The sequence below is a fragment of the Algoriphagus antarcticus genome (assembly GCF_002150685.1).
In the GTDB taxonomy this organism is placed as follows: Bacteria; Bacteroidota; Bacteroidia; order Cytophagales; family Cyclobacteriaceae; genus Algoriphagus; species Algoriphagus antarcticus.
Genome location: NZ_MSSW01000061.1, coordinates 1 through 46,319 on the forward strand (window position 1 = coordinate 1; position 46,319 = coordinate 46,319).

Below are 46,319 nucleotides of genomic sequence, written 5' to 3' on the forward strand. Positions count from 1 at the left end.
AAAAGAGTCCCTAGATGGAGGCTGTTGTGTTCGCAATCATTTTTCAACCACTGTATATAATGCGATAAGCTCTTCGTTTCCCGCTCACTATAATTTGAAAAAGTAAGCCAGCTCATCCACCATACCCTTTCAGGAGCAATCTGCCAAGCAAGGTCATACAGGCTAAACAACTGTGTTTTCAGAATGGGCATTGCTTGCAAATTTGTTATGTGTTTACAGATAAAAAATTCTGCCAGCAGGTCCGGTTTTAGACCCGGAATACCATCTTGCTGATCTTTAGACCCATCTAGCTTAAACAATGATTCCAATTGCTCCCAGAACAATGCATCCTCCCATTGATCTGCCAGTTTTTTGAACAAACTATTCTCGCGTATTTTCTCTATATCCTCAAAACTTAAATATTCTAAAATCGCCGCTAGCCAAATCATATTCTTTAGTGGGCTTCGTAGCTTTTCATCTGCCCAGAGTTTGTTTTGACCCCAGACTTTTGATTCCAAACGATTCAAATGATAGCTGAGGTTATCGTTGGTGTTCCAGCCAGTAATATCCTCACCTTCCCGCAAAGCTACAGCGGTAAAAAAAGCAAAAAGTGGCCTTTTCTCTGGATCCTGCTTATCCAACTCTGTCAGGATTTCTTGCTTTCTGGCAATAATTGAGGCTAATATCTCTTGTTCATCAGATTCGCTGATCACTTGCTTAATGATTTCCCAGCGGGCTTCTTCCTCCAATTCACTTAGGTCATAGGGCTTTTCTTCTTCATTCAGAACATATGAAAAATAATGAGACCGCGTTTTGGTATTAAAAAGACTTTGCCTTAAGTCTTTATCAAACTCACGCTCCAAAAGAATCACCCGTACTTTGTATTCAAATTTATCTTGCTCTGCAAGAGATGCTAGAGTCTCCAGAATACTCCCTACTTTCTCTTTCTCACTTTTGACATAATCCAACACAACCAAAGTAGCAGCCCTTGGCTTAAATGACTCCCAATCAAAGTGTTGGTTTTTATCCTGATCACTGAAACCTGCTATCCACCTAATCTCTCCCGCCCTGAGGCATATTTCATTGGCCAACCGGCTTTTTCCGGCTCCTCCAAGCCCACTGATGGCATAGAACAAAAATTTTCTTTCATCCATCAAAAAATCTGTCAGTGTCTCGATAGCATGGTATCTCCCCTGAAATGTGGTGTAAAGGCTCTTGAAAGAAAACTGATCGCGGATATCTGTTTTCCGTACCTGATTGCGGGTTAGTTTAAGTGCCCACTGCTCCAGTATTTCATTCCGAAGCCCTAAAAATTCAGCTGATGCTTTTTCTCTACTTTCCAGAACACTTTTTTCGATGCTTGTCAGCTTCGCCTCTAGAAGATTAACAATATCCAATAAGCTTTCTACATTTTGACCAATCTTACCTAGGTAGGTGACAGAATTTTCCAGGAGCTGGGTCTGGTAAGCTTTTCGGGCGGGTTCGCTATTATGGAGATTTTGAAGTAAATGAAAGCGGAAGCGATCCCTGAATCCATCAATAAGAGCTTTGCGAACACCCTCTTCGTGCTCCTTCCTGAATTCTGGAAGATAAATGGCTTCTGACTCTAATACTTTCTCAATCAAAGCAGCCGGATCAAGTTGCTGATTAGCCTCTAGGATCTTTTTGATCCGTTTCTCATTTTGAAGCGCTTTTTCCAAAGGCAAGAAAAAGTGCTCTTCCAAAGACTTATTTAGGGTATAATTCTCATTCAGATCAGGAATCGAAAAACCATATTCTATAGATTTCAGTCTCCACCAATCCGTTTTGAAACTATTTTTTTCAATAAAATCATTCTTTACGGATTCAATAGTTTTAGAAATAGTTTTTTGAAATGCTTCCTCCAGCTGCTTGTTCAGTTTAGGTTCTTTGGAGAGGTGATTTGTTGCCAAACCACATAAAACATTTCCACCTACATTAGGTAAGGACTGGAGTATGGCCGCGATTCCTGTACCTGCAAGGGATGCCGTACCACCAGTTAAAAACACATCCATACAAATCGCTGTGGATAGAAGGAAACCTGCTTGTCTAGAAATATTCATAAAAATAAAATTTAATGACCTAGTTAAAAGAATCCACAATCTTGTGCTTTAGAAATTCTATTGATAGCAGACCTTTAATATACTATGATTAAATAAATGAAAATCTGTATTTCGAACCAAGTAAAAAAACAACTATTTAAGACTTTTAAATCTTGGAGTAGTCTGATTGGTTGGATACTAGAAGTAAGAATATCTTACTCATTTTCTAAATGAATATTTTGGGTACCCGCAATGATGCCAGTAACCTTATTTTCTTTGCTCATGGGGACCGAAGACCGAAGACGGAAAACCGAAAACCAGAATTCAATGTGTCTTTGGATCTTCGATCCTATAAATTTTCAACTGTCAAGATTCCGTATCCTCACATTACTTAATCATTTGAAATGAAGAACGTCTAACAACTACCCTTTAACTTTTCTCGTCAATTCCTGTCGATTTCAGAAAACTATGTTCTGAAGTATCGTTTAGATTAAACTAATTCCTATTTTGTGTCTTCAAAAAAACTCTTCAAGCTTTTAAAAATGAAGTTTATCAAATCAATTACCATTTTATTTCTCATAGTTTTCCTCTTTGGATCAATACCTTCTCAAGATCAGACAGCCTATTTGGAGATAGCTAAGTTCGTGGATGGCGATACATTTTGGGTGAAATACCCATATGGGAAGGAGGAGAAGATTCGATTTATTGGTATGAATACCCCTGAATCGAGAAATACTGGCAGAACTAAAATCGAGTACTTTGGTAAAGAAGCGTCAGAAAATGTGCGTCAATTACCTACAGTAAAGAAGGTAAGACTTGAATATGATGTGCACGAAATGACAGGTACCAGAGAACACTTGCCTATATCTATTTGGAGGATGGGACATTCTTAAATGCACATTTACTGGAAGAAGGATATGCAATGGCAGCAACCTAACCACCTAATGTAAAATATGTAGATCTTTTCGTGGAGCTTGAGCAAAAAGCCAGGGCACAAGAAAAAGGGTTGTGGGGAGATCGTTAAAAAGTAGTAGGTCACAGGTTAATTTCGTTTTTCATGGTAAATAAGTTGACACGAGGGATTGCCCTTGGTTTCTTTCTATTTGGGCTGATTGTCTCTTTAACGATCCTTGGAGCAGGACGGGATTGGTTAACTCTTAATCCTTTGCTTTTGAAAGGAGTGGGTGTTGATCCTGTGGCAGACTTTACCTTTTCGCCCAATGGTAATTGTGCAAATGTCCCTGTTAAATTCACCAATGCCTCTACCGGAAATGAATTGACCTATGAATGGGATTTTGGAGATGGCAAAAAATCAACTTCGAAAGATCCAACGCACACCTTTTCTTCAGCCACTGGGAATGGGATTGAGTCCTTTGATGTAAAACTCACAGTAAAGGACAAAGATGAGGTAGTCAAAAGTGTAACAAAAACCATAAATGTAAAAGAGATTCCCTCTCTAAACTTAAAAAGTGATCAAGCAGTAACCACTTTTAACAACGTTCAATATTTTATTGTTTGCGACATCCAAAGCTCTGAGTTTACATTCTACAATGCAGAGGCACCAACCGAAAACAATATTTTATATGAAATTGACTGGGGGGATGGAAGCCCATTGTTCGATGCTGCTAATTGGACTGAGTTAAAACATGCGTACTCTGTAGGTATATATAATATTACCTACACTGTAACACCGTCTAATGGATGCAAGGTTAGTAGAAAGTTCGGGGTATTTATTGGCTCAAACCCTTCAGTAGGTTTGGGAACTCCAGGAAACACAAATGTATGCGTAGGAGAAGAACTTACATTTCCGATTTCAGTACCAGCAAATAATCCAGATGGAACTATCTATACGGTTAATTTCTCGGATGGGTCACCTCCTGAAGTTTTTACCCATCCTCCCCCGGCATCTGTTTCGCATATTTTCACAGATGGCTCATGTGGATCACAAGGAAGTGGGTTAATTAACTTTTTTTCTGTAACTATCGTAGCGGCAAATCCATGTTCCTTTTCCCAAGCTTCCGTACTTCCAATTTATGTTTCTGAACCCGCAGTTCCAGAAATAGAGATATCTTCAGATGTTGTTTGTGTAGATGAAACTGTAAAAATTGAAAATATTACAGATTTTACAGGCGAAGTAAGTATCAATGGCAGTTGTAATGTGAATAAAAGATTTGTTTGGGAGATTTTTCCTGAGACCGGTTGGACTTTGTCTAGTGGAAGTCTAGGAAATCAGCCCAATCCGTCAGAGCCAAACTCATGGACATCTGGTTCAGAAGTTATTAATCCCACATTCACTATTCCAGGCACATACACTGTCAAGTTGATGACAGGTAACCGATGTGGACTAGGGGAAGAGACTAAGACTATTGTCGTTATTCCAAAACCAGAACCATCTTTTACCTTAGATAAAACTGAGGTTTGTGGACCTGCCACAGTCAAAGCTACAAACACATCCAACACAGTAGGAATCCCTGAATTAAGCGGTGAGCCAATTTATACTTGGAGTATCAGTTACACTAATGGGGGATGTGGATCAAACTCTGGTTGGGCATTTGCCTCGGGATTTGATAAGAATTCAGAAAGTCCAAGTTTCATATTCAATAAACCTGGAATTTACACCATAGCACTTACTATTACCGTAAGCTGTGGCTCCTTCACGCAAAAGGAAAAAGTAACTATCACTGCTCCCCCGGCTATCCTTCTTGATCCAATGCAGGATAGTTGTGGGCCGACTACCTTTACCCCTAAAGCAACAGTAAGTGCGTGTGGTTCTGATACTCCAACCTATAAATGGACTTTTGAGGGCGGAACTCCTTCATCATCCACCTCCCTTGATCCGGGACCAGTGGCATTTAGTACAGTTGGTGTAAAAAAGATAATGTTAGAAGTCACCTCAGGATGTGGTACTACCATAGCTGAAAAGACGTTTTCAGTTGCAAACCCTCCTAAGATTGACATTGGGCAAGATCAGGAAATTTGCAAAGGAGTAGAAATTGAACTGAAGGGTTTGGTAACTGAAGGAAGTGGAAAGTATAGTTACAAATGGACCAACAGCCCATCAAGTTCTATTGCCGGATCTACGGCGGCAGACATTAAAGTTAAACCTAACCAGACGACAACCTATACTCTTACTGTTTCTGATCAAGACACTCAATGTATCACTTCAGAGCAAGTAGTCATCACTGTAAACCCTGCTCCAACTATCCAATTTAGCCTTCCAGACCAGGAAATATGCTCTGGTGAATCAATACAGGCGATAGCATTAAACTCTTCACCTTCTGGAGAATCTTTCACATGGACAGCAGAAGCAAATGGAGCATCAGGAGTAACTGTTTCAGGAACTAATGAAATCCCCATACAAACACTTACAAATACAACTGGTGAACAAATCAAAGTCATTTACACCGCACTTATCCCTAATTCCAGCCAAGGTAACTGTACGGTTGTTCCAGCCAATTACACTGTCATTGTAAATCCTGAGCCTTCCTATCTAGGTGATAAACTGACAATTTGCAGTGGCGAAGGATTTGACTTTAAGCCTTCCGGGGTAGTTTCTGGCTCTAAATTCACTTGGACAGTTACTTCACCAGTAGGAATAACTGGAGCTACAAATTCAACTCTAGCAGAAACCTCAATAAAACAGCAATTACAAAACAGTACGAATACTCCTCTTGATGTAACCTACACAGTCACTCCTACAATTGGTACTTGTACTGGTCAAGATTTTGCTTTGCTAGTCACCATCCAGCCTGCACCATCTATTACTTTTTCAGAAGAAGATCAAAATCTCTGTACAGGATCTGAATCAAAAGAAGTGAAATTTACTTCAGATGTGTCCGGAGCGACTTTCACCTGGACAGCTGACCCGAAGGGTGTGCAAGGTGTTACAACGTCAGGAACGAGCGCAACGATTCCCGTTCAGAGCCTAATAAATCCTACCAGACTTCCGATCACTGTAGAATATAAAGTGAGCGTAAAAACCAGCTCTGGAGGAATTTGCTCTGGAGCACCAAAAACCTACAGAATCACTGTCAACCCATCGATTACAATAGCTGAAGATATTTCAGATTTCAGCGGATATCAGATCAGTTGCTTTAGTGAGGGCGATGGTTTCATCAAACTCAATCCTTCAGGAGGGAACGGGGTCTTTGCTTTCTCTTGGACTGGTCCAAATGGGTTTACTTCAGCCAATTCTACTATTGAAAACCTTACCCCTGGAATCTATCAAGTTAAGGTGGAAGACGAGTTTGGCTGTTCCTTATCAAAATCATTTGAAATTAAGGAACCAACGAAACTCACTTCATCAGTGGTTTCAACTACGGATGTGCTATGCGCTGGAGACGAATCAGGAGCTATTGAATTAGCAGTGACTGGCGGAGTAGAAGCAGAAGCATATCAATTTGATTGGATAAGAAATGGGGTTCCTTTTCCTTCTATAACTCAAAATCTATCGGCTATTCCTGCAGGAACATATGATGTCACTATATTTGATGCAAATGGATGCTCTTTAATTATTACAGGTATTGAAATTACAGAACCTGCTGCTGCAATTGTCATCAATTATACGAAGACTGATATCAGTTGCTATGGTGCTAATGACGGATCCCTTGATTTGGATGTTAGTGGTGGTTTGCCTCCTTATACTATAAATTGGTCATTTGGATCTTCCCAAAGTGGTTTTGACAACTTGGGTCCCGGCGATTATACCTTGACAGTTTCTGATCAAAGTGGATGTATCAGATCACAAACAATCACTATTGAAGATGCTCCTCTATTTAGAGTTGATCCTGAGGTTAACAATATCACCTGCTTTGGAGCGAAAGATGGGATTATTAAGCTTGACCTCCAAGGTGGATTTGGCGCAACAACTATCAGATGGGATCACGGGGCTGAGCTTGAAGATCTATTCAACCTATCAGCAGGATTCTATGCAGTTACTATTAAAGATCAAACGGATTGTGAAATAAGAAGTGAATTCAATATTGTCGAACCAGCGCTGTTAGCCGTGGAACCTAAAATTACTGATGCATTGGCTTGCGATAACCCTCAGAGTGGTGAGATTCTATTGGGTATTTCTGGCGGAACTCCACCATATGCTATTAAATGGAGCAATGGGCAAACAAGTGGAAACTTATTGGGAATAACATCAGGACAATATGCAGCGACTATTACCGATGCTTCAGGTTGCACGATAAATAAGGTCTTTGAAGTGAAAAGACCACCTGGACTCGCTATTACAGCATTCCAGAGTAGCAAAGTCCAATGTGAACCGAGATTTATAGAAGATGAGATAAACATCACCATATCTGGTGGTATCGCTCCTTATAGCATATCATGGTCTGGCGGTTTAATATCTGCTGATCAAAGAACCATGACTACTACTGAGCCTGGGTATTATGAAGTGACTGTAGTAGACAGGAAGGGGTGTGTAACAACTCAGTCATTTGACGTTGAGAATACAGAAACTATCGCCAAGGCAGATATTGAGTCAGCGGCTTTTGATCAATACAACTCCTACTTGGTCAATTTTGAGATTCAGTTCTGGAATAGATCATTTGGAAAGATTTTAACTTACCACTGGGATTTTGGTGATGGCTCAGAAAGCTTTGATGAAAATCCTAAGCATACTTATGCAGCAGAAGGAGACTATGAGGTAGTGTTGACTGTCACTGATGTATTTGGTTGTCCCGTGGAAGTCAGGAAGAAGATTAGTGTCTTCGACTACTACTTAGTTGTTCCAAATGTATTCACGCCTAATGGTGATGGCATCAATGATTATTTCTTCCCAAGGTTCGTAGGCATTGAATCCTTAGAGTTTTGGGTATTGAACAAATGGGGTGAAACCATCTATCATACTGTTGATTTGAGTTCTCAGGGATGGGATGGCAACCTTAACCGTGAGCCTTCTATTCCAGGAAACTATGTTTACAAACTACGATTCAAAACGCTGGACGGCAGAACTCAGACAATTACAGACCTTTTTATGCTACTGAAATGAGAAAGCTATTTTTATCTACCCTACTTGCTATTGGATTTGTAACGGTCTCCACGGCTCAGGATTTTCATTACTCCCAGTTCTATGCTGCGCCCTTGTATCTGAATCCTGCTTTGACAGGAAGTACAGAATTATCCCGTGTTGGAGTTAACTACCGAAAACAATGGCCTGGTTTGGAACAGGATTTCAATGCCTATTCAGCATACTTTGACCATTATAGTTTTGATCTTAGGAGTGGGATAGGTGTTTCAGTCAATAGTTTTCAAGAGACCAATTTTAATGTCAATACTTCTGATGTTTCCTTCTACTACTCCTACAACCTTCAGATAGCAGATTCATGGAATTTCAGAATGGGAACCCAAGCATCCATAGTAAGACGAAGTGCTGCACTGGATAACCTTGTATTTGGTGATCAGGTGGATCTTTTCAATAGAACTATAAGCACCGCTACGATGGACAATATTCCTGATTTTGATCCATACTCGTATTTAGATTTATCCTTTGGAGGTTTGCTCACCAATAAGAACTTTTGGTTGGGGTCATCCTTTCATCATGTCAATGAACCTCAATTGAGTTATTATCCTGATGATGAAAATGGATACTTACCAATCAAATGGAGCGTACATGGTGGATGGAACTTTCCATTGGGAGCTAACCAGTACTTCGGCTCCAAGTTTGATAACATGGCCTCGATAATGGCTAACTATAAGAAGCAGGGAGCTTTCCAGCAGATAGACATTGGCACCCAACTACTCTACAGATCTGTTATTTCAGGAATAAGCTACAGAGGAATTCCAGGCTTAAGAGATATGCCTAATCAAGACTCTATCATATTCATGCTTGGGCTAAAACTGGAATCAGGAATGGTAATAGGATATAGCTATGATTTTATGGTTTCAAATATTGGTTCTCAAACCAAAGGAGCACATGAGCTTTCAGTTAGGTACCAGTTCTTTATAGGAGATCCAAGACACAGGAATCAAAGGAGTCGTATCCTTAAGTGCTTTGATTTCATGATGTAGGATTAGTTTCTAATTAAAAAAAAGAGCACTGCCCTGATTTTACTGGGTAGTGCTAACCCTTTAAACTTCGATAGGGACGATATGCCACACAGCTAAGACATAGCCAATGATCATACAGTCTTCATCAAATTAAGTCACCTTGTCCTAAAGCATTAGTCTCTTGCCTATTTGTAATGCTTCACAAAAATCCGACTTATCTATATTCATTGGGAGCCAATCTCCCAAACCTTTCCCCCAAAACCCCTGAATAAGCCTCCTGCACCGCATCTGAAATAAATGAATGGCTGATTAAATCCAATACTTTGGACTTCTTTTTTTCAAATCTTGCAAAGACTCTTTCTACTTGCCTTTCTGTTAGCTCCAACTCAGCTCCGAATTCTAAAAAATCCTGCTTGGAGAATTTTCGCTTTCTTATATTCAGCTTGTCATACGGGCATAGAAAAGGTGATAATCATCCCGATGATCCCTCTGATAATCGTCCGTGTATTGAAAATGGTATTTACCGTCATCCATTTCTGTCAGAAGTCAAGCAAGTATATTTTTATGTAGAATTCTGGCGTGTATCGTTATTCATCAGTTCTTCACTACTTACAGGCGATAATCCATGACCAAAAAAGAGTATTTTTTCGATTGATTAAACTCTCAACATTAAAAAAAGCCTGTAAAGAAATTCTTTACAGGCTTATATGGGATTGAAAGCTCTATATTTTTTAAATAATAGAAATTCCGACGCGTCATTCATGTAGATTATCTACCTGATATAAAAGACGCACGTAGAAACTTATCGGATATTGATTTCCGACGTTCTTTCCAATCTTATTTTATTAAAAGGGAGTTACTCGTCGTCCCTTTCCGACCCTTCAGTTTTTACGATTTTGTTATAAACACCGAATAATAAAAACGGTGCAGCCCACTGGCCTACAAATAATGCAGTGTGGTTTTGCTTAGCCACCTTAAGACCCAAGGATGCTACCATAGCACCTACAGCAGCCCATAGGAAAATATCTGAAGGGATTTTTGCAGTTTGATGTTCGATAGCTTTAGCGATTTTGCCCTCTTTCTTTGGAGAGACTTCGTGATAGTCAGGATTTTCCATGATAGTTATTTTTTTGGTTAGTATCTAGTGATATTCAAATCTATTGCCATCACCCATAACTGCCCCAATTACTACATTTTCACTTTCTGAGCGCTCAAGATATAATCATGTTGGGTTTAAAAATCCCGATAATGTTGAAAATTCTCTCTGAGATTAATGAATTCATGTTTGGTAAAATGAGAGCTAGCAAGATCCTATTATTGGGGAATTTATGTACCCGCTTTTCTGCCAGTAAATACAGAGTTCAAACTACAATCAGGCATGGTCAGCCTTTCTTCGGTCAGGGGTCTTGTCTGGTTCTTCCATAACCTGGTATATATAGGAAAAAGTCTTGTCTGCATCTAGTTCAAAACCTAAATGAGAAGTACAAGACTACCTCACCCAAGTAACTGAGCCAACTTAAGAACCCCTTTCTGCAAAAACTACCGTAAAGACATATTATAAGCTAGGATTTAAATGTAGTCAAATCGACCAATAAGGTTTGTGTGAAATCAGTCGCAATTATTTATGGTTAACATGGCTTTACAGCCGTCTTGATTAAAACGCGAAATACTCCTAATACAATCAAAAATTAAAGGTGACAATAAGTATCAGAATATCATCAGATCAACTTTAATTAAAAGCATATCAATGCATGCGCATAGGTTATCAGCTGAATGAAAAAGATGATTTTCTCTCAATTAGCGTTCGTCATAGGAGATTTTTATGCTCAAATCGTGGAATCTCGGTACAAATTGAGAATCAAAAAAATACGTTTCAAAACCATAAATATGCAGACTACAGCGTAGATAGAGTAAAAAGGTGGATTTTTATTATAGAAGTTGGTTGGCAATAAATTTGGATATTCTGATTTATAGAATAAACCTACCTCACGCAACTGTTATGATAATTCAAGCAAAATATTCAACTCAGGAATTCGAGCAACTTTTTATTGATCTGATAAAAAAAATTTATTGGGCAGAAAGGCATCTTGCAAGAGTATTACCCAAAATTATCTCAGGTGTATCTTGTCACAAAATTTCACACGCAATTTACAAGCATTTAGAAGATACTCAGGAACACGTAAATCGGCTGGAAGAAGTATTTAAAAATCTTCAGGTGAAATCTCATCCAAAAAAATGTCATAAAATCGAAGGACTTCTGAAAGAAGCGCGAACCATTATAGATGATACTGCTGCCGATTCTATGTTAAGAGATGCAGATATAATTATTGCCAGCCAAAGAGTTCTACATTACAAAATCTCTTCTTATGGATCATTAGTAAAGATTGCTGTAAAAATGGAAATTAAAGATATTGCGGAAATCCTAATTAAGACATTAGATGAAGAAAGAGAAACTGATTCTATTTTGACAAGGTTGGCTATATCAAGAATCCAGAAAGTATCCATAAGGGCGTAGGTGAAAAAAGTGTGAATTATTTAGAGACTTTTTAAGTTATGACGACACGTTATAAATCAATCCATTTCTAAAAAAAATTTGATAGTAAAACTATGCTTAAGTAAATTATCTTAATTCAAAGGTGGAATGCTTAAATAGCAAGCTACTATTACTACACATTATAGATAGAGCCAATTCGAATCTTGAATAGAAATTAAACTGGAAATTTTTCAAAAAATTGCATGATTAACTATAAGTTTAGCGAATGTGAATGGAACTATATATGTTGACAATTTTTATCATCAGTCTACTTAAGTTTTCTTTGGTATAGATGCCGCTATTATCAAGGTGGCAGTTGGGCTCACAATTGCCTAGTTAGCAGTTATCTCAGGGATGACCGGTGTACGGTCCATTAAATATTTTGAGCAAAAAAATTCTTTCCATCGCGGATTAAAATCTTGTATTTGTGGGAAGGAGATTTTCCACGAATTGAATTGCTCACCAAACAGAATTTGCAATTCCTAGAAAAATAAGCTCAGTTTTTGGAAAAGAACATTTTAACCAATTCATTGTTAAACCTTAAAACCTTATGAGTAATCAAATTACTACCGTGACTCTTTTTCGGTTTGATAATAGAAGGGATAAATTTTGGGCTTTAAAAATGATGCGACTTGCGATCCCGCATCTCGAAAACATCAAGGGGTGTACTTTTTTCAAAGTCATGGGAAGTGGCGCCGGTGGAGGATTTAGTATATTCCCAGATTTAGGCACTTATGCAATTCTACAAGTTTGGGACAATGAAGATTTAGCAAATGATTTTTTCAAAACCTCTCAAATTTTTGAAGATTATAAAGATCATTCAGAAGAACATTGGATCACTTACGCGAAAAATATTTCTGGCAAAGGAACTTGGCTTGGAAGTAACCCTTTCAAACCAAATGATGAGATTGACGTGAATAACAAATCTTTAATGTTCATCACGAGAGCGACGGTTAGGTGGAAAAGCATGTTGAAATTTTGGTCTCTGGTACCCTTGTCACAAAAGTCCTACGCGGGAAACACTGGCTTACTTTATACAAAAGGTTTAGGTGAACTTCCTGTTGTAGAAATGGCTACTTATAGTTTATGGAAGTCAGAAAAGGACTTATTGAAGTTTTCGCATGATCCCAAGGGACATGGGAAAGTAGCCAAACTTGAATTAAAAAATAATTGGTTCAAAGAAAGTTTATTCGCTCGTTTTCAGCCTTACAAAATCGACGGTACCTGGAGTTCTGCAGACTTGGAGGAAATTCAATCTCATTTTTAGAAGCTATAGAGGATCACTTTGCTGATCTCAAAGTGCTCTACGCCTTATACAGATCAAACTATCTCATTTTCGTTGAGAGAACGATTTCGAAAAACTTTATTCGTCCTTAAACTCTGACAGCTCATCCAGCCGAAATCGGGGAATAGGCTAACATGACTCTTTAATATACATTTCAATTTTGCAAGCCAGAAGGCATGAAAACTTTGAAAAAACATGTTCCAGCCTTTTAGATTTGCGCTTAGAATCATAGTCGTTGGATATCTCTACACCATTTTGGCTCCATGATATAAGTTTCTGATTCTGAATACAACAAGCTTTTGCTTTGCCTATTTTGTTTCACACTGACACGCAACGGGAGTACTTCCAAAGTCATTTATATAAAAAATTTCCCAAGCTTGGAATAGTGCTTACTTTTCCTCTGGGTTTTTTCTCTATTATCGATAGATCACCTGTAGTCTCTAATATGATCACATAGACATCATCTAAATTTGAAAAACCTTGAAGCCTACCTGCATTAAGAATTTCTTCTTTTGATAGCCGCTCTTTTTTCATTTCCTTATGAAGAAACCTTCCTCCATAGAATACTATAGTTGGTTTGCTAGTAATGAAAGTTCGAAAACCTTCAACCTTAACCGATAAGTAGGTAAGGAGAAACTGCATAAATATAAATAGCGAGAAAGATAGAACTCCGTCCAACAAGCTGATATTTTTATTAAGGGAAATTGACGCAAGGCAAGATCCGAGCGCAACTGTGACCACGAAGTCAAATGCATTCATTTTCGATAAGGTTCTTTTGCCAGAGATCCTCAGAATGATAACAATAGCGACATATCCCAGTACGGTAAGTATAATCGTTCTGACCGTGCCCTCCCATCCAGAGAAAAAGATGTTTTCCATTTTTCAGTTTATTAAAGTGATATTTGATATTGGTAGCTCCACATATCATTCCTAACCTAGTTGATTCCTAATTTATGCTTAATTTGAAAATAGAATATTTGAAAAATTTTAGTCAAAATTTCATTGGGAATTTTCTTCTCATCTAGTAGAATAACCTCAGCATTTTGATGATAGGTTTATTTCTGGTCTAAGTCTTATTTGCCCAGATTATTCTATTTTACGCGTATTGAGATGTGTTTTGTTGAAAAGTAGGTGTGGGCTTTAAAATTGATTGGTAGGATTAGTATCTAAAATCAATTTAACCTAAAAATCCAATTTTTATGGCAACTCAATCAAAGTCGAAAGACTCAAAATTTAAAGAATTATTTATCGATGAGCTCAAAGATATATATTGGGCAGAAAAACATTTGGTGAAAGCCCTTCCTAAAATGAGCAAAGGAGCTACTTCAAAAAAGCTAGCAGATGCTATTGATAAACATCTTGAAGAAACAAAAGAGCAAATAAAACGGATCGAAGATGTTTTCGAAATCCTTGGAATGAAAGCTCAAGCTAAAAAATGTGAAGCCATGGACGGCCTAGTAAAAGAAGCAGAAAGCATACTGGAGGACACTGAAGCGGAGACTATGGTAAGAGATGCCGGGATCATTATCGCAAGTCAGAAGGTTGAGCATTATGAAATAGCATCTTATGGAACCTTGGTGGCCTTCGCGAAAAAAATGGGAATGGGCGATATTGCTGACCTTTTATCTAAAACTTTAGAAGAAGAGAAAAAAACAGATGTCTCTTTAACTAAATTGGCTGAATCTGAAATTAATGAGGAGGCTGCGGCGGAATAATAATAATAAAAGCGGATAGGGACTTCCTATCCGCTTTATTTTTTTATCAACGGCTATAATCTGACTAATTAAATCCTTCAGCATTGCCTTAAAGTTTTATTTCCTCGCCATTTTCGTGCAATTCAATAGGCCTGGCGAAGTCTTTAAAATGAATTTCATATGCTTTCAATCAATCGCTTTTTATAAATTTCAATCCAAGGCTCTCTATAAATATTTTTATTTCTTTACTGGCACGATTGAAGATATTTAGAATTACTAATCACCCAAAATTTCTGTTTATACGACCATTCAATTTTATATAGATGCAAACAATTGCTTTAATAGGTGGCGGACCCGCTTCACTTTTCATTTTCAAAAGGATAGTGGAAGCAGAGCTAACCGAGTATAAGATTCATATTTTCGAGCAACACGATAAACTGGGGGCTGGTATGCCATACAGTAAATACGGGGCTTCTAAGGAACATATTACCAACGTTTCAGATAATGAAATACCTGAAATCAAAACTCACGTGAAAGAGTGGATTTCAGATGCTTCGACAGGAATTCTTCAAGAATTTGATATGGAACAGGTTAAGCTTAATGAATATAAGGTGTTACCCAGACTTTTATTTGGAGAATACCTAGCTGGGCAGTTCGAGTTACTTTTAGAAGAAGCAAGAAAATTAGGCATTCAAACTGAAATACATTTGAAAACTCGGGTGATCGATGTAATAGATATTGAGCCCAAAGATAAAGTAGAGGTAGTGATCTCTTCTGGCGAGAAATTTAATTTTGAAAAAGTAGTAATCTGTACTGGGCATTCTTTTCCCAGAGATAAAGAAGAGAAATTAGCTGGCTGGTTTGATTCTCCATATCCACCTGAAAAATTAGCTCTAGAAATCAATCATGAAGTGGCTATTCGTGGGGCTTCACTTACAGCCGTAGATGCAGTTCGGACATTAGCCCGAGCGAATGGAAGTTTTTCAACTAATTTGGATGGAACGTATAGGTATTTTTTAAAAGAGAGAAGTAAAGGCTTTAAAATTATTATGCACTCATTGGGAGGATTGCTCCCATCACTGAGGTTTCATTTGGAAGAAAGCCAACCGGATCCTTCAGACCTTTTGTCAGAAATGGAAATGAAAGACATTATGGATAGAAATAATGGCTTTATTCCACTTGATTATCTATTTGACATAAATTTCAGAAAGGTGCTGTCGAAAAAGCAACCTACGCTTTACAATGCTACTGAAGGGAAATCCATAGAACAATTCATAGACTTCATGATGGAAAAGCGCCTACATAAAGATGCTTTCGAATTGTTCAAAGCAGAATTTGATGAGGCAGAACGATCTATAGAGGAACATGATCCAATCGTATGGAAAGAAACATTAACGGAACTGAGCTATGTGATTAATTACGCGGTTAAGCATTTCTCTGCAGAAGACATGCTTCGATTTAAAAAAACCCTGAATCCGCTGATTGCCATAATTATTGCATTTGTACCCCAGAGTTCGGCAAGAGAAATCTTAGCTCTGCACAAGGAAGGTTTGCTTGATTTGGTCAATGTAGATAAAGATAGTTCAATAGAACCGTCACCCATTGGAGGTGGTACCTACACCTACCAAAATGAGGAGAAGGAGAAAATCCAGAAGCACTATAAAATATATATCGATGCTTTGGGCCAAAAACCATTCTTTTTCAATCAACTACCATTTAAGGGCTTAATAAATAAGGACACGCTCTGTCCCGCATATCTTCGTTTTGCTGATACAGAAAATGCAAAGAAAGAAATCGAGGCAGGAAACAAGGAAGTTATCCAAGAAGCTTCTGGAGATTTTATGCTTCAGTTGCCCGGAATTTGTATCAACGACCATTTTCAGCCAGAAAATCAGAATGGAGTTGCGAGTACAAGGTTGTTTATAATGGCTGTTCCGATTATTTCAGGAATGAACCCAGATTACTCTGGGTTGGATTTCTGTGAAGTGGCTTCAGAAAAAATAATTCAGAAATTGACTAATATGAGTCTACGGAATTCTGCCCCTATCCAAATCTAATTTCATAATCACCTCGGTAAGCTTGGTCTCCGGAGCAAATTATGAATAAAAGAAAACTCCGGAGGCCGAGCTTTTCGAGGTCAATAGGAACGATCGAAAATCTAAGACACAACGAATTTTGATTTACGGCCTTCTTCGGGGTTCTCCTACTTATTATAAAGCTTCAATATTCCGATTTCGATGAAATGTGCCTTGTTATGGATATTGATAGCCGAACCATAGTCAGTCCCTAGATTTTTCAATTGCCCTTTTCGACTAAGCAAGTTTAGAACCCATGGATTGGTAATTGGGGTCAATGGAGGTAGAGCTAAATCTAGATTTATGATTACCATGAGAAATACTAAGTTTAATTTTCAACAATTCTTCTGCTACATTATTTGCCCAAGTATTTGCAAAATCATTTCTCGTCCGAGACAAAGTATCATTATCCAGAGTCATTCCCTCTGTCGGTGTTCCATACAAGGTGATTTGCGAAACTACCGAACCATGTTTTGAAACAAGATTACCTGCCTGATTTATTTCAGGCCATTTGAATTGGATAGAATCTTTTACAAAAGGCCTTGCCAATCCGTTTTGTAACAAACTTTGAAAAAGCGGACTATTTCTTTCAGGAAAATTACTTTTGGGAATAGTTGCCTGAACCAGATAGTCAGCCTTGATAGAATGTCCGGATTCGGGTGAGAATATCCAATATGATCCTTCTTCAAACTTTCTAAAATGTGGGGCTTTACCTAGTGTCAGCTTTAGTAATCCCATCTCCATTAAGCAGTGTATTTTTTTCATTGATATAAGAGGTGGGCCATAGCTTATCTGATTAAAACGTCCCAAATAATTACTTTGGAAATCCTGCATAGAGCTCGCCTCAAATCCTCCAAAATTGTAGCATTCAGTTACTATTTCCAGTGCATTTCTCCACACAGCTGATATTTGCTGGAGAGGACTGTTTTCAGGCGGGTAACTTAATTCATCGATGTAATATTCCAATAGCTTCGTGACTGCATAATGGTACACTGAACTATCTTGAAAAACCTGATCCTGAAAAGGAGCAAATAGAGTGGAAAATTTAAACAGTTTGAACCAGTCCACATCTACTTCTGCTCTATTGATAACCGACGAATACCAAACATCTTCCATTTCAGACTTAATCAATGGAAGTAAATCTCTTTCAAAATCAATGGATCCCCAACTGTCTTTCAATGCGTTCAAAGATTTTTTATTTAAAAACTTTGAACGCGAATTTTTAGGAATCTTTCCGCTACGGGGAATCATGGGTAACCCAGATCTGGAAAACGCAAAAATTTCTTTCGGTTCATTTCCACTGGAATGATAAATTATTTCTTCGCCTTCAATCTCAAATCTTCCACCCTTCCCTTCGGTCAGCGCCAATATGGCATCAACGAATGTCAATCCCAATCCTGCTACTGCAACAGAATCGGTATTGGTTATTCTGTTCAATTTCTTTTCAACTGGATAAATAGATTTGATCAACCTATCAGATGTATCAAAAGGAATCAGGGGAATTGGCTGAAAAGAATGTCCAGTCGAAATCATTATACTATCATAGTTGAGTGCCTCATTAGTAAATTTATGGTCAAGCTGGAGAAGTGCTTTGCCTGATTTGATTAGATGACAAGAGGTGACCTCTGCATGGAAAGCTAGCACTGTCACATTAGTGGGCATATTCTTTATAAGTGTGCTTAATACATCCTGCAAATACAAACCCACCAAAGCTCTCGATGCAAAATCTCCAAGTTGTACCGCACGTTCAGTAAGGTTCCGATTTGCAATCCAATCTATGAAGGAAAGCTTATCCTCAGTGCCCATTTCCTCTTCCTTCCATGCATTGATATTTTCGACAGGATAGTTAATCAAAAGAAAATCAGGCTGGTCCGGACTATAATTTGGACCCGAAGCAATATAAGGATGTGAATTGAAAAGATGAACTTCTATCGGTATGGCTGATTTTTCCTGAGAAAGTTTATGTTGAAGTGCTGCAAGACTATAAAGTCCTTTAGGACCTGTACCTATAATAGCCACTGAAAATCCTGTAGGGACTATCAAGGAATAATCCTCAGACCGTAGGATCGGGAGATCTACTTTAGCTGGTTTGGCGATATGATTTTTATTCCAGACAAACATTTCTATAGCATTTCTGAATGTTGTTGGGGAGGATTGATCGTGCTTTTCATCCCTTCATCTGAATAAACAGCATCCAAATAACGCTCTCCACGATCACTGATAAAAAACGCAATCCTGGATTCTGAGGGAAGAGTAGGCAGACTCTTTTCCTTAAAAGACACTATTGCTCTTGTGTATCCCCAGGCTAAAATAGCATCTCTTTCAAGCAGCAGTGGATCTACTGGAATAAGCTTTTCAAATTTAGCTACCGGCGTATGGCCAATAGGAGATAGAACACCAGAGTAATTCATAATTCAAGTTGGTTAGTTTGATTTTGAGCAAAATCCTTAACTCCTGAACTATTTGCAAATGGATAGCCATTCAAACTTTCAGCTCAACATTCATCAATAACTAAGCTTTGAATTCTTTCTTTCCGTGGTAATTCAATGTGCCATTTAAAAAACTAAACCCACTTTTTTAACCTAAAACAATATTTTAAAGCACCTCCAGCTCTCTCAACAAAAATAATTTGAGTGATCCTTATTTACTGATTTTTCTATAAAATGAATTCAAACATTTCGATTAGAATGAGTAACATACACCCCAAAAATTAGAAATTTCCCCTCTTTCAGTCATTCACAGTTAAGGTGTTGCAAAATTATTTTTAGAATCTGAGAAGTAAAACATCAAAAATAGATCAATCACCTAAGTGTAAAGGCTGTATATCAACTAACCGTTCTGGATCACCACGAGCTTCTGGAAATTGGAATATTTTTAGAGGATTATCTTCAAAACGTAAACTAAATCCCACACCGATGACCAAAAAACATAATTCAGAAAATGGCAATCCTAAGCAAGATGATCTCAAAGTAAACATGGAGGACGGAAGTGGTCAGGCAATGACCACTAATCAAGGATTAAAAATAAACGATGATAACAACTCCCTAAAAGCTGGAGACCGGGGAGCTACCTTGTTGGAAGATTTCATTTTGAGAGAGAAAATCACTCATTTCGACCATGAACGAATTCCCGAAAGAATAGTACATGCCAGAGGTTCAGGAGCTCATGGGGTATTTAAAGTATATGATGACTCATTGAAAAAATACACAAAAGCCAAATTCCTTACTGATCCTTCGCGCGAGACTCCCCTATTCACTCGCTTCTCTACAGTTGCAGGCTTTCGTGGTTCAGCAGATGTTCCCCGCGATGTTAGAGGCTTTGCAGTAAAATTCTATACAGAGGAAGGCAACTACGATCTGGTAGGAAATAATATGCCTGTATTTTTTATTCAGGATGCAATCAAATTCCCAGACCTAATACATGCTGTAAAGCCTGAGCCTCACAATGAAATTCCCCAGGCAGCTTCTGCCCACAATACCTTTTGGGACTTCGTTTCCCTTTCTCCAGAGACCATGCATAATATAATGTGGTTGATGAGTGATCGGGCAATTCCTCGGAGTTTACGAATGATGGAAGGTTTTGGAATCCATACATTCCGTTTGATAAACGAGGAAGGAAAGTCTCATTTCGTAAAATTCCATTGGAAACCACTTCTTGGTATACACTCAGTAGTTTGGGACGAAGCTTTGAAAATAAACGGCCAAGATCCGGATTTTCACAGACGCGATCTGCACGAAGCTATAGATAGCGGTGCTTTCCCGGAATGGGAGCTTGGGGTACAGATTGTTCCAGAAGAAGATGAGCACAAATTTGACTTCGATTTGCTGGATCCGACCAAGTTAATTCCAGAAGAAATCGTACCGGTGAAGCTAATAGGTAAAATGACCTTGAATCGAAATCCCGAAAACTTTTTCGCAGAGACAGAACAAGTTGCTTTTCACCCTGGACATCTAGTGCCTGGTATTGACTTTACCAATGATCCTTTATTGCAAGGAAGGTTGTTCTCCTATACAGATACACAACTAAGCCGTCTGGGTGGGCCTAATTTTCATGAAATCCCTATAAACAGACCAATAGCGCCGATGCACAATAACCAACGAGATGGGATTGCTCGAATGGAAATCAATAAAGGCAAGACAAGTTATCATCCAAATTCCATGTCTGATGGCTATCCTGAGCAAACTAAAGTAAGTGATGGAGGTTTTGCAACGTACCAAGAAAGAATAGATGCAAACAAAGTAAGAGCGAGAAGTAAAAGCTTCATGGATTTCTTCAGTCAGCCTGCACTATTCTACAACAGTCTATCAGAACCTGAGCAAACTCACGTCGTGGATGCTTTTTGTTTCGAACTGGGTAAGGTGAATATTACTGAAATTCGCCAGCGTACGGTAGGATTGCTCACTCAGATTGATGGTGGACTGGCAAAGAAGGTAGCCGACGGTTTGGGATTAGAAGTGAAAGAGCCGGAACATCCGATCAATCATCAGTTTGGTGCCGATGCCAATCCAGAGGATTATCAGCCTACTAAGGTAAATCCAGAGCTGAAAAGTTCTCCTGCATTAAGCATGGCCAATACGATCAAGGGTAATATAGCAACCCGTCAGATTGCATTTTTGACTGCTGACGGAGTTGATGGAAACTCAGTTTCAACAATGAAAGCTGCTTTAGAAGCTCAAGGTGCAATGGTAAAGATAATCGCTCCCAAGTCTGAATTTGTGAAAGACAGTGAAGGTAAAAATATTAAGGTGGATCATAGTTTTTTGACTTTCTCCTCAGTATTAGTGGATGCTATTTATATCCCTTCAGGTGACAAGAGTATAGAAACTCTTAAGCAAACTCCGAAAGCTATCCATTTTATTGATGAAGCATATTTGCACTGCAAAGCAATCGCAACAGCTGGTAAGGGTAAGGAGTTGATAGAAATTAGCTATGTCAATAACTACCTGAAAAAGAATCCTGAGAACTTAGAAGATATGGGGCTTGTATTGGGTAGTGATTCAGATAAAAACATCTCTGAAAAATTTATTACGGCAATTGGCAACCATAGATTCTTTGAACGTGAGAAACAAGGTAAAATTCCAGCTTAAATGATAAATCAGGGGAACTGCTACAGTTCCCCTATTTTACGAAACACGTTATGAAAGAACTTATCGACGCAGCTAGGTTGGGCGATACGGAAATGATTGCTCAGCTTTTAGACCAAGGGGCGGATGTAAATTTCAAAGATGAGAAAGGTTTCGATCCACTGATAATTGCATCCTATAATAACCAGCTCAAAGCTGCTGAAATGTTGCTAAAAGCAGGTGCTGATGTGAATGCAAGTGACCATGGTGGCAACACAGCCTTAATGGGGGTCTGTTTTAAAGGCTATACAGAAATAGCTAAACTACTGATGAAAAACGGTGCTGATCTCAACGCAACTCATGGAAACGGTGGCACCGCATTGATGTTTGCAAGTATGTTTGGAAAAAGTGATATAGTGAAGCTCCTACTGGACTCAGGAGCAGACAAAATGATAATGGATGCTAAAGGTCTAATGGCGGTTGACCATGCAGGCATGCAACGTAATATGGAGATTATCGAGCTTTTATCTTAATCTTAAAGCATTCACCTTATTTCAACTCTACTTACTAACAATCTTTCTGGTAGTCACATCCTGGATCTTATCGAAAAACAGGTTACATTTCAACTACTCTAAGACAAAAAAAATCCCTGCAAAAAGCAGGGATTTTTTTTGATTCTGAAATTAAATATAATGAGTGTTCGCTTTGTTGCACGTTCCGGAAAAAAGCAAAATCTTGATTCTAAATCGGATCAAATTCCCCCTTTCTTAAAGGGGGTAAGGGGGATTTTAGGAAGCAAATCAGTATTAAATTTGGCAACGTGCAGGATTGCGGATACTCATATTAAATATTCTGATTATACGGAATCTTGCCAGTGGAAAATTTATAGGATCAAAAATTCACAGATACCTAGAATTCTGGTTTACTCCAGTCTACGGTCATCGATCTTTCAACCCCTTGACCAAAGAGAATTCGCTTACTGGCAGAAAAGCGTACATACACATTAAATATTTAGGCTTTTTGCAACTATACTTGCTGATCTCTCAGCTGCTTAACTTTATCATGTGACTGTCTCAGGGTAGCCTTTTGCTCAAGAACCAATTGTTTCAAGTGTGCAGGCAGATCATCATCATTTGCGGCATCTTTATAGGCCTTCTGTGCAGCATCTTCTCCGTCCTCACAGTTTTCAAGAACACTTTTACGATCATGCCCAGTGAATACTGCCTTTACGTCCATCCAAGCTCTGTATAGCTTTCCGCTGGCCGTTGTACCTTGGTCAGTATCAGTTTTGAGAACGTTTAGTTCATTAGAAAGTGCCATCTTACATTTCTGACTTTCACCAATCATAGAAACAAATAATGTTTTTAAATCTTGGTTTCCTTCTTTCAAATTTTCGATCGCTTTTTCATACCCCTCAATTCGGTCATTGTTGATTTGCACCAAATCGTTTAGGATTTCTGCAGCCCCATTGTTATTAGAATTCATAATGTGTGGTTTGTGTGGTTATATGTTATTTGAAAATAGATAAGAGATGTTTCTACCTAAAATCGACTGCCCTTGTATAATCAGTTCTTAAGAGATTAAGGGATACATGGTAGAAAGCACCCTTTCTGTCAAGTATAAGCCAAATCCTCAGCCAAAGAATTTATAGCACCGCCTTTCTACCGCCTGGGCACTCAGGCAGAAAAACTGCATCAGAGATCTATAAAAATTCGTGAAATCATTAGGAAAAAGATTCTCATTATGTAGAAAAAAATCCTTGTTCTTAAAGGCGCTTCATTCCCATTTTGCTAAGCGTGATAAGTTTAGAAGTTCACCGGATTATCATTCCCCTGTGCGTCAATCAAAACTACCTGAGGCATTTGTTCTTGGATTGTTTTAGTTCACCTGCCTTTCTCCCAAAATCTCAACTTCCCTTTATTGTTGGACTTGATCATTAGGTAGCTTTCCGGTATCTCAGCGGCATCACCGCAATAGGTTACTATTCTTGTCCACTTCGGCAATTCTTCAAACTTCTCACGGATTAGCCTGATGTAAGTATGGAATTGCTCCAGATTGATGCTATTATCCTTGTCCAACTTATCTTTGAGATTGATGTTTTCTTCAAAGGCATTGAAAAAATAAAAGGAATCAAACCTTCCAAAATCAAGGTTTTTTAAATCGTCACAAATGAAGTCAAGGTTGTGAAGTCTAGCTTTTGAAGCTAATTTTCTGGAAAGACGAACGAGGTTCTCCCTTTGCTCTACTCCAGTTATTTTAGCTCCAGAATTTGCAGCTGCGATTAGGCAAAATTTACCCGCTCCTGAGCCCAAATCCAACACTGATTTACCTTCAACTTCACTTAAAAAAGCAATCGCATTTTTTGCCACATCCACCGGAGTCCAATGGGTGCCGGACAATGCTTTCATTTTTATGGGATAAAGTGCATCAAACTCTTCATCCGTTATTGCTTTCAATTCCATAGTAAAATCAAAAAAGTATGTAGAAGGACAGATCTTTCTTCCATATGTTTTTGCTGACTGGATCAGGCCGAATATATGGGAAGCTAGCTATATTATGCATAGATTTTGGACGATCTCAATAGAAAGAATTTCACATTCGTCATTGTTCTTACTTGAATTGCCAATGCTTATATTTTTCCCTTAAAAGATTCCACTGATGTATTACCTCTCCTGTTTTCAAGAAAGTTTGAGATTGAGGTGTAGGCTCAGGTGAGACATCATACTCTTTGTGAAATTGAAAGAGGAGAAGTCAATCATTGTAAAGGGGCCTGATAAACTGGCAAAATTTGTTGGTTTGGAATTATCATCTTCTGTCCAAAAACTACGCAAAGCCATGAAAACTGCAAGAGCTTTACAAATTAAATCAAACCTGCACGGCCCCTTTTGATGACCTTTTCTGATTGATTCGATGGTAAGTAATACATTTAACCAAAATCAATTATGAAACGGAACTTTTCAACTCTCCTCATTTTAGTCGTGTCGCTCGCCTTTACATCTTGTAAAGATGACGATGATGACCCAAATGTAGTCCAAGTCAAAATCAACAATGTTGTACCTGAGCAGTACTTACAGATCGTCCGCGGCCTTGGAATGGAAACATATACTGGAGATACACCACCAGACATTTCAGGCACCTATCTGATGAGCCCAAATCTATTATTAAGGTCTAATATCCCAAACGATGCCCCATCCAATTCTCCTTTTGTGAATTACACCATTAATTTTACCAATCAAAACTCTTCGAACTTCAGTATCAGCTTTACAGGAAGCGCATCTGGTGAACAGGACTCAAGCAATTCAGCAGTAATTGCAGGTTCTGGAAATGATTTTTCCGTTTATGGAAAGAGCACCACAGTTGTGGGATCCAATTCAGTTGTGTTGGGAGTGATCTATTCAGGAACAATGGAAGGCGGAAAAATAAAAAATCTGAAACGAGCAATTATAGTTCTTGATGATTCAAAGGGCGGACCTAATCTGCTGAAAAACGAAAACGCCCGAGTATTTCAGGATGGAGATCGAAGCTCTTAATTACTCTCAATCGAAAATCTTAAAAAGTAATCTTTACAATACCCTCCTATAAGTTTGGAGGGTATTTTTATTTGTGTGAGATACGCTTTTCCAGATCGTGGTCATCAAGCCAAAAGCTAGAATATTCTCTATTTTCATCAAAATGTCTTAAAGTCAAAATTACTGAATCGTACATTACTGCTAGCGCTTCGGGTAAATAATTGAACCTCCATTTAGATACTTTTTTTTTCACAGCTGATTTATAAGCATACTGTAATTTGCCCCAAAACCATTCGCTTGTCTTAACTAGCCTTAACAATTCACCCCTCAATAAAAAACAGCCGAGCTAATGGCCTTTTAGAGAAGCACAATATAATTCAAGAGGTTGAATTTCAAATACTTAATTTAAATTATCAATCCTGGCTTTAGTCAAAATCCAATTTATAGGTTGTTTTACAAAAGCTAAAAAAAGCAGGCGAACCAGCCAGAAAAGAATTCATTTTGCTTAATATTGAGATTAAATTACTCTTCAATTAACACCATGGGAAAAATCATTGCCATTGCCAATCAGAAAGGCGGAGTAGGCAAAACTACCACAGCGATGAACTTGGCGGCTAGTTTAGCTGTCCTGGAATTTAAGACCCTGGTGATTGACGCTGATCCACAGGCCAATACAACCTCCGGGCTGGGTCATGATCCCAAATCCATCAACAGCAGCATTTATGAGTGTATGGTAGATGGAGTTGATGTCAAAGAGATCATTCATAAAACAGATCTTGAGTATCTAGATTTGGTGCCATCGCATATTGACCTAGTCGGTGCTGAGGTGGAGATGATCAACTTGGACAATCGGGAAGAGAAAATGAAAGAAGTTATTCATGAGCTGAAAGATTTGTATGATTTCATCATCATTGATTGTTCTCCTTCCTTGGGACTGATTACTATCAATGCCCTTACCGCAGCCAATTCCGTAATTATCCCTGTTCAGTGCGAGTATTTTGCATTGGAAGGCTTGGGTAAATTATTGAATACTATAAAAATAATTCAAACCAGACTAAACCCTGATTTGGAAATCGAAGGTATCTTATTAACCATGTACGACGTTAGGCTTCGCCTTTCTAATCAGGTGGTGGAAGAAGTAAGATTACATTTCAAAAATATGGTTTTCGAAACCATCATTCCTCGCAATGTAAGACTCAGTGAAGCACCTAGCTTTGGTTTACCGGCTATTTCCTTTGATGCAGATGGAAAAGGTGCAGTTGCCTATTTGAACCTAGCCGGTGAAATAGCACAGAAAAATGACCTGCAAAAAGTGAGTAAATAACTATGTCAGACCAAAAACCGAATCGTAAAAAAAGTGTCTTGGGAAGAGGTCTTGGAGCCTTGCTAGAAGATAGCCCAGCCAAGCACAAAGCTGAGGGGATTTTACCTGAGGTAGTTAAAACTGGGATTTTCGAAATCCCTCTTGATCAAATTCAGGTCAATCCTTTCCAGCCAAGAGTACACTTCAACAAGGATGCACTGGCTGAACTTGCAGAATCCATCAAGGCTCAAGGTATAATCCAGCCTATCACGGTAAGAAAACTTGACACGAATGAATATCAGTTAATCTCTGGAGAGCGTAGATATCAGGCATCGAAAATTGTGGGATTGACTCAAATCCCCGCTTACGTTAGAACTGCAAACGATCAGCAAATGCTGGAAATGGCGCTTATAGAGAACATTCAGCGTGAAAACCTAAATGCCCTGGAAATTGCTCAGTCCTATCAACGGCTACTTGCAGAATGTAACTTGAAGCAGGAAGAATTAGGAGATCGGGTGGGAAAAAACAGAACTACTGTAAACAATTACCTTAGACTTCTGAAGCTCCCCCCTACTATCCAAGGTGCCATCCGTGATCAGCAACTGTCTATGGGACATGCACGTGCTTTGATCAATATTGAAAACGTGGATATCCAACTTGCTATTTTCAAAAAAACAGTAGAGGAAGAACTTAGTGTGCGAAAAGTAGAAGCTTTGGTAAAGGCTTTGAACGAAGGAAAACCAGAGAAACCTGCAGCTCCGGTACTTGATCCTGTTAGAAAATACGAGATAAATAAGCTTCAGCAGCGACTTGCCTCTCATTTCGGTACCAAAGTAGCACTGAAGTCAAATCCGAAAAATAAAGGGGAAATAAAAATCCCTTTTAACTCAGCCTCTGATTTGAATCGGATTCTAGAAATTCTGGAAATCATCTAGCCTTGAAGCTGCCAGTTTCCCATAGCATATTCCACAACAGAGCCCCACTGATTTTAGTGGGTCTTTTGCTTTTCTGTTTCAGTCTGAGTACGGTGTCTATTGCTCAAGAAGCAGATACACTAATAATAAAAACACCAAAGGTTCCAAAATCTAAACCTGACTATTCCTTACTTCCAAAGAATCCGAAAAAGGCGACCATACTCTCGGCTATTTTGCCTGGAGCAGGACAAGTGTATAATGGTAGATCATGGAAAGTACCTATTATTTATGGCGGCATCATTACAGATGTTTACTTCATAAATTTCAACAATCGGCGCTACCAAATTTTCAAACAGGCGCTAGCTGATTTTGACGATGACCTGCCAAGAGATTTCCCTAGCCTAAACCGTGATGGATTAGTGCGGAATGTGAACTATTGGAGAAAAAGCCGTGATCTTTGCTATTTGCTTTTGGTCGGCATATATGCATTAAACATAATTGATGCGAACGTGGATGCACACCTTTCAGGCTTTGATGTTTCTGATGATATCTCATTGAGATTTGAACCTCACTATGAAAGTTTTTCCTCTAATAATAAATCAGTGGGACTTTCTGTAAAACTCAATTTTTAAACATGAATATTTTACTTCTAGGCTACGGTAAAATGGGGCAACTGATAGGTCAGTTGTCTGAATCCCGTGGACATAGCATTGCTGGAAAAATCAACATCGATAATCGCGATGATTTGACTTCATTGGATCCTGGTACTATTGATGTAGCGATCGAATTCAGCCAACCTGAAGCAGCAGTGGAAAATATCAAATGGGCTATTGACCGGGGAATTCCTGTTATATCTGGCACTACTGGCTGGCTTGATCAAAAACCAGAAATCGAACAGCTTGCTCTTGCCAGCGATGGGGCATTTTTCTATGCTTCAAACTACAGCATCGGTGTCAACATCTTTTTCAAAGTCAATGAATTCTTAGCAAAATTGATGAATGAAACTACCGGGTACAAAAGCTCAGTGGTAGAGATTCATCATACTGCCAAAAAAGACGCGCCGTCTGGAACAGCCATCACTTTGGCCGAAGGCATCATCAAAAACATAAAGGGATTGAAAGAATGGAATCTGTCCGAAGATGCGAGCGAAAATGAACACTTACTTCCTATCACTTCCAAACGTAAAGATCCTGCTCCGGGAACGCATATTATCCGCTACTCGTCTGAAATCGACGATATTGAACTCACTCACACCGCACACAGCAGACAGGGATTTGCGCTTGGCGCAATTTTGGTGGCTGAGTGGATTCAAGGAAAGAAAGGCGTGCTTTCCATGGATGATTTTCTATCTTTCTGAACTTAAAAACAAATCATGAGTAAGTCAACTAAAAAAAAATCAGTCGCCAGAGAATGGGGTGATGCCTTGATTTTTGCAGTAGTAGCAGCCAGTTTGATCAGATGGCTACTTCTAGAACCATTCACAATTCCCACAGCTTCGATGGAAAAATCACTTTTGGTGGGAGATTTCCTTTTCGTAAGTAAAATGCATTACGGCACAAGGTTTCCAATGACACCATTACAAGTACCACTTACTCATCAGAAAGTATGGGGTACAGAAATCGCATCTTATTCAGATGCCATCCAACTTCCATATTACCGATTGCCTGGTTTCTCAGATGTAGAGAGAAATGATGTGGTGGTATTTAATTATCCTGTTGAATTCCAATACCCAACTGATCTGAAAACCAATTATATCAAACGAGCAGTGGGCATTTCGGGAGATGTGATCGAAGTACGAGCCGGTGATGCATATGTGAATAACGAACTTGCTGCTAAACCAGAGGAAATGCAGTATTCATACGATGTGATTACTAACCGACCCCTTACAGAAGATTTCTTCAACGATTATGACATCAATCCTGAAAGCCATTTAACTTTTAGCGATGGCTCAGGATACTTGGTTTTTGCAACGGATGAAGTCATCAATAGATTAAAATCATCGCCAGTGGTAACTTCGGCAACAAAGCGAATTCAAAAAAGCGGGGGCGAACTTGGGATTTTCCCTGATGGAATGACCTTGGGCTGGAACCGCGACAACTACGGTCCACTTAAGATTCCTGCAGAGGGCTGGACGATAGAGATGACCAATGAAAATGTAATGAAATACAGTTTCACCATCGAAAAATATGAGGGCCTAGAGAATGTAGAAGTAAAAGAGGGCCAGCTATTCATCGATGGTCAAAAAGTTGATAGCTATACTTTCAAGCAAAACTATTATTTCATGATGGGTGACAATCGTCATGATTCACTGGATTCCCGCTATTGGGGCTTTGTCCCAGAGGATCATATCGTAGGAAAAGCTTGGTTCCTTTGGCTTTCACTCGACAAACATGAATCGATGTTCAGCAAGATCCGTTGGAGTAGAATATTTAGCGGAATAAATTAAGCTTAAAGCCCTGAGAGATCAGGGCTTTATTTTTTTTAATCCACAGCGGACACGTTAGCTCGAAAAACCACACCTACACGAGGCAGGCCAGTCCAAAGACAGACACACTCACTAATCAGAGTTCGGCTGGCTCAGTAACTAAGGTTTAGGACGAGTCAGTTCTAGATCACTACCTTAGGCGACCGGCTGTAGCTGGGTAGAAAGTCGAACGATAATTTTAGGCTGAAAGGCAGACTGAATACTGCATTAATTTCAGTCACTAGTCTGAAGACTTGCGAGAATTTGGGACTGCAACTGTGACTGATCACTGGGACTCAACAAATGGACTCATATATTCCTTTACCAGTCAATCGGCTTTTTGCCTTTTGCCAAAAGGTATTCATTCGCTTTTGAAAAGTGTCTGCATCCAAAAAAACCGCGATAGGAAGAAAGTGGGCTAGGATGCGGAGCTTTCAAGATCAAGTGTTTGCTATCATCTATTAATGCGGCCTTCTTTTGAGCGTAAGCTCCCCAAAGTAAAAACACAACATTTTCACGGGAATCGCTGATCGTACGAATCACCTCATCGGTAAATTCCTCCCAGCCTTTTTTCTGATGAGAACCAGCTTCATGAGCTCGAACTGTCAGTGTCGCATTCAATAAAAATACACCTTGATCTGCCCAGCGAATTAGATTGCCATTATTGGGCAAAGGTTTACCTAAGTCAGATTCTATCTCTTTAAAAATATTCAGAAGACTAGGTGGAAAAGGCACTCCAGGCTTCACTGAAAATGATAAACCGTGAGCTTGACCAGGACCGTGGTAGGGATCCTGACCAAGAATAACCACTTTGACAGTGTCAAGAGGACTATGATTGAACGCATTGAAAATTTCATTTCCGGATGGGTAAACATTTTTAGACGTATACTCGTGTACCAAAAAAGTAATTAAGTCTTTAAAAAACTTTTGGTCAAAAAATTGATCTAAAGCACTTCTCCAGCTTGGTTCGATTTTAACTTTCATTAGTAATTATTATTATCCAAACTACAAATTGTATATTTGCTGGATTGAAGGTTGTTTTATGCATGGTAACAATATATAATGTATGGTAACAAAAGTTACATCTGGGATTCAAGTATGTGTTGAAGTCACCTACCAATCAGAATTCTCTAGTCCTCATCAGCACCATTTCGTATTTACCTACAAGGTAACTATTGAAAACAGAAGCAACCAAACTGTGCAGCTATTGCGCAGAAGATGGGAGATTTCTGATGCAGCAGAAGTTAGAAAAATAGTGGAAGGTGACGGTGTAGTTGGCCAACAACCAATTTTGGAACCTGGAGAATCGCATAGCTACGTATCTGGATGCAATTTAAAATCCGGATTGGGAAAAATGAATGGCGTTTTTTTTATGGAAAAATTGTTTAATGGAAGTAAATTCGAGGTGATAATTCCCGAATTTCAGATGATAGCTAGTTACTTCCATAATTGATTTGCTAAACAAAGTTTACCCACTTCTATCTTTTCTGACTTACTGGCTTAAGAGAGAGGACAAATACTCACTTCAGTCTCCACTTTTATTCAATACTTATCAAGATCTCTTTAGTTTTATTAAAGCTAGAAAAGAAGAAGATTTAGACATCGAGGCATTTAGAAAGCATCTACTCTCTTCGGATGAAATAATCGATGTGGAAGATTTTGGTGCAGGCTCCAAAAGTGTCAGTACGCCCAAACGACGTGTAAGCGACATCACCAAATTCAGCACAAGTAATCGGAAATTTGCCCATCTCTATCAGTTTTTCTGTTCCTTAACTCCTGCAGAAACAGTTCTCGAGTTGGGAACCTGCATGGGTATTACCAGTAGATATCTTGCCAGAGTCACTTTAGGGAAACTCTACACATTCGAAGGCTCCGAAGAAATCGCTAGAATTGCTCAGCCTGTCCAGGGGTTTGATAATTTGATCTTGGTTGCAGGTGAGCTTAGCCAAACATTGCCCTACACACTTGCAACCTTGGATAAAATTGATTTTGCATTAATAGATGCCACACATACATACGAAGGGACGCTAAAGTATTTTGAGCAAATACTCATTAAGACAGACAATAAATCCATAATTGCCATAGGAGACATTCATTGGTCACGAGGAATGGAAAAGGCCTGGAAGGAGATTAAAAATAAGCCCGATGTCAAACTCAGTTTGGATTTTTATGAATGCGGAATTGTGTTCCTTGATTACCCGGGAGAAAAAGCAGAGTATATCTTAGATTTTTGAATTCTCCAGAATCATAAACACTTCCGAACCCAATCTTTCAGGAATCGAATTATAACAAGGGGCAAAAGTATGTACTTCAAAATACTTTTCGAACAGAAACCTATACTCCTCCGACTTTCCTCCGAAAGGTGGGCCTTCGAAGTCAAATTCTCTATCAAACCAAACTCCTGCTATTTTTCCACCCGGACTTAGGAGCTCTTTCATTTTCTTCGCATAATCCACTCTGAGACCCGGATCAAGCGCACAAAAAAAAGTCTGCTCCAAAATCAAATCATACTTTCCTGTATGCAGAAAAAAATCTTCGTGATGAATGTGATCTAATGGAAAACTCGGATTTAAAGATTTAAACCTCTCCAAAGGCTCATATGAAAGATCCAGTAGCTGAAGATTATGGAAACCAGATTTCCATCCATATGCTGCTTCATACCCCGAGCCAGCTCCAGGAATCAAGACCTGAATCTCCTTATTTTTAATTTGGTCTAAATATTGCACAAGTGGTGGAGAGGCAAAACCAATATCCCAACCAGTTTTGCCATAAGAATATCTTTCAGTCCAATAATTTTTGTCTAAAAAAGCCATTTTAACGCCTTATTTGAATGAATACTGAATTTGAAAAGAACGCGCCAGAGAAGAAAGACCAAGGTAAAAACATTATCATAATTGTTTTGGTCCTCTTAGTGATAATTAGTGGAATCAAACTTTACACTGATTATGTGGATCGCACTAAAAAGTCAGAAGAAATTCTGCTTCTCTCTACTGAAAACAATGATTTAAACCAGCGGCTGGACTCTGTAACGTATCAGCTTGACTTGAGGATTCAGGAAATCGAAAAACTCGGTGGCGACGTGAAGTCCCTCGAAGAAGCCCGTGATCAATTAATAGCAGAAAGAAACACATCCAGGCAGAGAAGTTCTTCAGAAATAGTTGCCTTAAATGAGAAAATAAAGAGCTTCAATGGTATGATAGTAGAGAAAGATCAAGAGATTTTGGAGCTAAGGGCTATGAACCAACAACTTTTTACCGAAAATCAAGATCTGAAAACCACTCAGGCAGAAATAGAGGAAGAAGTAGCTCAGCTGAATATTCAAAAGGAAGATCTTCAAGCCAAAGTCAACGTGGCCTCTATGCTGAAAGCAGAAAACATTGAAATCGCTGCGGTAAATTCCAAAGGTAAAGAGCGGGTAGAAACTACTAAAGACTTTAAAAACCGTCAAATCGAACGGATAAAAGTAAGCTTCAATCTGGCAGACAATAAAGTAGCCGAAAAAGGCCCAAGAAACATATATGTGCAGGTTTTAGCGCCAAATGCACAGCCGATTTTTGATGTGGCAAAAGGGTCTGGAACCTTCATGATGGATGGAGCGGAGCAATTCTATACTGTAAAGCAAGATGTTATTTTTAACAATACAGAACAGGAGTTGACATTCTTCTACGAGAAAGGGTCGGATTACGTCTCCGGAACTCATCAGGTCAAGATTTACGTGGACAATTATGTAGTCGGCTCAAAGACTTTCACAGTAAAATAATCAAGAGGCTGTCTCATAGGTCAACTCAAGATCCCGAAGTTTGCCTATATGAAAATTAACTCATATGCCTACCCGAATAATAAATCAGGCTGTCTCAGAAGTTGAGACAGCCTGATTTTTATTATTAAGATCTTGGAAAATATAGAGTTACTCGGGAAACACAATTGTTTTGCGCCGTATCTATCAGAGAAAATGAACTCCTTTGGCTCTCGACTTACTTTTCAAATATAAGCCCGTTTTGGAATTGCAGCTGCGCCATTGTAAACTTCAAGCAGACGATTACAACATACTACTTACCACATTTCACCTGACATTCAGTCATTGACCTAGGTGCACAGCTTATAAAATTGTACTTCGGGAGCATTTTTCTTCACCCCGTCGCACTTTTGGTTTAGCTATCCGTTTGGAATTCAGTAAGATTTCCCTACTTTTGCATCCTGTTTATTAAATTCCTTAAACACATTAAAAAAATGTTCCAAAGAAATTACGAGACGGTATTCATTTTAACTCCCGTTTTATCTGATGTTCAGATGAAGGATACTGTCGACAAGTTTGTGAACTTGTTAAAAGAACTGGGGGCAGACGTTATTAATGTGGAAAATTGGGGTCTAAAGAAGATGGCTTACGCTATTGAGAAAAAGACTACAGGTTTCTACATTATGGTTGAATTCAAGGCCGATCCTACGCTCATCCACAAATTCGAAGTAGAATTTAGAAGAGAAGAGAAAGTGATGAGATTCTTGACTACTGTTTTGGATAAGCATTCTATTGTTTATGCCGAAAGAAGAAGAAAAGGAGAGTTTAACAAAAAAGTTGAAGCTAAGGAGGAAGCCACCAAATGACATTAGTTAACGAGCCAATCAATAGAGGCGAAATCAGAAAAAAGTATTGCCGATTCAAAAAGCACGGCATCAAGTACATTGACTACAAGGATCCTAACTTCTTGTTGAAATTTGTCAATGAGCAAGGTAAAATTCTTCCAAGAAGACTTACTGGCAACTCTGCGAAATTTCAGAGAAAAGTGGCTCAGGCCATCAAAAAAGCAAGACATTTGGCTTTGTTGCCATTCGTAACCGATGGGTTGAAATAATTCGGTCTTGTATCGTCCAATCACAAAAGATCATTACAAATGGAAATCATACTAAAAACAGACATCAAAGGTCTTGGCTATAAGAATGACTTGGTAGCTGTAAAACCAGGATACGGAAGAAACTACCTGATCCCTCAGGGTTTCGCAGTACTTGCAACTGGCTCTAACAAGAAAATTCTTGCTGAGAATATCAAGCAAGCTGCTCACAAAGCAGAAAAGATTAAAACTGAAGCTCAGAATATCGCTGAAAAACTTGAGGCCCTTACATTGGAAATCAAAGCGAAAATCGGTGAATCAGGTAAAATCTTCGGTAAAGTAACTACACTTCAGATTGCTGATGCACTAGCATCTCAAGGTATCGACATCGACAGAAAGAAAATCTCAATCAATACACCTGTAGATGGTGCTGGAGAATTTGAGGCAGAGGTTGATCTTCACAGAGAAGTGAAAACTAACGTTAAATTCAACGTGTCAGGAGAATAATCCTCTCACCTTGATAAAAAATAAAAACCCCGAATTATCGGGGTTTTTTTGTGCTTAATTCAATGCTATTTCAAGGCTCTCTACCAATTTCTTGGACACTGCCTTGGCGTTCTTTTCTCTAGCCTCTTCGAAAATCGCTAAAGCTTGTTGACCTTTTTCAATCACTCCCACAGGATTTTGATCATTTTGGAAGCTGACCCAGCACCAAGAAAGCTCTGATGCTACGGCTTCGCCTGATTTCAACTTAGCTAATTTCTGCAACACTTCAGGAAGTATCTTTTCTAATTTCTCAACTTGCATGACAATTAAAGGTTTGGTAGTTTTTCAATATTTTAACAAAAATGAACAAATATTTCTGAATAAGCAATACAAACGCCTCACTGTTAACAATATCACAATTTTGAGCTACTAGTATTCCGTTTTCTGGAATATTGATTTCATCCCAAATTCACTCGGACTGCATTTAAACCAAATTTAAAGTCTCATTATTTTCAGCTGATTCAAAGGCAATTAGCTGAAAAACACAAAAATGTTTACGGGCTAGTTTGGAAAAAATGAAGCAAGACTTTACCTTTGTGACACTTTAAGAAAGGCTCTCGGGAAATCTTAAACGAAACTGGCTTATGGTGTAACTGGCAACACGTCTGATTTTGGTTCAGAAGAGTCCAGGTTCGAGCCCTGGTAAGCCAACAAAAAAATAAAAAACCGCTATATCAGCGGTTTTTTTTTATTCCTTTTTTAAAGCGTCATAGCTCATTTCATTGATCTGCTAGAATCCAATACCTCTATCAACTTCTCAATATCCACTCCTGTATTAAACACATTCACGGACACCCGCAAATTGCCTCCACGATTAGATACAGAAACCTTATTTCTCTGCAGATTGCTTTTCAAAAGCTCAGTATCAATATCCTTAGGGAGTTTCAACCCAAAAAGATGATAAGAAGTATAATGCTCCTCTTCTAGGACAATATCCCTGCTTTTCAGATAGTCATATAGGGGTATGGTGAGGGTGTGGCAATAGTTCTCTATTTCCGGCACAGTCCATTCATTGATCTGTTTCAGAGCTTCATTCAACATAGGCAAAAGGATAAAGTTGCTCATCTCGCCTATATTGTATCGACCAGAATCCTCGGTGTACTCATGATCGTATTTTGTCAGATTGGCAAAATCCTGAGAATTGGTGCGGTTCAGCCAAGACTCCTCCAGGGGCTGGCCACCGTCAAATGCATGACCGAAATAGGAAATCCCTATACCATAAGGACCAAAAAGCCATTTGTAGCTGGCACAGATCAAAGCGTCAATCTTAAAGCGCTTCACGTCCATCAGAGCTGCACCAGTGGATTGAGTACCATCCACGATAAAGATCGCGCCCACAGTTTTACATTTTTGACCTATACTTTCCAGGTCAAACTTCAACCCATTCATCCAGTGCACAGAAGACATCAGCACCACAGCTGTCTCAGAAGTGATACTTTCCAGCAAGTTCTTATTCCAACTTTTCCCTGGCGTAGGAGCATCTTTATCAGGACCAATCACTTTAAGCGCAGCTTGATTCTTATCACACCAAGATTTCAGAGAAAAATACCCGCTAGGAAATTCGTCTTCCAATACAATCGCATGCTGACCTGGAGCACAAGGGATATTACTTAATGCAGTAGCAAAACCATAAGAACTTGATGGAATAAGTGCGACTTGTAGCGGATCACAATTCACTAACTCAGCAAATCGTTTTTTCACTTCCTTTGGCAAAATGAAAAAATCTTCTGGAGCTATACTCACAGGATTTCTTTCCCTAATGAGCGCTTCTATTGCAGCTTGCTCAGCTGACTTCATGAGCGGCCCCTTAAACCCACAATTGAGGTAGTGTATTTCTGGATCGAGACTAAAGCGGTGTTTCTGAGAATCCATAAGATTTGATTTAGTTAGAGCATTAAAATTTACTATACTAAATGTATTTCCACATTTAGCCAACTGCCAAATGTAAAACTAGCATAGGATGTGTCTAAAGTACACGATGAGGTATCATCGGTCACCCGTCATCTGTCATCCAGCCAATTCACAAAGTTTTTGCTAGTAATCAGTATAAAGTCACCCTAACACACGTAATCTATAAGCGTTCATCGCATATTTCCCCAAATGCTCTGTCAAGCGATAATTTGCAATCGCCCCTACTCCTGCCCCAACAATTGGGATCAACTGCGCCAGTTTCGCAAGATCGATGTAATCTCTGTAATCCAATTGAAAAGTCTTCCAATCAAACTCCTTGAGGTCACTGGGCAAAGTGCCCCTATATTCCTCCCAATTTTCCACAAGTCCTATCAGATCATTCCTTCTTTGCTGACTGGAAAAACTAAGTTGGAAAACATACAGCAAAAACAGACGCTCGTGGTAATCCTTGGTATCAAAACCATATAGTGCTGCGATATCAAAAAGCATTTTCATTTTGATAGTTAGAAAAGCAGGAAAATCGGCAAAACCTAACAAAATCCCTCCTGCGCCAGTGAGTGCACCTTCCACAGAAGCCGTATTTCGATACCACTTAATTCTGCTTCGCACTTTGAACTCACGCTGCTTGAATGAAAGGCTTTCATGTGGCTTTGGCACAATCCAGCTGGAACCTGTAATCACTACTTTGACAATATTTTCTATTGCGGCAGTAATGGCTTTGTGTACCTTATCAGGAATCCAGCTATTGATTTTATTCTGAACACCATGCGTAAGCCTCCCGCCCAGACTTGGCTTTTTTTTCATTCTATACTGCCAAAGCGCCAGTTCCGCATGGGCATAATGTAAATAGGAGTCCATAAAATCAATTTTGTTAACCTTACTATCAAACGGATTTCTGACCAATAGTTCCTATGCTCAACTTATTTACTGAATCATTCATCAAATCCAGGCCGAATAAATTGATCATATTTCGGAACTAGAGCGGTTAGCAGTTTCCTCGATTTCTCCAAAAGAACCAGCAAGCTCAAAATTGAATCTTGCTCATCTTCCATTACATCAAGCAACATTTTCCATGCTTGCATACTTCTCTCCATTGAGATCATAGCGATCTTCGCCGAGCCGTTATAACTTTTCTCTTCTTCAGGATACTCTTCCCAAAAGTCACCTGAAAGATCGTTAAGCACTCTTTTTGACTTCACATGGATAAAAAACAAATACCATTTAATCACTTCAAGAGCCTCATCAATCTTTGCCTTTTGAGCTTGAGCTTCAGAAACCTGCATCAATCCAAGATTTACTTGACGCGCTAATTCTTCCAAATAGCCGTTGATCTTTGACGACTCCAGCCAATCCTTTCCCTCAAATAAATACTGGTCAGTAATCATACTCAGTGGATGCTCATCCAGCATTTTATCTTCCTCTTCCAAAGAAGTGTCGTTTTTACTATCCTCTATAATGTGATCAATATCAATCCCATGCTCCTCAGCCATGGCATGAAGCATCTCCAGAGTCTCTTTGAAATTCTCAGACAAGGCATTCCAAAAGTCTTCTGGGGATTTTAAGTCTCTTATTTGCTCTCGCTCAAAGACTCTACATCTCGCAGTGAAAGCACAACGCTCGCACCAGCGATCACACCAATTATGTATTCCTGGGATAAAAGCTGAATCGTCGTCATCCATGGATCAATGAAAAAGGGTGATTGGTATGCATACGTTTAAGGTAAAAAAGATTTATGAATTAAGCCTTCAGAAATCAGGAAACAATCCAAACCCAACTTCTGGGTGAGAAAGACAACTCTGGCCGACGCACATGTCACAAGAACGGCAGTAGTAAGGTTTTTCTAACAATCAACTATACCTCTCTGTGAAAAACTTTGCGTCCACCACGGTTTAAAATAATCATAAAAAAAACCGCCTCTCTCAAGGCGGTTTTCAATAATTAGAAACTAGTGTGCTTATTTATACAATCCGTTGAACAGCATCTTAAATGTGCCGTGAGATTGAGCTCTGAAAGTGATCTCTGGACCAAAAGCATAGAATTTACCTTTCCCGATTTGAGCTTCAAAGGCCGTTACACCATTTTTCAGGTAAGATTGTCCCCAAGCCCAGCCACTTCTCAAAGGCTCTTCTTCTCCAAACCATGCAATTGGCTTTACTCCCATATTTCCGGCGCTTGGTGAAAGCTTAAATACTGGGCTTCTATTGAACATGATGTAAGCTTCCTCTCCCATGCCATAATTAATAGGAACAGAATTATCTACATGCATCTCAAGCACGGAGCCTGGCACGTAGTATTTCTCGCCACTTAATGACTTGGCTTTTCCATTTGCTCCTATCTCAACCAATGCATCTTCCACAGGCAGACCAAGATGAAATGCTAGATCGGTAGCTGATCCTACAGTAATGACTTCTCCTCCCGCCTCGATGAATGTCTTTATTTGAGAGACAGACGTGTCTGCAGAGAAACTGCCTAGCATATGATGATACTTCTCCTCGATTTCTTCAGGCTTCGGCTGGGATCTGGAATAACCACGGGAGCCTACACTTGGAATCCCAGAACTTATAAACAGCATCACATCATACTTTTCTTTCAAATCTCCTGCATCAATTTCCTGAGGAAATACCAATTGATATTCAAAATGAAATTGCTCCAGCATCCAACGAACCCAACCAGATGGCATAGAGCCGCCATAATAATCATATAAAGCAATTCGAGCTGGCTGAATTTGAATAGCGCCTTTAGGCATAGTCGCAGGAACTGGATAAACTCCATATTCCTTCGCTGCTACATCCAGTTGTTTTTTACCTCCAATTACATAAAAGGAACCAGCAGGTAATCCATCTATCATTGCAGTGGTTCTATAAACCTTCACTTTTGCTTTTAGCAAATCGTTCACTGCCATGAAACTGTTGTTGTTTCGTACATCAAGTAAATAGCCGGAACCGTTTGCTAGCATTTTTGCCGGGGGCGATTGGATCTCACCATAAGGAATTCGCTCAAATGGACCTTCAAAGCCTACATATAACTTATCTACCTCTACTCCCATTTGCAAAGCCAACGTCCAGCCTGCCGCATCATATGGACGGATGGGAGGCCCGCCTGGGTAAAGAAAATCATTCGGATGATCTTGTGGCTCAAACATATCTATCACATGCGGACGGAATGCCTGAGCTGTTTTCACGATGAATGAATTAGCTGGATAAGTTTTTCCATTTACAGTAAAGTCTTCGGTAGCTTTTTCCACCAAAATCCCTGACTTAATCAAAGCATTCATAAATTTCACTGCCGTAGGAAAATCAGGTTGATCAGAAGAGAGGATATAACCTCTAGGATCTCTATTTACAGGATCCATATAAACGGAATCATAAAATTGAGATGGCAAACCAGATCTATTTCCATAGTTTATATCTTCTTTATCCTCATCTTCTTTTGTCTTTTTGGACTTGGCAAATGCATCCTCGACCGCCTGCGCATATTTCGGGTACATGGTCCAGTTGTCCTGGCTGCCCTTTTCAATGGACTTTCTCCCCATCAAGTATATATTCAATAGCAGTTCATCTCCATGTCGTACAGCATGATTCAGGATTGCGTAATTCAAGGAAACAGAATAGTCAATAGACTGTCTGAAATGCCAGTCCTGAGGCGTCACTGGATAAGGAGTCCCATTATTTGGGATTAAACGATCTGGCACCAAAGGCACCTTTGAAGGAGTAGGATTCCCTATTATTTCGGTGAGAATCCCTATGATATTATGATAGTAAGGGGTTGTTCTCAGTCCACCATTCCACCAAGTAGAAAACACAGAACCGTCTAATCTTGTGTAGCCAGGTCTATCTTCTTGATGCATTCTATTGATCATTGCTGCGCCTACAGCATCGAGGCTCGTGATAACTAGCGGATCAAACACATGATTAAAAGGATCACGGTAAGGAGGTCCCGCCACTACCGTTCCAGCTGGGCCTGTTTGGTGGTGATTGTAAATAATCTGAGGTATCCACTCCACGTACTGCTGAAGTGACATATTCGACGCTTCGCTCATGTTATTCATGTAGAAATCACGATTGTTATCATGCCCCACATATTTCTGATAGAGAATAGGGATATTCTGATCCCGAGCTTCTTGATCATCTTTTCTCATGTACCAATCGGACATGATTTCCATCCCATCAGGATTCGCATGAACAAGCAAAATGATCACATCATCCAGAATTTTCAGCGTCTCTGCATCATCTCTTGAAGCTAATTGATAAAAAGTCTCGATCAACTGATGCGGCCCTACTACTTCATTTGCATGTAAACCTCCATCAATCCATACGACAGGCTTACCTTCTACAGAAAGCTTCTCTGCTTCTTCTCTGGTGATTTCTGCATGGGCAAGCTTACGAGATATTTCTTTGTACTGATCTAGCTTCTCAAAATTGGCAGGTGCAGTCACGATCAACATCGGTTGTGATCTGCCGTATTCGGTTTTACCTATTTCCACCATTCTCACGCGGTCACTCGCTTGAGCTACTTTCTTAAAGTAAGCTTCTGTTTGCGAGAAATTGGCAAGCTTGTAATCATCTCCTATTTCAAAGCCAAAGTGAGCTTTCGGCGTCGGAACGTTTTGTGCAAATACTCCTAACGAAAAGCATATTAACAGAACAATTAGAGTAGTTTTTAATCTCATAAGCATATGGGTCGGTTTATTCGTTGTCTAAAATAGCACGAAAAAAGAGGCTACCGTTGATTGATAGCCTCTTTTCCTGAAATTTTACAGGACTGGAAAATAGAGTCAATGAGCTAATCAATCTGAGATCAAACAATTTACACAAAAAACACCCAAGCTTTTAATTCATGACTAGTTGAAGTGCAGACTAACTATCAACTAGTACATATTGCTTAATTCAATAATTATCTTTTCTGATTATCCGCTTTTGTGCCAGTAGCCAGTAATAAACCAAATGGCCTCGGCTAGGATCGGCCACCGGTTTAAGAATAAGTCACGGGATTTTCAGCATTTGCTAAAATAGTTTTAGAAAACAAAGTTATCTTCTGAATCAACTCGCAACACCCTAGCCATCCGATCAAAAATTATTACTTTTGATCTTAAATCCTTTCCACATCTTTCCCGAAAAAAATCCCTGACCATGTCCGAGGTTAAAATCTTTTCAGGCACCAACAGCCAATCACTTGCAGAGAGAATCGCTAAAAACTATGGCAAAAAGCTAGGCGATCTTACACTTTCCAAATTTAGCGACGGCGAATTATCTCCTAGCTTCAATGAATCAATTAGAGGATGTACCGTCTTTTTGGTTCAAAGCACGACCCCGCCAAGCGACAACCTTTTGGAGCTCTGTCTGATGATAGATGCCGCCAAAAGAGCAAGTGCATATAAAGTGTGTGCAGTGATTCCATATTTCGGATATGCCAGGCAAGACCGGAAAGACAGGCCAAGGGTATCTATTGCAGCTAAAGCTATTGCCAACATGATCACTTCGGCAGGGGCAGATCGAATCATGACATGTGACCTTCATGCCGGACAAATTCAAGGTTTTTTCGATATACCTTTGGATCATTTGAATGGATCAGCTATTTTTGTGCCCTATTTGAATTCGCTTAGGCTTCCAGATATGATTTTCGCAGCACCAGATGTGGGAGGAGTGGCTAGAGCTAGGTCTTATGCCAAGCATTTTGAGGTAGAAATGGTCGTCTGTGATAAGTACAGAAAAAGAGCCAACGAGATTGCTTCTATGCAAGTAATCGGTGATGTAGAAGGAAAGGATGTAATTCTCGTAGATGATTTGGTAGATACTGCAGGCACGCTTTGCAAAGCAGCAGAAATGGTCATGGAGAAAGGAGCAAATTCAGTAAGGGCCGTTGCAACACATGGCGTACTTTCTGGCAAAGCCTACGAAAACATCGAAAACTCAGCTTTGGAAGAGCTGGTAATCACAGATACCATCACACCAAAGCAGCAATCATCAAAAATCAAGGTATTGACAGTCGCTGACCTGTTCGCAAAGGCTATCCACGCCGTTACAGGAAACACGTCTATCAGTTCTTTATTTATTTAAGAACCAATTTAATACAAATACAATATGAAAAATTTAGAGATTATAGGGTTTAAAAGAGCAAATCTCGACAGTGCCAGTCTTTCTGAATTGAGAGAATCAGGTAATGTTCCCTGTGTGGTTTACGGACCTGGTATCAAAGAGCAGATTCACTTCTACTCTCCAATCATCCTTTTCAGAGAATTGATTTATACTCCTGAAGTTCACATGGTTGATTTGAACATCGAAGGAACGATCATCAAAGCAGTATTGAAAGACGCACAATTCCATCCGGTTAGTGAAATGCTTTTGCATGCTGACTTTGTAGCTTTTGCTGAAGACAAGGCTATCAAATTTGAAATTCCCGTGAAAGTTGTTGGTAGCTCACCAGGCCTTGCAAAAGGTGGTAAGCTAGAATTGAAAACTAGAGTATTGAAAGTAAAAGGTCTTGCAAAAGACTTCCCTGACGTTATCCCGGTTGATATTTCTAACATTGACCTTGGCAAATCATTCAAAGTTGAAGATTTGAAAGTAGAAGGATTCGAAATCTTGACAAGTCCATCTGTTTCTATCTTGACTATTGGTATTCCAAGAGCACTTAGAGGCAAGAAAGGCGGAGACGAGGAATAGATTCGGTCTCTTATTCATTCTAAATCCTGCCCATAACCGGGCAGGATTTTTTATTTTCATGCCGTATAGCTACATAAGATGAAATACCTAATCATAGGCCTCGGGAACATTGGCCCCGAGTACGAACTCACCAGACACAATATCGGATTTTTGACCGTGGACAGACTTGCTGATGCAAAAGGCTGTTCATGGAAGAGCGATAGACTTGCCTTCACTACAGAATTCAAACATAAAGGCAGAACAATCCACTTGATCAAACCTACCACTTACATGAATCTAAGCGGCAAGGCGATGAACTACTGGATGAAAGAACTTCAGTTGACCAAAGAAAACACCCTCGTGATCGTAGATGATGTAGCCATCCCTTTTGGGAAAATACGCATGAAGCCTAAAGGAAGCGCAGCTGGTCACAACGGTCTGAAAAACATTGAAGAACTCACAGGCGGCCAAAACTATCCAAGACTCAGAATGGGAATAGGAGATGATTTTCCTAAAGGAAGACAAATTGATTTTGTTTTAGGGAAATTTACTCAGCAGGAATTTGCTGAATTACCCATTATAATGGACAAAGCAATAGAGATGAGCCTCAGTTTTTGTTCAATTGGAATAGATCGCACCATGAATGAATTTAACGATTGAGCAAATAAGATTTGGAAATCCCCGAATCCCGTTCTTTCTTTGCATCACTTCAGGCAACTGATTTATAAAGAAGAGGCGAGAGATTAGGCTCTATAACCCTCTGGCAACCATCCCGAAACGGAGAACGGTGCCAATTCCTACCCTACGCGGGAACTATAGATTGGCTTACTTCACAGATAATCCCATATAGTTCATTTACCGTCTCCGGGTTTGATTTTCTCAAATCTGCTTGATTAGTATTGTCAAACTCTAAACTGATCAATAAATGAGTAAGCACTTCGAAACGAATTCTGTACGGATCGCCCCTTCCAAATCCAATCAAAGAGAGCATTCAGCTCCAATCTACCTTACATCCAGTTTTACGTTCGATTCAGCAGAAGAAGCCAGAGCTACTTTTGCTGACGAGATAGAAGGAAATATTTATTCCCGATATGCCAACCCTAATTCCAGTGACTTGATAGAAAAAGTCTGTGCTGCTGAGGGAACGGACGATGGATTTGCGACAGCTTCAGGGATGGCTGCAATGTTTGGAAGTATTGCGGCGCTACTTCAGCAAGGAGATCATGTGCTTGCAGCTCGTTCACTTTTCGGGTCTACTCACCAGCTTTTAACCAGAGTGTTTCCTAAATGGGGTATTACATCTACCTATGGGGATATTGCTGATTATTTGAACTGGGAAAAACTAGTCCAACCCAACACCAGAATGCTTTTCATCGAAACTCCATCCAATCCCGGTTTGGAAATAATCGATCTAGAATGGGCGGGGAAATTTGCGAATGCTCATAATTTAATTTTAGTGGTGGATAATTGCTTTGCATCACCATATCTTCAGCAACCTGCAAAATGGGGCGCTCATATTGTAACTCATAGTGCCACCAAATATATCGACGGACAAGGAAGAGTTCTGGGTGGTTTGATCTTGGGGCAAGCTGACCTAATGAAAGAAATCCATTTTTTCGCCAGACACACAGGCCCTGCCATATCTCCATTCAATGCGTGGATTCTTGCAAAAAGCATGGAAACACTTGGAGTGAGAATGGACAGACACTGCAGCAATGCATCTAAAGTAGCGGAGTATTTCGAAGGAAATTCAGAATTGCTTGCAGTTAAATACCCATTTCTAAAGTCTCATCCTCAGTACGAAATTGCCAAAAAGCAAATGAGTCAGGGCGGTGGGGTAATCACCTTAGATCTGAAAGGCGGAGGACAACGAGCTCAGCGATTTATAGATCAACTTCAGATGCTATCTATCACAGCTAATCTTGGTGATAGCCGCAGTATCATCACTCATCCTGCTTCTACCACCCATAGCAAACTTTCGTCTGATGAAAGAGCTCAAGTAGGAATTTCAGATGGATTAGTGAGATTGTCTGTAGGCTTAGAACACTTTGAAGATATCATACTAGATGTAGAAAGAGCCATTGATAAATCTAAATGAGGATTTCACAAATGGTAGTGGACATTTTACTTTTTTAAAATACTCAAAATACTGGCAAAGGGTCCGGTGATGTTAGATTTCGCTCTTTCAGAGCTTTTTAGATATTAAGAGTGCATTTTTTTACCCAGCCCTATCGAGCTGGGCTCGGGTATCCAGGGCTTTCAGCCCTTATACTTTAGAAAACTAGATAGTTAAATTGCGCTCTCTGCGAAAACCTCTGTGCCCTATGTGGTTGATAGACTTTCAAAAAAACATTCATCCAACTAGGGACGAAAGAATAAGCCAAGGCAAGATTTTGGAAAAAAAGGACAAGTGCGCTCTCTGCGAAAACCTCTGTACCCTATGTGGTTGATAGACTTTCAAAAAAACATTCATCCAACTAGGGATGAAAGAATTAGCCAAGTCAAGATTTTGGAAAAAAA

The 46,319-nt window shown here is 39.3% G+C and carries 40 protein-coding genes, 1 tRNA gene and 1 riboswitch; of the genes, 27 read left to right on the forward strand and 14 right to left on the reverse strand.

Annotated features, from left to right (window positions below):
• A partial coding sequence (locus tag BVH04_RS18900; RefSeq protein WP_140160617.1) for a hypothetical protein occupies positions 1–2,060 on the reverse strand: 2,060 nt, incomplete at its 3' end.
• Positions 2,061–2,581: 521 nt separating this feature from the next.
• On the opposite strand from BVH04_RS18900, the gene BVH04_RS18905 reads away from it, so the two are divergent.
• The 4 genes from BVH04_RS18905 (at position 2,582) to BVH04_RS18915 (ending at position 9,056) form a co-directional block, all read left to right on the forward strand.
• Positions 2,582–2,932 (forward strand): thermonuclease family protein, encoded by a 351-nt coding sequence (locus tag BVH04_RS18905; protein WP_240510981.1) that lies wholly within the window; start codon positions 2,582–2,584, stop codon positions 2,930–2,932.
• Entirely contained in the window at positions 2,911–2,976 is a 66-nt protein-coding gene (locus BVH04_RS26195) for a hypothetical protein (RefSeq protein ID WP_240510984.1), read from the forward strand. Before BVH04_RS18905 ends, BVH04_RS26195 begins: the two co-directional genes overlap by 22 nt.
• A gap of 120 nt (positions 2,977–3,096) precedes the next feature.
• The gene (locus BVH04_RS18910; RefSeq protein WP_086543040.1) at positions 3,097–8,037 is read left to right on the forward strand and encodes a PKD domain-containing protein; all 4,941 of its coding nucleotides are present in this window, start codon (positions 3,097–3,099) and stop codon (positions 8,035–8,037) included.
• Positions 8,034–9,056, forward strand: coding sequence for a PorP/SprF family type IX secretion system membrane protein (locus BVH04_RS18915; protein WP_086543041.1), 1,023 nt, complete (start codon positions 8,034–8,036; stop codon positions 9,054–9,056). Before BVH04_RS18910 ends, BVH04_RS18915 begins: the two co-directional genes overlap by 4 nt.
• Before the next feature lie 835 nt (positions 9,057–9,891).
• On the opposite strand, the gene BVH04_RS18920 is transcribed toward BVH04_RS18915, so the two are convergent.
• A complete protein-coding gene (locus tag BVH04_RS18920) occupies positions 9,892–10,152 on the reverse strand; it encodes a hypothetical protein (RefSeq protein WP_086543042.1) in 261 nt (86 codons plus the stop codon).
• 801 nt (positions 10,153–10,953) lie between these two features.
• On the opposite strand from BVH04_RS18920, the gene BVH04_RS18935 reads away from it, so the two are divergent.
• Both BVH04_RS18935 and BVH04_RS18940 read left to right on the forward strand, forming a co-directional pair.
• Positions 10,954–11,550 carry a DUF892 family protein gene (locus tag BVH04_RS18935; protein ID WP_140160618.1) on the forward strand — a complete coding sequence of 199 codons (597 nt, stop codon included), beginning with the start codon at positions 10,954–10,956 and terminating at the stop codon, positions 11,548–11,550.
• A 568-nt stretch (positions 11,551–12,118) separates the two neighbouring features.
• Complete coding sequence (locus BVH04_RS18940; RefSeq protein WP_086543046.1) at positions 12,119–12,835, forward strand: hypothetical protein; 717 nt, start codon at positions 12,119–12,121, stop codon at positions 12,833–12,835.
• Positions 12,836–13,204: 369 nt separating this feature from the next.
• Here BVH04_RS18940 and BVH04_RS18945 read toward each other — a convergent pair whose 3' ends face one another.
• Entirely contained in the window at positions 13,205–13,732 is a 528-nt protein-coding gene (locus BVH04_RS18945) for a DUF421 domain-containing protein (protein ID WP_086543047.1), read from the reverse strand.
• 320 nt (positions 13,733–14,052) lie between these two features.
• On the opposite strand from BVH04_RS18945, the gene BVH04_RS18950 reads away from it, so the two are divergent.
• Both BVH04_RS18950 and BVH04_RS18955 read left to right on the forward strand, forming a co-directional pair.
• Complete coding sequence (locus tag BVH04_RS18950) at positions 14,053–14,568, forward strand: YciE/YciF ferroxidase family protein (protein ID WP_086543048.1); 516 nt, start codon at positions 14,053–14,055, stop codon at positions 14,566–14,568.
• 302 nt (positions 14,569–14,870) lie between these two features.
• The gene (locus BVH04_RS18955) at positions 14,871–16,604 is read left to right on the forward strand and encodes an FAD/NAD(P)-binding protein (protein WP_086543049.1); all 1,734 of its coding nucleotides are present in this window, start codon (positions 14,871–14,873) and stop codon (positions 16,602–16,604) included.
• 255 nt (positions 16,605–16,859) lie between these two features.
• Here BVH04_RS18955 and BVH04_RS18960 read toward each other — a convergent pair whose 3' ends face one another.
• Together BVH04_RS18960 and BVH04_RS18965 are read right to left on the reverse strand one after the other, a co-directional pair.
• Positions 16,860–18,743, reverse strand: a complete 1,884-nt coding sequence (locus BVH04_RS18960; protein ID WP_086543050.1) for an FAD/NAD(P)-binding protein — start codon at positions 18,741–18,743, stop codon at positions 16,860–16,862.
• Positions 18,744–18,745: 2 nt separating this feature from the next.
• Complete coding sequence (locus BVH04_RS18965; protein WP_086543051.1) at positions 18,746–19,033, reverse strand: hypothetical protein; 288 nt, start codon at positions 19,031–19,033, stop codon at positions 18,746–18,748.
• 504 nt (positions 19,034–19,537) lie between these two features.
• Between BVH04_RS18965 and BVH04_RS18970 the strand changes: the two genes are divergently transcribed.
• Both BVH04_RS18970 and BVH04_RS18975 read left to right on the forward strand, forming a co-directional pair.
• The gene (locus BVH04_RS18970) at positions 19,538–21,709 is read left to right on the forward strand and encodes a catalase (protein WP_086543052.1); all 2,172 of its coding nucleotides are present in this window, start codon (positions 19,538–19,540) and stop codon (positions 21,707–21,709) included.
• A gap of 50 nt (positions 21,710–21,759) precedes the next feature.
• A complete protein-coding gene (locus tag BVH04_RS18975; RefSeq protein WP_086543053.1) occupies positions 21,760–22,218 on the forward strand; it encodes an ankyrin repeat domain-containing protein in 459 nt (152 codons plus the stop codon).
• Between the two features lie 493 nt (positions 22,219–22,711).
• Here BVH04_RS18975 and BVH04_RS18985 read toward each other — a convergent pair whose 3' ends face one another.
• Positions 22,712–23,170, reverse strand: a complete 459-nt coding sequence (locus BVH04_RS18985) for a ferritin-like domain-containing protein (RefSeq protein ID WP_086543055.1) — start codon at positions 23,168–23,170, stop codon at positions 22,712–22,714.
• 398 nt (positions 23,171–23,568) lie between these two features.
• Complete coding sequence (locus tag BVH04_RS18990) at positions 23,569–24,147, reverse strand: class I SAM-dependent methyltransferase (RefSeq protein ID WP_086543056.1); 579 nt, start codon at positions 24,145–24,147, stop codon at positions 23,569–23,571.
• Between the two features lie 480 nt (positions 24,148–24,627).
• Between BVH04_RS18990 and BVH04_RS18995 the strand changes: the two genes are divergently transcribed.
• The 6 genes from BVH04_RS18995 (at position 24,628) to lepB (ending at position 29,857) form a co-directional block, all read left to right on the forward strand.
• On the forward strand, positions 24,628–25,215 hold the full coding sequence (locus BVH04_RS18995) for a hypothetical protein (protein ID WP_140160619.1): 588 nt from the start codon (positions 24,628–24,630) through the stop codon (positions 25,213–25,215).
• Positions 25,216–25,735: 520 nt separating this feature from the next.
• Positions 25,736–26,518, forward strand: a complete 783-nt coding sequence (locus tag BVH04_RS19005) for a ParA family protein (protein ID WP_086543059.1) — start codon at positions 25,736–25,738, stop codon at positions 26,516–26,518.
• Between the two features lie 2 nt (positions 26,519–26,520).
• The gene (locus BVH04_RS19010; protein WP_086543060.1) at positions 26,521–27,432 is read left to right on the forward strand and encodes a ParB/RepB/Spo0J family partition protein; all 912 of its coding nucleotides are present in this window, start codon (positions 26,521–26,523) and stop codon (positions 27,430–27,432) included.
• 2 nt (positions 27,433–27,434) lie between these two features.
• Positions 27,435–28,043 (forward strand): DUF5683 domain-containing protein, encoded by a 609-nt coding sequence (locus BVH04_RS19015; protein WP_240510982.1) that lies wholly within the window; start codon positions 27,435–27,437, stop codon positions 28,041–28,043.
• A gap of 2 nt (positions 28,044–28,045) precedes the next feature.
• Positions 28,046–28,768 carry a 4-hydroxy-tetrahydrodipicolinate reductase gene (dapB, locus tag BVH04_RS19020; protein ID WP_086543061.1) on the forward strand — a complete coding sequence of 241 codons (723 nt, stop codon included), beginning with the start codon at positions 28,046–28,048 and terminating at the stop codon, positions 28,766–28,768.
• A 15-nt stretch (positions 28,769–28,783) separates the two neighbouring features.
• The gene (gene lepB, locus BVH04_RS19025; RefSeq protein WP_086543062.1) at positions 28,784–29,857 is read left to right on the forward strand and encodes a signal peptidase I; all 1,074 of its coding nucleotides are present in this window, start codon (positions 28,784–28,786) and stop codon (positions 29,855–29,857) included.
• Positions 29,858–30,196: 339 nt separating this feature from the next.
• Here the strand turns inward: lepB and ung are convergent, their stop codons facing one another.
• A complete protein-coding gene (gene ung / locus BVH04_RS19030) occupies positions 30,197–30,859 on the reverse strand; it encodes a uracil-DNA glycosylase (RefSeq protein ID WP_086543063.1) in 663 nt (220 codons plus the stop codon).
• 82 nt (positions 30,860–30,941) lie between these two features.
• On the opposite strand from ung, the gene apaG reads away from it, so the two are divergent.
• Complete coding sequence (gene apaG / locus BVH04_RS19035; protein WP_086543064.1) at positions 30,942–31,328, forward strand: Co2+/Mg2+ efflux protein ApaG; 387 nt, start codon at positions 30,942–30,944, stop codon at positions 31,326–31,328.
• 1 nt (position 31,329) lies between these two features.
• Positions 31,330–32,109 (forward strand): O-methyltransferase, encoded by a 780-nt coding sequence (locus BVH04_RS19040; RefSeq protein ID WP_086543065.1) that lies wholly within the window; start codon positions 31,330–31,332, stop codon positions 32,107–32,109.
• Here the strand turns inward: BVH04_RS19040 and BVH04_RS19045 are convergent.
• Entirely contained in the window at positions 32,098–32,688 is a 591-nt protein-coding gene (locus BVH04_RS19045) for a class I SAM-dependent methyltransferase (RefSeq protein ID WP_086543066.1), read from the reverse strand. The two genes, BVH04_RS19040 and BVH04_RS19045, sit on opposite strands and share 12 nt — an antisense overlap.
• Positions 32,689–32,705: 17 nt before the next feature.
• On the opposite strand from BVH04_RS19045, the gene BVH04_RS19050 reads away from it, so the two are divergent.
• From BVH04_RS19050 to rplI, 4 genes are all read left to right on the forward strand, one after another.
• Positions 32,706–33,635, forward strand: a complete 930-nt coding sequence (locus BVH04_RS19050) for a hypothetical protein (RefSeq protein ID WP_086543067.1) — start codon at positions 32,706–32,708, stop codon at positions 33,633–33,635.
• A 470-nt stretch (positions 33,636–34,105) separates the two neighbouring features.
• Positions 34,106–34,477: a 30S ribosomal protein S6 gene (gene rpsF / locus BVH04_RS19055; protein WP_086543068.1), complete on the forward strand. Its 372-nt coding sequence runs from the start codon at positions 34,106–34,108 to the stop codon at positions 34,475–34,477.
• Complete coding sequence (gene rpsR, locus BVH04_RS19060) at positions 34,474–34,725, forward strand: 30S ribosomal protein S18 (RefSeq protein ID WP_057937597.1); 252 nt, start codon at positions 34,474–34,476, stop codon at positions 34,723–34,725. Before rpsF ends, rpsR begins: the two co-directional genes overlap by 4 nt.
• A 39-nt stretch (positions 34,726–34,764) precedes the next feature.
• Entirely contained in the window at positions 34,765–35,208 is a 444-nt protein-coding gene (gene rplI, locus BVH04_RS19065) for a 50S ribosomal protein L9 (RefSeq protein WP_086543069.1), read from the forward strand.
• A gap of 54 nt (positions 35,209–35,262) precedes the next feature.
• Here rplI and BVH04_RS19070 read toward each other — a convergent pair whose 3' ends face one another.
• Positions 35,263–35,508 carry a hypothetical protein gene (locus BVH04_RS19070; protein ID WP_086543070.1) on the reverse strand — a complete coding sequence of 82 codons (246 nt, stop codon included), beginning with the start codon at positions 35,506–35,508 and terminating at the stop codon, positions 35,263–35,265.
• 317 nt (positions 35,509–35,825) lie between these two features.
• On the opposite strand from BVH04_RS19070, the gene BVH04_RS19075 reads away from it, so the two are divergent.
• Positions 35,826–35,898 (forward strand) — tRNA-Gln (locus BVH04_RS19075).
• 63 nt (positions 35,899–35,961) lie between these two features.
• On the opposite strand, the gene BVH04_RS19080 is transcribed toward BVH04_RS19075, so the two are convergent.
• From BVH04_RS19080 to BVH04_RS19095, 4 genes are all read right to left on the reverse strand, one after another.
• Complete coding sequence (locus BVH04_RS19080; protein WP_086543071.1) at positions 35,962–37,119, reverse strand: aminotransferase class V-fold PLP-dependent enzyme; 1,158 nt, start codon at positions 37,117–37,119, stop codon at positions 35,962–35,964.
• A 180-nt stretch (positions 37,120–37,299) separates the two neighbouring features.
• Positions 37,300–38,016 (reverse strand): EcsC family protein, encoded by a 717-nt coding sequence (locus BVH04_RS19085; RefSeq protein WP_086543072.1) that lies wholly within the window; start codon positions 38,014–38,016, stop codon positions 37,300–37,302.
• 74 nt (positions 38,017–38,090) lie between these two features.
• Entirely contained in the window at positions 38,091–38,837 is a 747-nt protein-coding gene (locus BVH04_RS19090) for a hypothetical protein (RefSeq protein ID WP_086543073.1), read from the reverse strand.
• Between the two features lie 275 nt (positions 38,838–39,112).
• Positions 39,113–41,827 (reverse strand): M14 family metallopeptidase, encoded by a 2,715-nt coding sequence (locus tag BVH04_RS19095; RefSeq protein WP_240510983.1) that lies wholly within the window; start codon positions 41,825–41,827, stop codon positions 39,113–39,115.
• Between the two features lie 460 nt (positions 41,828–42,287).
• On the opposite strand from BVH04_RS19095, the gene BVH04_RS19100 reads away from it, so the two are divergent.
• From BVH04_RS19100 to BVH04_RS19115, 4 genes are all read left to right on the forward strand, one after another.
• Positions 42,288–43,214 (forward strand): ribose-phosphate pyrophosphokinase, encoded by a 927-nt coding sequence (locus tag BVH04_RS19100; protein ID WP_086543075.1) that lies wholly within the window; start codon positions 42,288–42,290, stop codon positions 43,212–43,214.
• Between the two features lie 24 nt (positions 43,215–43,238).
• Positions 43,239–43,820 (forward strand): 50S ribosomal protein L25, encoded by a 582-nt coding sequence (locus BVH04_RS19105; RefSeq protein WP_086543076.1) that lies wholly within the window; start codon positions 43,239–43,241, stop codon positions 43,818–43,820.
• Positions 43,821–43,898: 78 nt separating this feature from the next.
• Complete coding sequence (pth, locus tag BVH04_RS19110; RefSeq protein WP_086543077.1) at positions 43,899–44,459, forward strand: aminoacyl-tRNA hydrolase; 561 nt, start codon at positions 43,899–43,901, stop codon at positions 44,457–44,459.
• 59 nt (positions 44,460–44,518) lie between these two features.
• Positions 44,519–44,621, forward strand: a riboswitch (SAM riboswitch).
• A 103-nt stretch (positions 44,622–44,724) separates the two neighbouring features.
• Entirely contained in the window at positions 44,725–45,897 is a 1,173-nt protein-coding gene (locus tag BVH04_RS19115; RefSeq protein WP_086543078.1) for a trans-sulfuration enzyme family protein, read from the forward strand.
• Positions 45,898–46,319 lie beyond the last annotated feature (422 nt).

Bases quoted from the DNA above. Each gene is read 5' to 3' on its own strand.
- BVH04_RS18905 (WP_240510981.1), top strand. From the start codon at position 2,582: ATGAAGTTTATCAAATCAATTACCATTTTATTTCTCATAGTTTTCCTC.
- BVH04_RS18910 (WP_086543040.1), top strand. From the start codon at position 3,097: ATGGTAAATAAGTTGACACGAGGGATTGCCCTTGGTTTCTTTCTATTT.
- BVH04_RS18915 (WP_086543041.1), top strand. From the start codon at position 8,034: ATGAGAAAGCTATTTTTATCTACCCTACTTGCTATTGGATTTGTAACG.
- BVH04_RS18920 (WP_086543042.1), bottom strand. From the start codon at position 10,152: ATGGAAAATCCTGACTATCACGAAGTCTCTCCAAAGAAAGAGGGCAAA.
- BVH04_RS18940 (WP_086543046.1), top strand. From the start codon at position 12,119: ATGAGTAATCAAATTACTACCGTGACTCTTTTTCGGTTTGATAATAGA.
- BVH04_RS18945 (WP_086543047.1), bottom strand. From the start codon at position 13,732: ATGGAAAACATCTTTTTCTCTGGATGGGAGGGCACGGTCAGAACGATT.
- BVH04_RS18950 (WP_086543048.1), top strand. From the start codon at position 14,053: ATGGCAACTCAATCAAAGTCGAAAGACTCAAAATTTAAAGAATTATTT.
- BVH04_RS18955 (WP_086543049.1), top strand. From the start codon at position 14,871: ATGCAAACAATTGCTTTAATAGGTGGCGGACCCGCTTCACTTTTCATT.
- BVH04_RS18960 (WP_086543050.1), bottom strand. From the start codon at position 18,743: ATGTTTGTCTGGAATAAAAATCATATCGCCAAACCAGCTAAAGTAGAT.
- BVH04_RS18965 (WP_086543051.1), bottom strand. From the start codon at position 19,033: ATGAATTACTCTGGTGTTCTATCTCCTATTGGCCATACGCCGGTAGCT.
- BVH04_RS18970 (WP_086543052.1), top strand. From the start codon at position 19,538: ATGACCAAAAAACATAATTCAGAAAATGGCAATCCTAAGCAAGATGAT.
- BVH04_RS18975 (WP_086543053.1), top strand. From the start codon at position 21,760: ATGAAAGAACTTATCGACGCAGCTAGGTTGGGCGATACGGAAATGATT.
- BVH04_RS18985 (WP_086543055.1), bottom strand. From the start codon at position 23,170: ATGAATTCTAATAACAATGGGGCTGCAGAAATCCTAAACGATTTGGTG.
- BVH04_RS18990 (WP_086543056.1), bottom strand. From the start codon at position 24,147: ATGGAATTGAAAGCAATAACGGATGAAGAGTTTGATGCACTTTATCCC.
- BVH04_RS18995 (WP_140160619.1), top strand. From the start codon at position 24,628: ATGAAACGGAACTTTTCAACTCTCCTCATTTTAGTCGTGTCGCTCGCC.
- BVH04_RS19005 (WP_086543059.1), top strand. From the start codon at position 25,736: ATGGGAAAAATCATTGCCATTGCCAATCAGAAAGGCGGAGTAGGCAAA.
- BVH04_RS19010 (WP_086543060.1), top strand. From the start codon at position 26,521: ATGTCAGACCAAAAACCGAATCGTAAAAAAAGTGTCTTGGGAAGAGGT.
- dapB (WP_086543061.1), top strand. From the start codon at position 28,046: ATGAATATTTTACTTCTAGGCTACGGTAAAATGGGGCAACTGATAGGT.
- lepB (WP_086543062.1), top strand. From the start codon at position 28,784: ATGAGTAAGTCAACTAAAAAAAAATCAGTCGCCAGAGAATGGGGTGAT.
- ung (WP_086543063.1), bottom strand. From the start codon at position 30,859: ATGAAAGTTAAAATCGAACCAAGCTGGAGAAGTGCTTTAGATCAATTT.
- apaG (WP_086543064.1), top strand. From the start codon at position 30,942: ATGGTAACAAAAGTTACATCTGGGATTCAAGTATGTGTTGAAGTCACC.
- BVH04_RS19045 (WP_086543066.1), bottom strand. From the start codon at position 32,688: ATGGCTTTTTTAGACAAAAATTATTGGACTGAAAGATATTCTTATGGC.
- BVH04_RS19050 (WP_086543067.1), top strand. From the start codon at position 32,706: ATGAATACTGAATTTGAAAAGAACGCGCCAGAGAAGAAAGACCAAGGT.
- rpsF (WP_086543068.1), top strand. From the start codon at position 34,106: ATGTTCCAAAGAAATTACGAGACGGTATTCATTTTAACTCCCGTTTTA.
- rpsR (WP_057937597.1), top strand. From the start codon at position 34,474: ATGACATTAGTTAACGAGCCAATCAATAGAGGCGAAATCAGAAAAAAG.
- rplI (WP_086543069.1), top strand. From the start codon at position 34,765: ATGGAAATCATACTAAAAACAGACATCAAAGGTCTTGGCTATAAGAAT.
- BVH04_RS19070 (WP_086543070.1), bottom strand. From the start codon at position 35,508: ATGCAAGTTGAGAAATTAGAAAAGATACTTCCTGAAGTGTTGCAGAAA.
- BVH04_RS19080 (WP_086543071.1), bottom strand. From the start codon at position 37,119: ATGGATTCTCAGAAACACCGCTTTAGTCTCGATCCAGAAATACACTAC.
- BVH04_RS19085 (WP_086543072.1), bottom strand. From the start codon at position 38,016: ATGGACTCCTATTTACATTATGCCCATGCGGAACTGGCGCTTTGGCAG.
- BVH04_RS19090 (WP_086543073.1), bottom strand. From the start codon at position 38,837: ATGGATGACGACGATTCAGCTTTTATCCCAGGAATACATAATTGGTGT.
- BVH04_RS19095 (WP_240510983.1), bottom strand. From the start codon at position 41,827: ATGAGATTAAAAACTACTCTAATTGTTCTGTTAATATGCTTTTCGTTA.
- BVH04_RS19100 (WP_086543075.1), top strand. From the start codon at position 42,288: ATGTCCGAGGTTAAAATCTTTTCAGGCACCAACAGCCAATCACTTGCA.
- BVH04_RS19105 (WP_086543076.1), top strand. From the start codon at position 43,239: ATGAAAAATTTAGAGATTATAGGGTTTAAAAGAGCAAATCTCGACAGT.
- pth (WP_086543077.1), top strand. From the start codon at position 43,899: ATGAAATACCTAATCATAGGCCTCGGGAACATTGGCCCCGAGTACGAA.
- BVH04_RS19115 (WP_086543078.1), top strand. From the start codon at position 44,725: ATGAGTAAGCACTTCGAAACGAATTCTGTACGGATCGCCCCTTCCAAA.